We start from the raw sequence: 57,671 nt of genomic DNA, 5'->3' as shown, positions 1-57,671 counted from the left end.
AATAATTGCGTGAGTAAGCAAAATTATTAATGTCGATATCATCGTGCGTGTCGAGGGTTAGCACTCGTTGATGAATACCTTTTGCCTTGGCAATCAAAGCTTGTTCGGCAGAGACTTTTTGGGTAGATGGTGTCGCGTAGCTGATAGCTGTGCCGGAAGCGCTGACGAAGAGTGCTGCGATGATCACAGCCATCGGTAGTTTGGTGCGGGTGCGTAGTCTCATGTTATTCCTTTTCGTATGAATAATTGCCGGTTGATTGTTGCTATTTTTTTTGCTACTCGTCGTGATTCTTAGTCAGATTGTCAGACCATGATGTTTAATCAAGGTTCCCGTCGATACCTGATTACGCCGTGGTTTCGGTGCTAACTTGGTCCCAATTATTCTCGTCATCATAGCGACACATCCAATTCACGGCTTGGTGCCATTCCCGCACCATGACTGCATCGATGTTCCCGGGGCTAGGTTTGTGATTGAGTGCCGCGTGCCTTACTGCCCAATGTAAGCGATATAGTAGATCTGACCAGTCCATAATGACGTCTTTGCGGCGCACTTTTAGAGCAGCTAAGTGAATTGCCATGTTGCTGTCACTTTGATTTGGCTGATCCAGAGCGGGAAAGTGCTGCAAGATTTTGTCATGGTCAATCGGTTTATTGCCAAGATCGATCTTGTCTAACAGGCTCGCGCACCAAGCAAGGAAGTGAAATGCATGTTGTCGGTCTTGGAAGCTTTGCACTTGTTCCTCCGTCACCACATCTTGTTGCAGGAAGTTTGCCTCGTTTTTTGACAGTACTGGCAATAAGTTTTGAGTCTTGAGATAGAGATACATGACCTGGCGATTGTCATTGATGGCTGCCTGGCTCACAGCCCAAAGGGCGAGTAGCCGATGTTTTAGCTGTTCAGCATCACGGATTTGAATTTCTTCATCGGCTTCGATCACGTGTAGTTGTACATTAATGCGTATGCCGCGTTTGTGTAGTTGAAGCTCGGAAGCTTCTTTGCGCAGTTCTGGTGTCATGCTATGGCGTTCTGATCAAATGAATGCTTGATTATGACACTGTCGTTCGCATGCTCCAAGACGTATGCGCATGCTAAACTTGTTGTTTCCCCATTCTTATTTTAAAAAATCATATGAACGTCGTCATTCTCGCTGCCGGCATGGGCAAACGCATGCAATCAAATTTACCGAAAGTTTTGCATGCGATTGCAGGCAAGCCTATGTTGCAGCATGTGATCAGTACCGCTCGTCAATTACATAGCCATCATGCGGCGAAGATCTGTGTTATTTATGGACATGGCGGGGAACAGGTTCCTAGTGCAGTTGCTGCGGCAGACATTTGTTTCGCCAAACAAGAGCCGCAGCTCGGTACAGGGCACGCGGTAGCACAAGCTATCCCGCATTTAGATGATGCCGTACCGACTTTGATTTTATATGGTGATGTACCGTTGACGCGTGCCAGTAGTTTGCAGCGGCTGGTGGAAGCTGCTGGAGAAAATAAACTGGCTATTTTGACGGCGCACATGGACAACCCCACAGGCTTAGGACGCATCATTCGTGAAGACGGAAAAATCCGCCGGATCGTAGAACAAAAAGATGCGAATGAGGCAGAACGCGCAGTGACAGAAATCAATACCGGCATCATGATCGCACCGACAATCGCCTTAAAAACATGGTTAGGAAAACTGTCGAATCATAACGCGCAAGCGGAATACTATTTGACCGACATTGTCGCCAGTGCAGTAGCGGACGGTGTAGAAGTCACTTCCGCACAACCCGACGCAATCTGGGAAACCATGGGCGTCAATAGCAAAGTACAGTTGGCCGAGCTAGAGCGGCTGCATCAAACAAATATCGCGATGACCTTGCTGGAGCAGGGCGTGACATTGCTCGATCCCGCACGTCTGGATGTGCGTGGTAGTTTGCAATGTGGGCGCGATGTCAGTATTGATGTGGGTTGTGTGTTTGAGGGTGATGTTGAACTCGCTGATGGCGTCAAGATCGCAGCACATTGTTTCATTAAAAATGCCAAGATTGGTCAGGAGGCTGAGATCAAGCCTTTTTGCCATATAGAAAATGCTGTGGTTGGCGCGAAAGGGCAGATCGGTCCTTACGCGCGTTTGCGTCCGGGCGCCGAATTGGCGGAAGACGTTCATATTGGTAATTTTGTCGAAGTCAAAAACAGCCAAATTGCAGCGCATAGCAAAGCGAATCATTTAGCGTATATCGGTGACGCGACGGTGGGTAGTCGTGTCAATATTGGTGCGGGTACGATTACCTGTAACTACGATGGGGTGAATAAATTCCGTACCATCATTGAGGACGACGCCTTCATCGGCAGTGACAGTCAGTTGATCGCGCCAGTGCGGGTCGGTAAAGGGGCAACGCTAGGTGCGGGAACGACATTGTCAAAAGATGCGCCTGAAGGGAAATTAACGGTCTCGCGTGCCAAGCAAATGACGATCGAAGGTTGGCAGCGGCCACAAAAATTGAAGAAATAAATTGGGAAAACAGTGGAGTGGATGTTTGGCAGTCAAACGAAAACGTCTGCTCCAAAAACAAAACAGGGGGAAGAATTTCCCCCTAGACAGACGCCCTTCATGTGCCCCGAAATAATGGGGGCGATTTTCATCAGCATGCATGAATAAGGCGTCTTTTTTTACTACCGACTTACTACTCATTAGCGATCCAACCTGGGTTTCAACTCAGCTAATGATGTCATCTACTGCTATACGACTTAGTGCCTAAACTACCGACACATGTTACAAATGTTTTTGTTGCCTTTTTCGTTGCCTTAATGGCTTACGACGACTTGTGACGATGACTTACTAATTACGTCTAATATTTGATGCTTTACAAGCGTCAAAATTAGTTTGTCGTGTTATCGAGCAAGTAGGTGGAGAATGCAGCAACTACAGCGATCATTGTTACTACCAGTTGGATTTCTACGAATGCGTTCAACATAATATTTCCTTATTTAGTGATTAAGATTGGTGATTAAATTTGTCGTTTCTTTGCGTTTTTTCTTGCATCGTTGCGACAGGCAGAATCATAGCAAGGCGATAAATATAAATATAATTTTGATTAGTAATGTCAATCATTCATAAATTGTATATCTTGTCATCGTCAAGAAATATTTGCATAAAATGACGATGAAATTTGGAATTTTGTCTCTGTTTTAATACGAAAAATTATCTTTTATTCTCTTTTTTTATGAGCGAAATCGACAGTTTGCGATGTTTTCTAGATCTTTTACTATCCAATTGTTATTGGCGAGCTATTTTTTCACGTGGATTGCGGGCGTCATCTTTTTTTAACGTGTAAGTTATTCGTCTCGATGATGTGGTAAGCCGATGTGATGCTATCGGCACCTTGATAGGCCAAGCTTATTTTTTTTTCGACGTAATATTTTTGAGCGAGTTGATGCATACCAATTGCTAAAGTGTTTGGATGCTCTTGTAAATAATTTACATTGATTGCGATCACTTGTATCGCGTTTTTGTCTACGCAATCACGATTTGCGTTTCAAATTTACTGCGCGTAATGGAAAAAAAACTGCGTACATTGCGCACATTTGCCTGCGTTGCAAACAGGCGATGGGCTAAAGCATGATAGGCCGTCATATCGGCCACTTGGATCACCAGTACAAAATCTGGCCCGGGTGAAACTCGATAGCACTGCTGCACTGCGGCCTCGTTGGCGACCAGATTTTCAAAATGGATTTGGTATTCCGTTGCTTGATGATCAAGCGTGATTTCGACAATCGCCGTGAGACCAGCACCGACTTTGTCCGGCGATAAGATGGCGACTTGCTTATTAATCACACCTTCTTTGCGCAGACGACTGACGCGGCGTAAGCATGTGGGTGGCGATGCGTGGACGCGCTGCGCCAGTTCGTGGTTGCTAAGTGAGGCGTCGACTTGCAATACCTGCAAGATGCGCTTATCTAATTCATCTAGTATTGTCATTTGAGTAAATTTATATGATTAAATATTTCACACTGTGACTATTGATGAAATAAATAGGCATTGAAGTGATCTGTTGAATTATTAAATCATTGATTGATAAATTTTGGAAGAAAATTTCATCTGGTCTATATTAGGATGCGAATCATCAGTCAGGTTTGACTCATTCTTTCAGCGGAGGTCTCTATGTGTGGCATCGTCGGCGCAGTAGCACAACGCAATATCACTCCTATCTTGTTAGAAGGCCTTAAGCGCCTCGAATACCGCGGCTACGATTCCTGCGGCGTGGCATTGCATGTGGATGGCAAATTGCAGCGCTCACGCAGCACTTCACGTGTGGCTGAACTGCAAGCGCAGGTTGAGCAAACTGGTTTGGCAGGATTCACAGGCATTGCGCACACACGCTGGGCGACTCACGGTGCGCCTTCCTCTGCGAATGCGCATCCGCACTTTTCTCGCAATGGCGACAACGCCCGCATCGCACTCGTGCATAACGGCATTATCGAAAACCACGAAGAGCTACGCGCAGAACTCACGCAAGCGGGCTATGTATTCGAGAGTCAAACCGACACGGAAGTCATCGCCCACCTAGTCGATCATTTGTACAGCGGCGATTTATTTGAAACCGTACAACAAGCGGTCAAGCGTTTAACTGGCGCGTATGCAATTGCCGTATTTTGTCGTGATGAACCACACCGCGTAGTTGGTGCGCGCCAAGGCTCACCATTAATCGTCGGCGTTGGTAAAGGCGAAAATTTCTTGGCATCCGATGCCATGGCATTGGCAGGCACCACCGATCAAATCATTTATTTGGAAGAGGGCGACGTCGTCGATTTGCAATTACAACGCGTGTGGATCGCCGATGTGAATGGCAAACAAGTAGAGCGTGAAGTGCGCACAGTGCACGCCCATACGGGTGCGGCAGAGCTAGGGCCGTATCGTCACTACATGCAAAAAGAAATCTTCGAACAAGCACGCGCATTAGGCGATACTTTAGAAGGCATCACCAACATCATGCCTGAGTTGTTTGGTGATAAAGCCTACCGCGTGTTTCAAGAGATCGACAATGTCCTCATCCTCGCTTGCGGTACCAGTTATTACGCAGGCATGACAGCAAAGTATTGGATAGAATCCATCGCCAAAATTCCAGTCAACGTAGAAATCGCGAGTGAATATCGCTATCGCGACAGCGTGCCAAATCCAAAGAGTTTGGTCGTCACCATTTCACAAAGTGGCGAAACGGCAGATACTTTGGCAGCACTCAAACACGCACGCGAACTCGGCATGCCGCACAGCCTGACAATCTGCAATGTCTCGACCAGCGCCATGGTACGCGAGTGCGAGCTTGCCTACATCACACGCGCAGGCGTTGAGGTTGGCGTGGCATCGACCAAAGCATTCACCACACAACTCGCAGCCTTGTTTTTATTGGCGCTGACACTAGCACAAAGCAAAGGTCGTTTGAGTGAAACGCAAGAGCAAGATCACATCAAAGCACTACGCCATTTACCAGTTGCGATCACCGCAGTCCTCGCATTGGAACCACAAATCATCGCCTGGGCAGACGAATTCGCACGCAAAGAAAATGCCTTATTCCTAGGCCGCGGTTTGCATTACCCGATCGCACTCGAAGGCGCATTAAAACTCAAAGAGATTTCTTATATCCACGCTGAAGCCTACCCAGCAGGCGAACTCAAACACGGCCCACTAGCCTTAGTGACTAAAGACATGCCAGTAGTCACCGTCGCACCAAATGACACGCTAATTGAAAAACTCAAATCGAATATGCAAGAAGTCCGCGCCCGTGGCGGTGAACTTTACGTCTTCGCCGACGCCGACTCACGCATTACCCCAAGCGAAGGCGTACACGTGATTCGCCTGCCAGAACACTACGGCATGTTGTCACCGATTTTGCATACTGTGCCTTTGCAATTGCTCGCGTATCACACTGCGTTAGCGCGTGGGACAGATGTAGACAAGCCTCGTAACCTCGCAAAGAGCGTCACAGTCGAATAGGCGCGGTTCGTTCAAAAACAAGTATTCTTTGCAATTAATGTCGTGAACTAGATATTAGAGTCGTAAACTTAAAAAGTAGATTTCAAAACCCAAATTTGAGATATTCAAATTTGGGCTTTTTTGCATAAATTTGAGTCTTCCAATTCGTTGATTTTCTCGAAAATTCTTGTAAAGTGATTGAGGTCAATTCACTAAATTCACCGCGATGTGGTTCTAACTGATGACTGACTTATTGTAAGATAAGAGACAGGTCATGCCGCTATTTAAGTCCGACATATCAACTTTGTGACTATTCTGGATTTTCCCTAATTCAGTCGGTAAGTGGTAGGCCAACGACTTGCAATAGCAAAACTACTTTCGTCCACAGAGAAACGGACCGTGTCTGGTTAGTAGATTGCATTGTCATCCGAGGGAATGCTCAACGCGGTGATTTAATCCAAATCAGATTTGTGCGTTTCCTCTACCTCTTCTTTCAGCGCTCGGTTAAAAAACGGGAAATTCCAGCAGACAATGCCATTCTTGATCAGCTGGGCTATGTCGCGCTTTGGGAAGATTTGGAAGCAGAAATTTAATGGAAGAAAAAGAATATTTAAAAAAGAAAACTTCTCTTTTTTATGCAAAATTCGATATTAAGCCCTTGAAGCATGGATCTGGATCATGAAGAAAACAGCTTACTGTAGCGGGCTGAATAGTCATCCTACTTCAAGGCCTAAAACACCAATGCCAAGGTTCATATTGGAATCCAAAAGGATTCTCTCTCGGATAGGACATAGAGAAACCAAATTGTGCCGCATGCTTTGTGAGCCAATCAAAGGTCGGTGTAAGCTCAAAGCGAATTTCTAAATGTGGATCGTCAATCGAGGCAATGTCAATCGCGCGTCCTGTGTGGTGCTCACTATAGCCGGGTGGTGCGCAGACTTCGAGTATGGCGTTGATCTCACATCCCTCAGTGATCTTGTCACGAATGATGCTTGCCTGTCTTTCGACACTGCGAAAGGCAGAAATCATCACTAGGTCTATGCCGTCTATCGATGCTTGGTGTTTCATGGCATGCCAAGCCTGGGCGGTCGCTGGTGTCAACAAAAATGTTCGACCATCTTGCTGCGTTTCTGCCACGATCAAGTCGCTTTCCTCAGCATGCAGCGGTAAGCCACGTCGCTGTATGAGTTCCTCAGCGATTCCTAGTTCTTCTAAAATTATCAAGCTCATATTGTCACGCTTATGGAAGTTTTTTCTTGCTCGTGATGACTTCTAACAAGGCGGCAGATTCTGCATCTGGTATGCCGTCAAATGTGTGTTGTCGGTAGCGGCATTGAAAAGCGATTAAGACGTTTTTGCTCTCTTGATCCCAAATGCCAGTTTTGGGTGTCGCATAGCCAATCTCAGCTAATTTTGTTTGAAACCAAACAGCATCGGGCAAGGCTTGTTGAAAGATCAGTAATTGAGCTGCTACCGCGTCCGCGTTTGGCCACTCGATCAAACCCGCGTCTGCAAGTTGTTTCCAAGGGAAGAGCGGTCCCGGATCTGGCTTGCGTTGGGGCGCTATTTCTCCATGTCCCAAGATGTTTTCTGGTTTGATGCCATGCCGTGCCACGATGTCCTTGATGAGGGTAATCACCGTATCAATTTGTTGTTGCGGAAAGGCTTGGTATTGCCGTCCCGTCGGCGTCTCTACATATCCCAAATTAACGATCTCTATGCCTATCGAACTGGCATTGAGTTGCGCGTGTGTTTTCCAACTACTGACACCCGCGTGGAGTGCCATGCGCGATTCATCGACTAATCGGTAGACCGTGTTGGGTTGGTCGTCGCCCACCAAATAGTGACTACTGACAGCTTGTTCTGTTAGCACGTGCAAGGAACGCGCTTGATCTAAAGCGGTGTAGTGCAATATTAAAAACCGGGCGCGACTCGCCTGGCTTTTCGCCGTGATCGAGGTATTGAGCTGATCCATCGTAAAAGGTCGCGTTGTTGAACACGCGCTGAGTAGACCTAAGCTAAGGAATAAGACTAGTAGAGATTTCATGTCGATGGTCGATTCTATGAGTATTTATGTGCGATTGATTTGTTCGGTGCGAACAGCGATGCGTTCAGGACCTTGTGGGATGCGCGATGCTGCGATGCGGGCCGCACTGTGATGACCGAGATTTTCGCAGAGTCGGAGGTCGCTGGTATCGTGCAGGTGCTTTTTCATCGTTTCGGCAATAATCGGATGTAGTTCTTGTACACGCCCTGACAAGGCGATGGGCTTTTGGCCAAACCGGTGACACAAGGCACGTGCCAAACGCGCCAATTCGATACCCGCATTTTCTAAAATGGTGTAAGCAGTTCTATCCATGTCGGCGGTTGTGCCAAGTGCTAAAGCCAATTTACCCACTTCGCCGCGCGATCGTTGATAAATAAATTCGCGCGTATGCTTCCACTCCTCGCCACCAATTAGGGCAAACATTGCTGTCGCCATGGGAGATGAGCGCCATGCGCCAGGGTGAAAATCCTCTTCTCGCCAAATGCGCTTGAGTGCTTCGCGGGCGATCCAATACCCGCTGCCAGCATCGTCCAACACATAGCCATGACCGCCTGCACGATGAAAATTGCCTGCCTGATCGATGAAGGCCGCAATCGATCCCGTCCCAGCATAAACAAGGTAACCTTCGCCCGGTTGAAAGGTATCGAGGTAAGCAATTTCAATATCGTTACTGATGTGGATAGCGTTCTCAGGTAGCGCAAAGAGTGAACTCAACATCTGCTTTGCTGCGGTCGCATCACCACTATAGCCAGTCAGTCCTGCTTGTAGTGAGAAAATCTCGTGGCGCAGATCTGTCGCACGTTGTAATTGTTGGGCAATTGAAGAAAACAAAGCTTGTAGTGCCACCTGCCCAGCCAGATTGCCTAGTTGCAAAGCGGTCGCGCCATCGACTGCACCTTCCGACAAAATAGTGCCAGCTTCATCCGCTAAGGCCCAACGGGTTTGCGTGCCGCCCATGTCTATCCCCAAACCAGTCGCGCTGATCGCTTGTGGGCGATGCTGTCCTGGCATGGTGCTTGTGGTCGATTCCATAAATACGATAGCTTCCTAGAAAACAATGTCGAAGTTGAATACTTAGCGTTTGATCGTTTGAGGCGAGTCAAATCGAAACGAACGTATTGCACACAAAATTTCACCCAATTTTATCAACTATCAATTTGGCAATCGCGATATCTTCAAGACCAATGCCGACCGATTTGTAAATCACGATGTCATGGTCATTGCGAACCTCGTTGGCTGCTAGTACGTGACCTAGTTCCACGACTTTATCGTCTTCGATAATACCGGCGGCGGCTCGCACAAACTCGCCCGCTTCGGCCTTTGCCGCAGGCAACCATTCCACCACAATGCGGGCGGCGCGAGACAATAAAGTATCGTCGATTTCTCTCGCGATGGGTTTACTGGAGCCGACCGCTGCTATAAAGCAGCCTGCTTTGACTAAGTTCCCATCGAACAAACTCTCATTAGATCGGGTGCAAGTAACAATGGCGTCTGCAGTCGATGCTGCGGTCATGGCATCAACCACCGCGGTTGGTATTTTGTACTTGGCGGTAATGTCGGTTGCGAACTGCTGGGCGTTGCTACGCGCACAAACCAAAACTTGGGTGAAGGGATGCACCAATAGCAAGGCTTCGATATGGGCCTGTGCTTGCACACCGCTACCAAAAATTGCCAGAACACGGGCATCTTTTCTCACTAACTTTTCAGCTGCAAGCGCAGTGGCTGCTGCTGTGCGCAATCTGGTGAGTTGATTCGCTTGCATCGTCGCCAATAAAGAGCCAGTTGTTGCTGAAAATAGGACGATCACAAAATTGAATTGGCCATTGACGGTCGAGTACACCTTGGTACCGACTACATCCGTTCCAGGCAAGGCGGCCCCCATCGCACTGATGGTGCTTGCGCGGCCTTCAAACTCTGCGGTGGCGCGTCCTCTAGCTAAGACGGCACCAGCGCCATTGCCAAATTGAATGAACGCCTGACGTAGCGCATCAATTGCCTCGCGCATAGTCAAGACTTGAGCGACCTGTTGGTCGGTAATCATGTGCATAATAAAGTATCCAAAACGAGCTAAAGACATTGACTGACTACATTGCCGATGTTTCTGCATCTAGGGAAATGAGTAAGACACTTGTAAAGTTAGAAGCAAACCTCAGGTGAGATGCGTTTAGTCTAAGTGTGAAGAGCTTTGCGTAACAATGAAAAGAAGCGTTAGTGCCATAACCTTAATGTATGGATAGCCGAGGAAAAGTGACTCGCGGAACCTGCTTTTTTCTGGGAAAATGCTTGCTACATATCAACAATATCTACCAGAGGTTTAGGTGCGTCGATCAGCAATAGATTGAGCGCGATGCGAGCAGCGCTTGTGAGGATTGCGTGCCAAATTTCAGAGAGAGCTTTATGACATCAACACAACCAGCGGCAGGCGGCGAGTTAAGCCCATCCTTGCATTTTCAAAGTCACAATTTCACTTCACCACAAGCTGGGGTGCGGATGTTGATCACCGGCGCAGTGCATGGTAATGAGATTTGTGGCACCGAAGCGATACGGAGAGTGATGGCGCAAATCGAATCTGGGGAAATTTTACTTCAGCGTGGCAGCGTGACGTTTGTGCCAGTGGCGAATCCGCTTGCCTATCAGCGTCAGCAGCGTGAGGGCGATCGCAACTTAAACCGGCGCTTACGTCCGACATCGACGCCGCAAGAATTTGAAGATCATGTCGCCAATTGGCTATGCCCTTTGATGCAGCAACATGAAGTCCTGTTGGATTTGCATTCGTTTCGCGGTGAAGGGCAGGCCTTTGTTATGGTCGGCCCTGAAAATAATCAAGGTGAAATTGAAGCCTTTAGTTTCTCCGCGCAAGAAGAAAAATTAGCACAAGCTTTGGGCGTACAGCGTTTTGTTGATGGTTGGTTGACGACGTATGCGAAAGGCGTAGCGCGGCGGCGTGATCAAATCACTGTTGAAGATGGCGATCCGAGTTGCGCCATTGATGCCGCATTTGGTATGGGGACCACCGAGTATATGCGCAGCGTTGGCGGCTACGCACTCACCTTAGAATGTGGCCAACATCAAGACCCAAAGTCGAAGGAGATTGCTTATCAGGCCATCATCAACGCGATGGCTTGCTTGCAATTGATCGCTGCGCCGATGAATGAAGTACCGACAGGTGAAGCACCTGGTGACATGGAGACTTTACGGATCTATGAAGTCGTCGATAAACAGCATGACGATGATCGCTTTGTCCGCGCTTGGGCGAGTTTTGATACGCTCAAACAAGGTGACGTTATCGGGGTACGTGACGACGGGACTGAAATACGAGCCGAGATGGATGCCAGAATTATTTTCCCCGACGCCAATGCTAAAAAAAATGAAGAATGGTTTTACTTGGCAAAATCCAGTCAACGCTTGCAGAGGGGGTAGTCGGTAGCTGGTGCCTGAGTCATACCTTGATGTTATGGCGACTATGATTATTTTCATTTGTCGGGCATATCCACCGCCTTTATCCTGCTTTTGAATTTTTCAATCTAGCGCCAATCAAGCCAAGCTGAGCAACGCCACCAATAAGGAAAACCTAGATGTTGTGTGAAGACATAAAAGATCACGCTGAATTTAAACGCCTTGATGACATCGCTGGCATTGTCATCGATCTGCGTTACGTAGGAGATAACAATTTTGTTGGACGCGATCTTTATGGCAGTTTAGATTGTCGTTGGCTGCATAGGGAAGCGGCACAAGGACTAGTCGATGCGGTCGCGATCTTGCGCGCCAAACAACCGACTTATCGATTGGTGGTACTCGATGCTTTGCGTCCGCATCGGGTGCAAGAAATGTTATGGAAGCATTTAGAGGGAACCACTTTGCGCTCTTATGTCGCCGATCCTGCGCGCGGTTCTATACACTCTTTTGGTATGGCCTTGGACGTGACGATACTCGATGAACATGGGCAAGAGCTCGATATGGGAACAGGATTTGATGCATTGGTAGAGAAATCGCACCCCAAGCAGGAACTAGAATTTTTGGCCAATGGCACGCTCACACCTAGTCAATTCGAAAATCGTCAGTTATTGCGCGAGGCCATGTTTGGTGCTGGGTTTCGTGGCATTAATAGTGAATGGTGGCATTTTAATTTTGGCGATCCCGATGTGGTTCGGCAAACTTACTTAAGAATCGATTAATCGTATGTCTACGCTACTCAGCCTGAACGATACCCACAAAAAAAGTGCAGCCATGCTGCTGTTTTCTTTCTTTGCCCTGACTTGCCACGAGCAGACACAAGCGATGTCGCCGCCTCAAAGGAGTACGCCCATGACGCAAAACACCGATCAAGTTCTACAGCAAACTGTCAATCACCCAAGCCAAGCTCTGGCTAGTCTTTCCGTGATCGCGATCAAGCAGGGCAAGGTGGTGTACGAAAACCAATTTGGTCGTCGTTATATTCATCCTGAGGATGCTGCGCAAGACATGCTGGCTAATGATCAGACCTTGTACCGCATGGCCTCGGTGTCAAAGATGGTGGCGGCTGTTGGTGCGATGATTTTGGTTGAACAAGGCAAACTCGATCTGGATGCGGACATTAGTCGCTATCTCGGTTTTCAGATCCGCAATCCTCATTTTCCTACTGCGCCGATTACTACCCGTATGTTGTTGAGCCATACCTCGTCATTGCGCGATGATGCTGGTTACAATTTTCCAATCAAGGTCAATTTGAAGAGTTTCTTGGTGCCGGGCGGAGCGCATTACGGCGACGGGTCACAATGGGATAAGGCCAGTCAAGAATCGTCGCATGCCCCCGGACATTTTTTTCGCTACGTTAATTTGAATTGGGGCATCCTCGGCTCGGTGATGGAAGCAGTGAGTGGTCAACGTTTTGATCATTTCATGCGCGATCAGTTGTTGCGTCCTTTGGGTATGGCCGGTGGCTACAATCCTGAGGAATTGAGTGTGGAAGAACTCGCCAATGTCGCCGTCCTTTATCGCAAGAAAAAAGAACATGACACTGTGTGGAATCCAAGTGGGCCGTGGATCGTTCAAGTCGATGACTATCGCGGCAAAGCACCGCTCAAGCGAGCTGGGATAGACAGCTATGTGTTAGGCGCAAATGCGAGCCTCTTTAGTCCGCAAGGTGGACTTCGCACCACTGTGCGGGGCTTGGCGCGCTTAATGCAAATGTTGATGAATCAAGGTGAGCTTGATGGCGTGCGTATATTGCAGCCTGCCAGCGTCGCACAACTATTGCAGGTGCAATGGCGCTACGATGCGGCACGCAAGAACGGCGATAATGATCGTGGTATGTTTCTATCTTGGAGTTTGGGCTTTCAACATTTTACCGACGTTAGCGCGGCACATTATGGTGATCGCTTAGTCAGGCAGACGCCGTCGTTCACTGGTTTTGGACATTTGGGTGAAGCCTATGGTTTGAATTCCGGTTTTATGTTTGACCCTGTCACACGAAACGGCATGATCTTTGCGTTAGGCGGTTTGTCAGCCGATTCCGAAGCTTTGTTTGGTGAATATTCTAGTCTGAGCCCATGGGAAGAACGCATACTCAGTGCCTTGTACGCTGAGATTATCAAAGACTGAGTGACTAGGGTCTTGCGCGGTCGTAAGAACGTAATCTCAGCACCTTGTGCGCTGAGACTATCAGAGACTAAATGACTATGACCTAGCGCCGTTAGTTTTGGCTATGCAGTCGGCGGCGACGTCGCGCAGATTTTGCACAAAGGCCAAAGCCGAGCGCGATAGAGGAATTGACTTCATCGTCAATAAATACAAATCGACTGGCACCACAGGGATGATGGGGCGACATTGCACGCGTTGATGATCAGCAGTGGCAGCGGTAAACGGATCGATCACAGCCGAGCCCGCACCGTGTTCGACCATCGTGCGTGCCAATAAATACGTTTGCACCACGGTATAGGTATTAAATTGCAAGCCCTGTTCAGAGCAAGCGTCCATAACCCGACCCGCCAAGTGATCATCCAAATCAAGCGCGATTAATTCTTTTGGCAGTTCTTTAATCGGTAGTGGTGTGTTATCCAGTGTGGCTGCCCATGTTCCTTTGGGCGCAATCGCCGTCATTCGACCTTGCGTTAAGGATTCTGCGGCAATACTAGGGTGATTCGGATCGTACAAGGAAATCGCAAAATCCACATCACCAAGCAATAAAGCACTGACGATTTCACTCGTGTGTTGCGAGGCTAAAGAACAATGCACTTTGGGGAATTTGCTTCGCCATGCTGATAAGGCGGCTGGAATAATTGTCATCGACAAAGTGGGTGTTGATGCCAATCTGACCGCTTCGTCGGGATTGTTTTTTAGATTCGATGCTAGGCGGCGCACTGCTTGTAAATCACGGTTTAATTTATCGACTTCGACAAATAATTTGCGTGCTTCTGGTGTCGGATGTAATTTGCCTTTGATGCGTTCAAATAATTTTAAACCAAGTCGCAATTCGCAGTGCTGCAAGACTTTAGTTGCTGCCGGTTGAGAAATACTCAAAATCTGCGCAGCACCACTGATCGTACCTGCTTGCATGATGGCGTGAAACACTTCGATATGACGTAAACGCATAGTGAATAAGATGGAAGATGATGCAGTGAAAAAGGAAAAATCATTTTACCGCATGGAAATGTATTGTCACTCTTTCTGTTGTATTGCACGGCGCACGTCGTCGTCATTTGCCAATAATCGCGCCTGCGCTGCAAGCACGCTGGACTGATTCAGAATCGCCACGATGGCGGTTTTGACATGGTACTGGCACTGGGACAAAGTGTCTTTTGCCATTGCCTCATCACAGCCAGTGGCAAACATGGTCAAGTTAATCGTGCGGCGTACTAACTTGGCATTGGTTGGTTTGACATCCACCATCAAGTTGCCATATACCTTATGCAACTGCACCATCAAAGCGCTAGAAAAGCTATTTAAGGTGATCTTTTGCGCGGTGCCCGCTTTGAGTCGCGTGCTGCCAGAAATGATCTCGTTTCCCGTCTCTAATGTGATACCGATATCAGCTTCTAGGGTAATGGGGGCATCGGCATTATTGGCGATGCCTATCGTCAGCGCACCTGCCTCGCGTCCGGCCTGCAGAGCACCCAATACATACGGAGTGGCACCAGAGGCGGCTAGTAGGATGATCACATCTTGGATTTGAATGTTGAGTGCGCGTAAGTCGTCTGCCCCTTGTTGCGCATCATCCTCCGCGCCTTCGACGGCGGTAAACATGGCCGTATGACCGCCCGCCAGTAAACCAATCGCCCGTTCATTTGGCCATGAAAAAGTGGGCGTCAGTTCAACCCCGTCAAGTACGCCCAAACGACCAGAAGTACCTGCACCGACATAGATCAAACGACCACCATCACGAATGCGTGGCAAGGCTTGGGTGACGGCGTTCGCGATTTGTGGTGAGGCTAAACGTACCGCACGCACCGCATCAAATTGATCATCGATTAGCGCGTCAATTAGCTGCTCGGTAGGATACAAATCAAGCTCGCGGTGTTGCGTACTTGGGATTTCGGTTTGCAGTTTCAAAGGGGCTCTCCTGTGTAAAACGCGCGCACTTGTGTATTTACTTAAATATTCACTAAGCAACTCATGCACTGACCATACCTTATCCCTCGCGGATTTGAATAACAAATGAATGCTTGTGCTCACACTATAACTTTTGGGTATGGATGCGCCATCATTGGTATCGTTGATGGATGGCGAACGACGCAGTCTACTGGCGGATTTTCGTCTATGATGCTTGTGTCACCTACACGGCGCTGGTGATAGCTTTAGCTTTCTTCGATTGTCCGCCTCAATTTTCATTCTCATTGATGAACTTTTTGTCCTCTCAACAATTCAATGGCAAGCAGACATTCGTCTGGGTTATTGGATGTCTTTCGTTCAAAGATATGATTGATCACTTATGCGTCTTGGTGCCTACATCGCCTCGATTTTTAGGTCGTATGTTTCTGTTGAAATGTGCGGTTCTGCTTTGCCTGCTAGGAAGTATCGATTCATTGTTTGCGATCCAGCGTGAGGTGCGTGGAACATGGTTGACAACGACAGCCAATACGGCAATTTCCAACCCTGAAAACACAGAACAAAGTATGCGCCGAATCAAAGAGATCGGGCTAAACACGGTCTATGTGGAAAGCTGGAAAAACGGTTATACGCAGTTCCCGTCAAAGGTATTGCAGCGTACTTTAGGAGTCACTCAACGTCCTCCATACCTTTTGCAAGATCCTAGCGATGTACAACAAAGCCAAAGCACGACCAGTCGTAATCTACTCCAAGAAACACTGATAGCCGCACATCGCCAAGGGCTAATCTACGTCGCTTGGTTTGAATATGGTTTTATGGCAGCGCATAAGTCCACCATGAATCACCTCCGGATACAAAAGCCAGCGTGGTTGAGTCGAGACCGCGATGGCAATGAGGTCGCGAGTAACGGTTTTGTTTGGCTAAATCCTTTACATCCAGAAGCCCAACAATTCTTACTTGAGCTCGTACTTGAAGCGGTTGATGTCTATGATCTTGATGGGATTCAACTGGATGACCGTATTGTCTGGCCTGATATTCGTATGGGCTACGATGCTTATACGATGGCGCTCTATGCGCAAGAGCATGCGGGGCAATCGCCACCAAACAATTATCTTGATCCTGAATGGATGCAGTGGCGGGCGGATAAAGTGACACAATTTGCTCAGCGATTTGTGCAAGCAGTGCGCGCAAAAAGACCGGGCTTGATTATTTCCCTTAGTCCCGCTGTGTATCCCTGGTCATGGCAGCATCATCTATTGGCTTGGCCGCAGTGGAGTGTATGGTCAACTTCCACGTTAAAGCCTAAGGCTGATTGGGATGAATTCATTCCACAAGCGTATCGTTTTAGTTATCCTGATTTTGCAAAAACATGGCAGCAACAAATAGACGCAATGCGAGTTTATGGCGATAGTCAAGCAGCGAAACTCGTTGCTGGAATTCGTATCGTTGGGGATGGCAGAGACTCAAGCTGGGAGCAGCTACGACAATCCATAGAATTGACTCGAACAAATAAAAATGCGGGACATGTGCTGTGGTATAGCCGTGGCGTACTCGATCTCTACCCAGAACAATTGCGCGCGTTTTATCAAGACAGCGGTGCCGCGATTTCACCGCATTTTCCGGCAGGATGGCGACAGGTATCGATTCCACTACTCAAACAAAACGCAACGGAAAATGCAGCGAAAATTGAGCGCTGGCAGTCGCCTAAAATGGAAGTCGGGCGCTATCAAGTGATCGTCCATGACCAGCACGGTTGGCGCTACCTTGATCAAGTTGTGACGATTTCAGCGGCTAACAAGGGCATGGTCGATGTGCTAGTTCCTGCTGGATGTTCGCGTGTCGAGTTAATCGTGGATCGACGTCAGGAAATGCAAGAATTGCAGCGCTAAATATCCGGGTCAATGATCAGGATATTTAGCTCGTAACTCTTGCGAATCAGAATCTCAAGTGCCAACAATATGACAAGCCACCAAGCGTCCCTCGACTTGGCGCAAGGCAGGGGCTTCGGTGTGGCATCGGCTTTGGGCAAATGGACAGCGAGGTGAAAACGCGCATCCTGCTGGTGGGTGTAAGGGGCTAGGAAGTTCGCCAGTAATGCGTATACGTTCTTTGCGGTCTTGTGCGCGTATCGCTGGGGTGGCGCTGATCAATACGCGCGTATAAGGATGCAAAGGGTTTTCAAATAGCGCTTGCTTGCTGCCATATTCGACCGCGCTGCCTAAATACATCACCAAGACCTCATCTGCCACATGCTCCACCACACTGAGATTGTGGGAGATGAATACATAACTGGTGTTAAACGAGGCTTGCAGATCCATGAAGAGATTGAGAATTTGCGCTTGAATTGAGACGTCTAATGCCGAGACCGGTTCGTCGGCCACCACCACTGCCGGATTGAGCATCATGGCGCGCGCGATCGCTACCCGTTGTCGCTGTCCACCAGAAAACATATGCGGATAACGCGAAGCAAATTCTGGACGCAAACCAACTTGTTGTAGCATCGCATCGACACGCTCACGTCGCTCGCTGGCGGTGAGTGCGGTATTGATGCGCAAAGGCTCTTGCAAAGTCGCATCGATAGACTTACGCGGATTAAGTGAAGCGTAAGGGTTTTGAAACACCATTTGTAGTTGGCGCCGTAAGGCTGGATTATTGGCACCGCCGTTGGTGGCGACATCGACACCATCAATCAGCAAGCGACCCGAGCTGGGTTTTTCTATCATGGTCAATTGGCGCGCTAAGGTCGATTTGCCACAGCCTGATTCACCTACCACGGCCAAGGTACTCGCCTTTTTCAAAGTGAAAGAGACGCCGTTGAGTGCTTTTACGGTGCCCTTGTCGCGAAACAATCCTTGACTCACGCTGTAGTGCCGCGTCAATTGTTGTGCTTCTAAAACAGGCGGGACATTGGTAATTAATTGGTCTTGCATAGAAAGATACTCAGCTTCCATAAAATCAAACCTGCTTCATTAACGACTGTGTCATGTTGTCTACTGGTGAATTTGCTTCATCCAGCACAGGCTGAACATGATGGCATCGTAAGCCCGAAATTAATGCAGGCCGTTGGCTCACACATAGTTGGTCAGCTAGTACGCAACGAGGTGATAATAGGCACCCGGACGGTCGATCATCTCGTCCCGGCACCACACCAGCCAAGGCGTTCAGTCTTTGCGCGCCCTTATTGTGTTCTGGGATCGCCGCCAACAACGAGCGGGTGTATGGATGTTTGGCTTGCTCTAAACCTTGTGCCACTTGCGCGCGTTCCATCACTTGGCCTGCATACATGACATGGATTTCATCGGTCATTTCAGAGACCACGGCTAAATCGTGCGTGATGAGAATTAAGCCCATCTGATGCTGCTGATGTAAACGCAATAAAAGATCCATAATTTGTGCCTGCACCGTTACGTCAAGGGCGGTGGTCGGTTCGTCAGCGATGAGTAATTTTGGTTCGCAACTGAGTGCCATCGCTATCATGACACGTTGATTCATTCCGCCCGACAATTGATGCGGGTAGCAATCGAAGCGACGCACAGGGGCTGGTATTTCGACTAAGCTCAATAGCTCCAAGGCCCGTTCACGCAAGGCTTTTCCGCGTAAACCCAAATGGACTTTCATCCCCTCCATTAATTGATCGCCAATGGTGTACGAGGGATTTAAACTACTCAGTGCATCTTGAAAAATCATGGCGATATCTTTGCCAATAATTTTGCGGCGGGCGCTGGCTGATAAACCTAGCAAATCTTGGCCGTTGAAGCTTAAGACATCCGCACTGACGCGCCCTGGTGCATCGATCAGTCCCATAATGGCCATCATGCTGACGGATTTTCCTGAACCAGATTCGCCGACGATGCCTATGCGTTGCCCTTGCGCTACGTTCAAATCAATGCCATCGACGGCGATGCTTGATTGCTTTTTTTCGCCGAATTCGACTCTGAGATTTTTGACAGTTAGTAAGCTCATGGTTTTATCCTAGACGTTTCAATTTAGGATCAAGTGCATCACGCAAACCGTCGCCCATCAGATTGATACTCAATACAGAAATCAAGATACTCAAGCCTGGCATGGTCACCACCCAAGGCGCACGATCAATGTAATCGCGTGCGGCTGCCAGCATAGTTCCCCATTCTGGTGTTGGGGCTTGTACGCCCAAACCCAGAAAACCGAGTGCAGCGGTTTCGAGTATGGCGGCTGAAAAACTCAGGCTGGCATTCACGATTAAGGGCGGCATGCAATTCGGCAAAACCGTGTTTAACATTAAACGTAGCGTACCCGCACCGGCGACCCGACTGGCAATCACATAGTCCTTATTCACTTCTGCTAAGGCAGCGGCGCGCGTTAAACGGGTGTAAGAGGGCAGGGCACCAATCGAGATCGCGATCATCGTATTAACTAAACCTGGGCCCAATACGGTGATGATGCAAATCGCTAACAGTAAGCCAGGTAAGGCCAATAAAATATCCATTAGGCGGACGATCACCGGGCTAGCAAAGCGCGTAAAGAAAGCCGCTAGCAAACCAAGGAAAACGCCAGGTATCAGCGAAAAAATCACTGATAGACTTCCTATCATGAGCGACACTCTAGCGCCGTACATTAGGCGCGAAAGTATATCGCGCCCCAATTCATCGGTACCTAGCAAAAATTGCCAACTGCCCCGCGCGTCCCATACCGGTGGAACCAACATGTGATCACGAAATTGCTCAATCGGATCATAAGGTGCTAGCCAAGGCGCAAAGAGTGCGGCGAATGCAATCAGCAGAAACACAATGGTCGCCGCCAAGGCACCGCGATTTTGGCTATATTGTTGAATAAATAGTCGCCACGCAGGCTGTGGCGATTTGAGCATCGCGACTTTGTCTTCGGCAGCGCTGAGATTCATTGTGTTTGCTGAGTTGGCTAAATTATTGAGGTGGTTTTTATTCATGATGATTGTATTTTCATTCTGAGCGCAGTCGTGGGTTGACAACGAGGTAGAGTAAATCGACCATCATGTTGACGAAGATGAAAATACTGGCTGATACTAAAATAGCCGTTTGTACGACGGGATAATCGCGCCTCGCAATTGAATCGATTAACCATTTTCCAATTCCGGGCCAAGAAAAAATTGTCTCAGTGAGCACTGCGCCTGCCAATAAACTACCCGTTTGCATGCCGACCACGGTCAATACTGGAATGAGCGCGTTGCGCATTGCATGAATAATGACGATACGACTTGGCGATAATCCTTTAGCGCGCGCGGTACGCACATAGTCTTCGCGTAACACCTCCAACATCGATGAGCGCGTCATGCGGGCGATCACGGCCATGGGTATGGTACCCAGCACCACGGTGGGTAACAGTAGGTGGCGCAGGGCAGAGCCAAAAGCACCATCTTCATCGGATAATAGGCTATCAATTAGCATAAAACCGGACCGCGGCAAAATGTCATATTCAATCGCTATCCGTCCAGAAACCGGTGTCCAACCCAAATCGACAGAAAAAAACATCATCAAGATTAAGCCCCACCAAAACACCGGCATCGAATAACCGACCGTCGCCAAACCCATCACGCCTTGATCAATTAAAGAGCCACGTTTGAGTGCCGCGATCACACCCAATACAAGACCGAAAACGCAGGCCAAAAGTAGCGCGGATAAAGCTAACTCCATCGTGGCGGGAAACAGCGCAGCGAATTCCTTTGCCACTGGTTCGCGAGAGACTAGCGAGACGCCAAAATCGCCTTGTACCAGTTTTTGAAGATACACCCAGTATTGCTCAGCCAAAGGCAAATCGAGCCCCATGCGATGCATCATCTCGGCATGTTGGGCTGGGTCCATTTGACGCTCACCCATCATGACCTCGATAGGGTCACCTGGAACTAAACGAATCAGGAAAAACGCGACCAAGGTAATGCCGATAAAAGTCGGGATGACACTGAGAATTTTTTTTGTGATGAACAGCAGCATGAGCGTATCGATCTGGTTTTATTGAATTGGTTTGAGTTTTTGTTTGTGTAAAGTAACGAGTCCTATGGACGTACATACACATTTTCGAACGACACGCTGCCATTGGGCGCCATGATAAATCCCTCCAGTTTTTGTGACATGGGGATATAGACGGTGGAATGTGCCATCGTCATCCACGGGCGCTCATACTTGAAAATCACTTGGGCTTTTTCGTAATATTCGGCACGTCGTTTTGGGTCTGTGGTTGAGCGTCCGCCTTCCACCATGGCGTCGAATTCCTTATTGCAAAACTTCACGCCATTTTTGTTTAATGCACAGGTCAAATTGGTCGCTAAAAAATCATCGGGATCGCCGCTATCACCTGACCATCCGCTCATATATACATCATGTTCTCCCTTGGCAGCGCGCTTCAGATATTCGCCCCATTCGTAAGTTTTGATATGAGCCTTGACCCCAATTTTCGCCCAATCTTGTTGGATCATTTGCGCCATCAATTGCCCGTTGGGATTGGTCGGGCGACTCACTGGAAGAGCCCATAAGTCCAGTTCTATATTGTCTTTAAAGCCCGCGCTGGCGAGCAATTGGCGCGCTCTTGCTGGATTGTATTCATTCCGTAATTGCTTGTTGTAACCAGGTATTGAAGGCGGGAAAGCGCTGATCGCTTGCATCGCATCGCCACGTGGAAACAGCACTCGAAACAGGGCATCCCGATCCACCGCGATATCTAAGGCTTCTCGTACCAAGCGATTATTAGTAGGTGCTTTTCTTAAATTAAAGGAGAGGTAAGAGATATTTAAAGCTTGAATTTTGGCGACCTTGACGCGTGGGTTGCCGTCTAAAACCGTGATGTCGACATCACGAATTGGTGCCGTGATATTGCATTCGCCCAAGCGCAATTTTTGTACACGCACATTGGGTTCGCGGCTGATGGAGTAAATCAGTTTTTGGGTGATTTGTGGACCGCGCCAGTAATCTGGATTGGCTTCCATGCGGATCACATCGTCTTTTTTATAGCTACGAAAACGATAGGGGCCGGTGCCTATCGGATAGTTGTTGATATCTGCAGCACGCTTTTTGAGTAGTAATTGTTGCGCATATTCAGCACTATGGATGGCTGAAAACGCCATCGCGAAATAAGATAAAAAAGCCGCATTGGCGGTCTTTAACTCAAAATCCACGGTGCGCTGATCGATCTTCTTTATTGAACTGATTTGTGCCGCCAAGCCTAAACTTTGCGGATAGATAAAAGAAGCGGGAAAGGCCTTATTAAACACATGCTGCGGGTTGGTCATGCGTTCAAATGTAAACATCACATCATCTGCATTGAGTGTTCTGGTTGGGGTGAAATACGGTGTTTGATGAAAACGCACATTATCGCGCAGAACAAAACGCAGACTCTTCGCATCACTAGAAAATGTCCACGACTGCGCAAGTTGCGGCACTAGTTCAGTGGTGCCACGCTTGAACGTCAAAAGACCTTGAAACATTTGATTGGTCACATTACTGGTGCTGGCGCTGTCCCATAAGCCTGGATCAAATCCTTCGGGCGACGCATCGGCGCAATAGATGATAGGTTTATTGGTCGAGATAGATCCAGCGATAGAAGTATTGCCAGATGCGTTACCAGATGCATTACCAGTCGCATTGGCAGTAAGGCCCATCAAAAAAAATAGAGAAAAAAAAGCCAGCTGTTTGTTCATGACATTCCTGTGGACGAGCGGTTCCTGTTCGCCGATGACGACTTTGTTCTTAGATCATACCAAATTGAACGGGCAATTTGCGGAATGTTCAGGCTTAAGGAGAGTGACCCTGAAACCCGCTTCAGTATCATGCTGGATCCAATCCGGCATGATACTGAGGTCAAGTGCAGATGCGGACTAGAACTTGTAATTCGCGCTGACTGATAAGCGACGCCCAAGTGGGCTAGCGACGCGTGGATCCCAACCTGCACCACCTGCGAAGTCCACATTGTGAGCAGTAAAGGACGGTGTCCGATCAAACAGGTCAATCAAGATAACATTGATAGACAAGTCTTTGAAGCCCGAATAGCTGGTTGATAAATTGTAGGTCGTGTACGGTTTAACGTCGGCAACAAAGCCTGCTGGCACAACGCCACTAGGGCGTTCATCTTTGTAACCAGCTGTGTAGCGTTGTGAGAATGTGGTACTCCAATTGCCTTCTGAGTACGTGACAAAGGCATTGTGCTTCCAACGCACATAGAGATTTCGTGGATACCATTCGCCCACCAGTTCTGTGTACGTGTCGCGCTTAAAGATACGGGATTTGAAGCTCTTCATGTAAGTGCCTTCTATGCCAGCATCCCATTTCGCTGTTCCCAGATTGCCGTTCATCTTCAATGCAAGGTCGATGCCGCGTAATTTATCGCCATCGGCATTCACGTAGCCAGCTTGAATATAATCGATCTCGCCATTGGCATCACGGATCAAACTATTCGGGAAAGTTTCTGGGTTCTTGATGACTGCAGTACCATCAAGCTCGGTGATGATGCCATCGCGCTTGATATCCCATAAGTCGATTGTTACTGCCATCCAGTTAAGCGGTTGAATCACGGTACCGATCGACCATTGCTTAGACTTCTCTGGATTCAAATTGATATTTCCACCGGCTTTTTGATCTGGGCGAATACCACAATACTGCAAATTGCCTGGATTTTTTGGACACAAAACAGGGTCATCTACGTTGCCAGGCAAAGGTGAAATCGAAACGCCAGAATACAATTGGAAGAAGCTCGGAGCGCGGAAACCAGAGTTCACAGAGCCACGGAACATCAGGGTTTTTTCTATCGGCTCATATCGGAAAGAAATCTTTGGATTGACCGTGTTACCAAAGTCACTGTATTTATCACCTCGAATCGCCAGTTGTGCGTCAAAGCCTTTAAATACTGGTACCGCCATTTCTGCATAGATCGCCGTAATGTCGCGTGACACCTTTGCAAACGTCGCATCAAATGGCGCGTCACGCACTGGCACAGTTGCGCTCTCATCGGATTTGAATTGATACGATTCACGACGCAAATCAAAACCGGCGGCGGCACTTACCATACCAGCCGGGAGTGAAAACAACTCACCAGAAATTTTTCCGTCAATTTGTGTCAAGGAAGCCCTACCGCCGAAAAGCGATGTTCCGGCAGCTTTTGCTCCTTGAATCAAGGCTAATGCCTCGGCAGTCTGCGTCTCTCCTGCCTTCAACCATGGATTAATTTTGCCTGAGGCTAAAGCCGCATCAAACTCTGCGCGCTTCATATAGCCTTCGCCTAAGACAGAATTGGCGTAGCTCTTGGCAGTAGATACGCCTAAGCTGTAGTCCCACCCGCCAATCACCCCATCAATGCCCGCTAAAATGCGCGACTGCTCAGACACGGTTTGGATGGTGCGACCACCGCACTCCAAACAGCGCCAGCGATAGGCGATGGGCTTGGTCTTATCAAAGGTGGGAATGTAACTCGAGAGATCTTGATAATACGGACCGCCAACTGGATAGGCATTTTTTGCCGCAATGCTGGTGGTGATTTGACTCTGCTCAAATTGCTTGGTGGCGGTTGAACGCGAACCAACCACCTCGAAATACGCTTTGGTATCGTTATCGATCTTTAAAGTGCCGCGTGTCACGAGATTAAGATTGTCCACAGGCTGAATCAACACTGCCTGTCCGGTGTAATCGTAGGCACAGGAGGTTCCGAACTGTGGATTGCCCCATAAAGTGCTCTGATATTGCGTCATGCCAAAGCCAGACTCGCACTTGCCTTGGAAGCTCAATAAGTTGGCGCGGTTGTAGGTTTGTGCGCCTGTTGTCGGTAATTTGTAACTGGAACCAATCGCCGTCCCAGCGCCACCTGTTTGCGTAGCAAACGGTGTCCCAGTCGTGTCCGGTGATAAGCCACGTTCAGGTTGAAAACCATTTACGAATGAACGTTGATGTGAATTTAAGATGGCTTGTTTATCGTAGCTCAGCGTAGCCATTAGATTGTAGCCTTCGCTGTCCATGTCGCCCATGCCACCAACGATAGAAATGCCCTTGGTATTGCCGCCACCACCTTGGGTGACGTTGGTGCGCGCACTGAGATTTACGCCATTAAAATTCTTCTTCAAAATAAAGTTAATGACGCCACCGATCGCATCGGTACCGTAAATCGCGGAGGAACCATCGGTCAAAACTTCAACACGCTCAACCGCCGCTAATGGAATCGAGTTGAGGTTAACTGCATTGCCTTTAGCGCCATGCAAAGAAACGCGACGACCATTCAGAAGTACTAGGGTGCTACCAGCACCCAGACCGCGCAAATTGGCGCTCGAGTTACCATTGTTATTGCGATCATTGGAGCCAAGCTGAATACCTGCTTGTGAGGATAAGTTATCCGCCGTGGTGCCATTGGCCGACAAGGTCGCGATTAATTGTTCGACGCTAGTGGTTCCTGAACGGCTTATTTGCTCCGCGGTGATGACTTGAATCGGCAGTGCGCCTTCTTTTTGTACCGCTTTGATACTTGAGCCGGTGATCTCGACTTTTTGTAATTTCTCAACGGGCAAACTCTGTGCATAAGTGATGCCAGCAGCAAGATTTGAGACACCGATTAAAGCGATACAATGGGCTATGGTTGTTAGTTTCACTACATTCTCCTATTTGATTCGATTAATGAATTATTCGCTTTTTTCAGAAACATGTCTGTCCTGGACTACTCTCACAAAGTAGGAGAGCTTGGTACCGCTTCAGCTAAACCGAAATTCTCCATTAGGATTGGAATTGATGATGACTGCACTTTTCGAAACTGTTTTGGCCTGCATTGGGAACTCACGGCATGCCATGGGCTTCGAAGAAAGTCAAATCCTACTGAAAATGCGACGTCAAAGCTTAAATACCACTTCTGTTGCACCGAATGGAAAATTTCGGTTCAAAATCGGCAACGATAATCGCAGACTCAGGTCAAGAGTAGAGGTTTCTTTGATAGCGTGACAAATGAAAAAACCCATGCGCTCAATAACTAAAAGATATAGTCTCGCCAAAAGCTATTCGTTTGGCGTGAAGTGCCATGCAAGATCATGATGTTAGCTTGTAAAAGGTGGGTGTTTGCGCAATTTCAGCCATATTATTTATCAAATTTGGATGGCGGATGTTTGACAATGGTTGTCAAAAAGCGACAAATAGCGACAAATAGCCAAGCCTATCAGATTGGCCCTCGTTTTTTACTTAATGAAGTGAGCGCGCTGACTCTCTTGACCCACGCGATCCACCAAGCTAACGACGACCTCGGTGAGCTTGCCTCGTTGAAGGTCGTCGCTCAGATCAATGCTTTTTGCACTAGGATGTTGTAACGAGAAAATCCATTCGTATTTCATATCATGTTCATAGCGCCGCCAAATGGCTATTGAGCGTATTGCTTGGTGATCGTCAAACGCGACCTCGATATGTTGTGGATCTGCCGTGCGTATTAATCGCGGAGTTGTGACGGTGCCAGCAAATAACCATGGCGTTGCCGGGACAAGCGCGGGCGTGAGATAGCGTTCTTGGCGCAGTCGCTGGGCGATGTCTTTGCGATTTTGCATCAATGCCACCATACTAAAGTGAATATGTCCGGCACTCGCCTGCGCGCGGGTGATGCTGATTTGATTCAGTATCTCTTCACTTGTCCAAGACTTGTCGCTGTGATCGATTCGGCTGGTGTAAAGACCTGGCCACACATGACGTGCCATGGTATTTTGAAGAGTCCAATAATCTTGTAAGACCTGAAACGCCTGAGCGGGTTGGTCGATAGGCCAATACAATTGCGGTGCGAGGTAGTCAAGCCAGCCACGTGCTAGCCACAGCTCGACATCGGCATACAATTTATCGTATTGACTAAAGCCCGTGATTCCCGGCGGTAAGCGATCTGGTCGCCCGATGCCAAATGGACTAATGCCGAATTTTACCCACGATTTTTCTTGACGTAACTTATGTGCGATGTTTTCAACAAGATGATTGACATGCTGGCGGCGCCAGTCAGCACGCGCGAGTGCGCCACCCTCGTTTTGATATCGCACCCAATTCTCTTCGTCGGGGAAATCGACTTCTTGGCCCGCCGCGTCTTTGATCGGGTAAGGATAAAAATAGTCATCAATGTGAACCCCGTCGATATCATATCGGCGTACTACATCCATGATCACGTTGAGGGTTTGCGTTGCGGCGTCGGCATCAGAGGGATCCATCCATAGTAAGTCGCCATATTTTTTGACGGCGGATGGTTTTCTGTTACTGACATGCTGTGGGCTAAGGTTTGCTTTTGAAAGCGCGGTTTTGGCGCGATAGGGATTAAACCAAGCGTGTAATTCCAGACCACGTTGATGCGCTTGTGTTATCCAAAACTGCAAAGGATCGTACCAAACTTGTGGCGCTCGCCCCTGTTCGCCGCTCAGGTATTCGCTCCAAGGCTCTAGCGCGGAAGGATAAATGGCATCGGCGCTAGGCCGCACTTGCAAGATGATGGCATTGAGTTCAATTGCTTTGGCTTGATCGAGAATCGCGATGATCTCGTCTTGCTGCTGCTGACTACTTAGACCAGGTCGACTTGGCCAATCAATATTGGATACCGTTGCGACCCATGCCGCGCGGAATTCTCGCGGTGCTGCTGGTGCAGCTGCAAGTGATGTTGGTGCCGTCCGTGCCAAATCTTGAGGCAAGGATGCCGTCTTCGGGTTTGCGGTTTCTGGGATCTTATTAACGGGAGCTTGCACCGCTGTGGTACAGGCACTGAGCAAGAATAGCATTAACAATAGTAGTAAGAAACTGACGATGATGCTGCCAACTTGCTTGCCTGAGATGCTGTTGATACGCGTAAGAATCGACGTCTTTGAAAGGTGACAATTGATCATTTTTACAAGTAAAAGAAAAGGGTGGATTCACCGACATTACACTTTAATAAACCACGATTTTTTCCACATCAAATAGGCAATCGTCAGCATCAGTAAATTAAACAGTATGGCGAACAACAATGACGCATTGTATGCAGAAATGGGAAGTGTCGTCAGCGGTGTGAATAAGGTTTTTTGTAAAGACATGACACTGCCATCACTTTGCCCAATCTGTATAAATCCCATCAGCTTGGCCAAGAGACTGGCTAAAGCAAACAGAAATAGCGCATTGAGTCCATACATTGTGAATGGCAAATTGAGTGTGCGCATCCTTTGTTTTAAGTGGAGTGACGTGCTGGCATCGAGTAGATAATAGAACACAGTGAAAGTGAGCACAGCCCAACCTGTCATCAAGACGCAAAAAGAGCTGGTCCACAAGCTCTTATTAATCGGCATTAAATAGTGATCCATCACTTGGCCTAGCAATATGCAAACAATACCGAATATGATGAGCGCGAAAACCTGCTGACGTGGCGGTATCGCGCTACCTAAAAAACGCCCGGTCAATACACCAAACAGCACACTCGCAGTCGCAGGCAATGTGCTAAACAGACCTTCCGGATCCCAGGTTCTTGATTTCTTCCAGAGATGTCCTTCCATGAGGCTACGATCCAACCAAGCACCGAAGTCGCGCCCTGGTTCCAATACACCGCGCCCCCAAACGCCCTCGGCATCAGGAGCTGGCACTAGTAACATCACGCCAGTATAGAAGATAAGAATGGCGAAGATCCACGCGCATTGTTGACGCCACGTGAAGTAAATAAGGATAGCGCCAGCCAACATGATGGTAAGCGCGATGCGTTGCAAAACACCAGGAATGCGTAGACTCAAGAGGTCAAAACTCGGGATGAAGTTGAGGACTAGACCGATCAAAAAAATAGTCGCCGCACGGCGCAATAATTTCGAATAGTGTAGGCGTCGATGTTCGGGTAAATCGGTTTTATTGGCGATTGATAGTTGCAGCGAAACGCCGACGATAAAAAGAAAAAATGGAAAGATACAATCGGTCAGAGTCCAACCAGACCAGGCGGCATGCGCCAATGGCGGATAGATGTGCGCCCAGTCACCAGGATTATTTACCAAAAACATGGCGGCAATCGTCATCCCGCGAAAGGCATCTAAGGACAGTAGTCTAGGCTTGGCAGCGTGCATTGTCGATTCTCACCAAAATTTGAAAAAAGAGGGCGCTTGCGCGCCCTCTTTCTAGATTCACCAGTCTTGGGGAGAAGGTGAATAGTTAAACGTCTCAAATGTGGGGGGTTGAGGCGCCTATTCTTGACGTAGTACAGTTCAATTGGCATTAGCTGAATAGTCACGGAAGAATGAAGTCTATGTTTTCATCTTTTACGATTTGATGCGATTGATTTTTTGATCATGACGTATAGGTAAAAGTTATGCACTCAACTATTAAGATCGGCATTTTTCATAAAAAATGCTATACCCAAGCGTTATAGGCAGATGCAAAAAAACCATAGGCGATTGGTAATTCATGCCCGTAGACTATGACTTTGTAACAGGACTTACGCAAAATAGACGCTGGCGTTGCCGTCGACTCGCCGCACAATTTCTTAGGCGACGCGCCTAGCTAGCGCAATTTTGCGTAAGTCCTATGTAGGCTCAGCATGGTTTGCCTGAGCACTTGAGGAAATGAGGGAACATAGGATGATTACTGTTAGATCGATGCACCGTCAACTTTGTCTTGGATTCATCGGGTGTTGTTTGCCCTTTGTATCTGCACAAGTACAAGCGCAGCAGAGTTTGCCGCAAAGTGTGACCCTAGCCTTGCAGCAGGCAGGTGTACCCACTTCTGCATTGGCGGTGATAGTACAGCCTGTCGATCGTAGCGCACCCAAATTGGCGATACATGAGGACGTCCCTATGAGTCCAGCATCGACCATGAAATTGGTCACCAGCGGAGTTGCCTTGGAAGTGCTGGGGCCAACCTATAAATGGAAGACGCAATTGCTCAGCGACGAGTCATGGAAAATGCCATCGAATAGGAGTACGAAAAAAAATACTTTGCGTGGCCCCTTGTACTTGCGTGGCGGTGGCGCACCTGACTTGAGCTGGGAACGCCTCGGTATGATGTTGAGAACACTTTACGATCAAGGTATTCATCGTATTGAGGGGGATCTGATACTCGATCGTAGTTTTTTTGAACCGAGTCGTTTTGATCTGAACTTGCCCCCATTTGATGAGACACCGGATGCGTACTACAACGTGATTCCTGATGCCTTGCTAGTGAATAGTAATTTGACGAGTTTTGAACTCGACAGTACGCAGAAAAAAATGCAAACGCGCTTGTCTTCGCCGATGGCGCGAGTACGACTCAATAACCGCATGACTGTTGGAGACTTTCCTTGCGCGCAGTGGGAACAACGTTGGATCCCGCCTACCATCAAAACCGATCGCCGACATCGCACCACAATCACGCTAAGCGGCGAATTTCCGCGCGATTGCAAGATCACAAATAGTCTCAATATCCTTGATCGCAACTTGTATATCGAGAGTTTGGTGCGCCAACTCTGGACCGAAATGGGCGGGCAATGGAAAGGGCGCGCTATCGATGGCACTGTGCCTCCGACTGCCACCGCCCTGGTGGAAAAATCCTCGGATACTTTGGCGGACAATCTTAGAATCATCAATAAACGCTCCGACAATGCCATGACCCGTTTATTGTACTTAAGTCTGGGCGCCGAGTTGAGCGCTGGATTGAGTACGAAGATGACTGGTGTGACTAGCTTCAATGCGGCAGAGGAGCGGGTACGTCTATGGATGCGTCAGCAAGGGATTGATGACCAAGGTTTTGTGATCGAGAATGGCTCTGGGTTGTCTCGCAGTGAACGTATCTCTGCCAAACAAATGAGTTCATTTTTGCTGCATCTAAGCCAGAGCAATTGGTTTGCTGAATTTAGCGCTAGTTTGCCGATCGTGGCGGTGGATGGCACTATGCGTAAGCGTTTAGTCGGGACAGTGGCAGCAGCGCGCGCCCGTATTAAAACCGGTACTTTACGCGATACCGTAGCGGTGGCTGGTTATGTGCGCGATCAACAAAACCGTCATTGGGTCGTGGTCGGTATGATTAACCACGAATACGCAGCAAAAGCGCGACCTGCGCTCGATGCTTTGATTGCGTGGGTGGCATCGGGTGTCGAAAGTGAAGCAGTGGAAGGACTAACGCAAGCACAAGCCGCAGCGGAACCTATGAGTCGCCAATCCTCGGTCAGCGCACCTCTACAATAATCGTAGCGGAATTCGCGAGGAAAAAAATGTTCTAGCGGAAGGCAAAGCCCGTCATATCAATGGCGGGTGTTTCGCCACAAATAACGCTGCGCAATAAGCTTGCACTACCGCAGGCCAATGTCCAGCCGAGTGCGCCGTGACCGACATTCAAATACACATTGGCAATAGGCGATTTACCCAAGATAGGAACGCCGGTCGGCGTTGCGGGACGCAAGCCCGCCCATGGCGATAGTTGCTCTGCAGCGTTTAAGTCTCCACTCTCAGGAAATAAAGTCTGAGTCGCTTTGACCAACTCGGCAATCGCTTCTGGCGGTATGCGTAAATCGTGACCAACCAATTCGACCCGGCCCGCCACACGAAGACGATCACCAAGCCGTGCATACACGATCTTTTGGGACAGATCCGTGATGGAAATATGTGGCGCCGATGCGCTATTTGCATCGCGAATCGGTACCGTAATGCTATATCCCTTCAATGGGTACACCGGAAGCCGAAAGCCGAGCATCTTAGCAAAGCGCGCGCTCTCTATCCCCATGGCGACGACAAAATGATCAGCGGTATGACGGGTTGTTGGAGAACCAGTTGCAGTCTCCGTTTGACGTAAGTTGATGTGACTTACCTTGCCGCCCACGAGGTGCGCCGACTCGATACGTGCATTGGGTAGAAACTGAAAACGCGGTGACTGCGCCATGGTAGCCAATAAGTGTTGGCAAAAACTTGCACAATCTCCGACTTCTTCTGCTGGGGTGTAAACACCAGCGAGCCAGCGGGTTTGCGCGTGTGCTAATGCGGGCTCCAATTCTATACATTGATTGATACCTAAGATTGACTGCTGACAACCATATTGCGCTTGAAACGCAATCTGGCCAGCCGCCGCGTCGATTGACGCTTGGTCGCTCAGCATCACCAATTTGCCAGAGGTTTGATGTTGAAAGTCAAATCCATGTTGTGCGCGAATCTGTTCGATTTGCACCTGGCTTAATTGCGCCAATGTGAGAAGTTGACGGCTACTGATATTGGCTCTTTGATGATTACATGCCATTAAGAATTGCCACAACCAGTGCCACAAAGCAGGATCAAGTTGTGGTTTAAGGCGCAGTGGCGAATGCTGACTGAATAAATATTCAGGCCACTTTCTCCAAATTGACGCATCGGCCAATGGGGCAACATAGGAATAGCTGAGCTGCGCGCCATTGCCTAAGCTAGTCATTTGCGCGACTTGGCTCTGTTCTTCAATCAGACTAACTTCATGCCCGGCCATTAACAACTGATAAGCCGTAGTGACGCCGATAACACCGGCTCCGAGAACGCAACTATGCATACGATTTGTGTGGTAGGTGGAAGGAGGATTCAAAAAATGATCAGGTAAGTTCGCGTTGATTGGCGTTACTCATCCACACTTGCGCTCATTGTCGCCAGCATCCAATGTGCTTTGAGCGACTCCAATGGCGCTTCGCTGACCACCACTTTCGCGCCAACAGCGATAGCATCGTAAAGTCTGACAATGTCGACAGAGCGCATACGGATACAACCAAAACTAGCCGCTGTCCCCAATAGACTTTCTTGTGGCGTGCCATGGATATAGATAAAGCGCGGATAGGCATTGCGATTGCGTTCCTCTAGTCCACGTAACCACAAAACTCGGGTGACGATGGGGTCTCGTCCAGGGGCTTCTATCGGTACCACTTCGCCAGTAGCTACACGGTCTTTTAGGACACTACCGAGCGCCAAATTGTCACCAAATTTTTCAGCGATCTCCATCGTGCCGGCCGGCGTCATATAGCTGTCAGGCACATCACCGATGCCTTTTTTTGCGGTGGAAATGAGAAAAAATTCGCGTTCTTGACCGTTCTCGATGAACAGCATTTTTTGTTCGGGCACAGACACGAGTAGCACTTGCTGTTGTGCTTTCGCATTGGTAGCGGATTTGGTCATTGAGGTGCATGCGGACAAGCTAGCTAGCAGCAATGCAAAGCTGATCAAAGCCATCAGCAAGCGAGAAAAAGTCCATCTCATAACTCCACCATATCAAGTACGTGAAATGCTAGGATAGACCGTCAGAACGTTTCTTACTAATGAGACTTTACTGGGTTCGCATTACCGCAAGTTATGGCTGAGGGCTAGTTCGAGATCTAGTGTGGATAACGCGTGCTAAATCCGTGTATAAAGTACGCAGTCATTATGAAGGGCTTAGGCGCCACTGACTTTTTTTCCAAAATCCGATTCTATCTTTAAAAAAGCGGTCAATATCAAGCCGGGCACTGTGCAAAGACAAGCCCAAATAAAGAAACTTCCATAGCCAAGATATTGGGATAAGTCACCACTAAAAGCGCCCGGTATCATCATGCCTGCAGCCATGAAACCTGTGCAAAGCGCATAGTGTGAGGTTTTTTTCGGACCGTCGGCAATCATCATCATGATCATTAAAAATGCGGTAAAGCCGAAGCCATACCCAAATTGCTCAATCGCCAGAGCAGTAGCAATGATCGTTAAACTTTCCGGTTGTACCAGCGCTAAGAAAACAAACGCCAGATTGGGTAAATGCATAGTCAGCACCATAGGCCATAACATTCGCTTTAGGCCATACCGCGAAATCAACCAACCGCCGAGCAATCCGCCTATCGTCAAAAAAGCGATTCCAACGATGCTATAGACGATGCCAAACTCTTGATTGCTGAGACCTAAGCCGCCTTTGGCGCGTGGGTCGAGCATAAATAAACTCACGACCTTTAAGGCCTGTGCTTCGCCGAGGCGAAATAAGAGGATGAAAAGAATCGCAAAAAGAATCTGCTTCTTTTGAAAGAACTCGCGAAAAGTCGCGGCAAATTCAGCAAGAACCTGTTGACTAGTCAGCTTGCACTCTGACGCAGCAAGAGTACTTTGATCACTCGTCGGGCGCGGCAATATCGCTGCATGGTAGAGGGTTAGTGCAATAAAGATAGCAGCTATGACCATCAATACAATCGACCATGACTGCGTGATATCTTGATTGTGTTGCGTCAGTCGTCCGACAAAAATAACCGGCACACCACCACCGACAATGTTTGCTACACGAAAAAATAAACTACGGACACCGACGAAAGCCGCCTGCTCTGAGCTGTTGAGTGCCAGCATGTAAAAACCGTCTGCTGCAATATCATGACTGGCGGAGGCAAATGCAATGAACCAAAACACCAGTAGGCTAATCGCGAAAAAATAGGGCGTATGCAGACTTAAGGAGAGTGCCGCTAATCCTGCACCAATTGCCATTTGCAAGGCGATAATCCAAGCACGCTTAGTCTTGAAAATGTCGATCAGTGGTGACCATAATGGTTTTATCACCCATGGCAAGTAAAGCAAGCTAGTGTAAAAAGTAATGTCGCTATTCGAAACACCCAAGTTTTTGTACAAGACGCTAGAAAGCTGTTGTGCAATGATAAACGGGATAGCGCCAAGGAATGCCAAGCTTGGTATCCACCATAGTCCGTTCTTTTGTGTCAAATTTGCTGTCATGAGAGTCCGTTCGAACTATGAGAGTGAAGCTTAACGAATTGAGTTAAATTGAGTTAGCTTCGCAAGTGTCATAGGTGGCATTGAACTACGCCAATCACTTGTTGTGCTAACAGTATGCGTTAGGCTTATACACTAGCATAGACAGCGGTGCATGATGTCTATGTGCAAATATTGTGCTAATTTGATCAAATATCTGCTAATTTTGATTTACTGAGATGACCACTTTCCTTATATCGGTCTGACGCCCAGCGCGAATGCGGGTGAGTCTTTCGATAGCCAGATAAGGCGTAAATGCTAATTGAAATCTATTCCGCAACTAACGGAGAATGGACGAAAGATGTATTGACCTTGTTTTTTCCACCAATACGATAGAGCAAAGAGTGGACTTCCCCTAATTTCGTAGACAACACTTAACTTCCAAATTGGCGTTGCTCAAACGCTAGGGGACTCATTTGATTGAGATAGCTATGCCGCCGTTTGCGATTGTAGAACACTTCGATGTAATCAAAAATATCTGATCGCGCTTCTTCCCTTGTTGCATAGATTTTCCGTTTGACGCGTTCCTTCTTTAGGTTACTAAAGAAGGATTCAGCAACCGCATTGTCATAACAATTCCCACGTCGACTCATGCTTGGAACAAGTTGATGCTCTTTACACCAGCGAGCAAAATCATCGCTGCCAAATTGACTACCTTGATCTGAATGAATAATGATCGGTTTCTTTGGACGTCGTCTCCAAACAGCCATCAATAACGCATCGAGAACAATTTCTGTTGCCATCGTTGATTTCATCGACCAGCCAACAACTGCACGCGAGTAGAGATCAATCACAACTGCAAGATAAAGCCAACCCTCGTAGGTTCGGATGTAAGTGATATCGGTGACCCATGCTGTATCAGCTTGTTCAACATTAAATTGTTGTTCCAATCGATTCGGTGCTGCGATCACTGGCTTGCCAGCCTTGAATCTTGGCTTCCGATATCCCCGTGCTGACTTGATCTGCGCCATGCGCATGATCTTTGCAACTCGATTCGCACTACAAGCAATGCCCGCTTCTTTTAAGTCCTTGTGAATGCGCGGACTACCATAAATACCGCCACTTTCAACGTGTGCCTGTTTTATCTCCTCCAAAATCCGGGCATCTTCAATCGCACGATTCGATAGAGGCGTTTTCTTCCAAGCGTAATATCCACTGCGATTCACTTTTAAGACCCGGCACATACTAGTTAAACGATATCGGTTTTGATGTGCATCGATGAATGCGTACTTTACTCTGACGCCCTGGCAAAGTACGCGGTGGCCTTTTTTAGGATGTCTCGCTCCTCGGTCGTTCTTTTTAACTCGGCTTTTAGACGTGACATTTCTGCCTTCAAAGCAACAACATCATCGGTTGACGCTATCGATTGCTTTCCGTTACTTTGCCTCAACCATAGATAGAGACTCTTATCTGAGACACCTAACCTTTGCGCTACATCGACCACCTTATGGCCACGTTCCGTTATCTGTTTGATCGCTTCAGCTTTAAATTCATCGGTAAATCGACTTTTTCTCATGATGCACTTCCTTCTCAGTTTTTGACATTATTAAATGTCTACTGAATTAGGGGAAGTCCACATTTAAGCGATGTTTGCGTTATAAAAAATATCGACTTCAAAACATTGTGTTCGAGTTTGCTGATTTTTCAGGGATTGGCTGACCAACATCCCAATGCTCGACAATCTTTCCGCCCTGCACACGGAAGATGTCTACATAGGCTTGGCCACGCTCATTGAGGTCGGCTGGATTGTCTAAACAGTGGCTATGAATCACCACGAGATCTTTTTCTGCGATGGCACGTTTGATGACGCATTTCAAGGTGCCATTCTCGACGAACTTGGCGAAACCATTGATAAAGTTGTCGCGCCCATCTTTTCCTTCAGGGTTATGCTGTATATAAGTGGTTGGTGATATGAATTTTAATGCAGCCTTTGTCGGCATTCGCTGGGTAAAAGCCATATCGTAAAAATCGACAACGATCTTTTTGTTTGTGGCCGTGTCCGATGGGGCAGCATATGCCGATGACGCGATAGAGATTGTTAGCAAAGTTAAAAAGAAAAATTTCATAGTAGTCGAAAAAGGTAAATGTAGCGCCGAAAGCGCGTTTAAGATGGCTGGTCTTGATTGGCAAGTGCCTGTTTCCACTTGGTGTGACGACGGCACAAGAATCTTGCATCGAGCATCGCGGACCAGCCGACAGTAACAGTATCAACATAATCTGTTTAGCAATAGCGGTACACCAAGAGGCGTGGCGAATACTATCATTGTCAACCACGCAAGGTAAACTTGGGGGGATCTATGCGACGAAACCGAAAGTCGGGGTCATCGCAGTGATGGATATAGCCAAAGGCGAGGTTCTTATACTGCGATGTTTGTTTGATCTGAAATCGAAGATGAAATGAACGGCAATGCTTACTACCTGATACTGAGGATTGTCTCAATAGCCCAATTGTGAAGAGGATTTTCCGCTACCCTCCGGTGCCATGCCGCCACTACACCGAAGGATTGTGGGTTTGCATCAAATTTGAGTGTTCTAAAATTTCCAAGGCGAGCCATCGCAGAAGGAATAAAGGCGATTACGTCATTTACAGACAGGAAGCTCTGTAAGAATGTGTAGCACGGCAATGTGGCAATGACGTTCCTCGTCACACCTTGCTGATTTAGAAAATGATCGACCGTATCGCTAAAATAAAAAGCACTATTGTTCATAGCGACATGAGGAAATTTTGACAGGTCACTGAGATTTTGTACTGCATCGGGTATTCTTGATTTTGCGTTGACGATGCACGAGTAGTAGTCCTCCTTGATCAATGTCTGGTTAAGCCTGTCATCAATAAAATCTTTGAAGCCAATTAAAATGTCGGCCTCCCCCGATGCCAGCATTTCTTCGTGGGTTCTTTGATCAAAGTCCAGGATTTTGAATTTTATATTTGGTGCAGATCTTACGGCGGCTTGCACAATGAGTGGTACATAAGAAAGCTGTGCGTATTCATTCGCTATGATGGTGAATGTCTTTTTGATGGATGCCAGGTCAAATGGAAGAGTTTCATAGACATTGTCGAACTCGTGTATGACACGCTCAAACCTTGAGCAAAGTTCGTAGGCAAAGTCGGTAGGTTTTAGGCCGTTGCTTTGACGCAAAAATAGCTCGTTTTTGAATTCTTCTCTTAATTTCTTCAAATACCCACTGACGGCTTGCTGTGTCAAACCGGTCTCGGACGCGACCTTGGAGACGTTTTTTTCTTTGACGAGTTTGACGAAAACTCTCATGTGCCTGATTTCTATCTTGTCCATCATAAATATTTGTATCTCTTACAGGTAATCTCTGTTTGTCATTGTATCACCCGCCTCCTAGAATCTCCTCTCTTTCAATTATTCGAGATAAATTTATGAAAACTGTCGTCGTAATCGGAGCACTTGGCATGATGGGACAAGCAGCACTTAGTGGGTTAACGAGGCACAAGGTAGTCACAGCGAGTCGATCGGGTAAGGGCTGTGACTTTCAAGTAGATATTACAAATAAGGATTCATTGCGCAAATTGTTTGAATCTGTTGGCGAGTTTGATGCGGTTGTTAATACCGTGGGCCATTGCGAATATGCACCGTTTCAAGAAATGACCTCTGACCAATGGGCAACAACGATTCAAAGTAAGATGCTTGGCCAAATCAATGTCGTTCATGTTGGCCTTGAATATATCAAGGATGGCGGCTCTTTTACCTTGATTTCTGGAATACTAAACATGAAACCGGTGCCGCAGGCCATCGCTGACGCTACTACAAGTGGGGCGATTGACACCTTCGTAAAATGCGTTGCACATGAATTGCCTCGTGGAATTCGCATTAATGTAGTCAATCCCACTGTATTGGAGGAGGCGATGGATGTGTATGGAGACATGTTGCGCGGATTTCAGCCGGTTCCGGGGGCTCTGGTCGGAAAGGCATTTGAACGATCTGTCGATGGTTTTGTTACTGGCCAAGTTCTATTTGTTGATGCATAAAGCTTTGTCTTAACGCGATTTTCGATGAGACACCGACCGGATAACTATTTAATTGGCGCAGGTATGAGCGATCGTAAGATCGATGCTTGCAGCCAATTACATTTTTTCTCAATTGGTTCAGACGTAGTGATCGCGACTTGGTCAGATAATTTTCTAGTTTAAAGCGATGAAGCCTTCAGTAGCTCACGCTATTTTATGTTCAATAGATCCCGCAATACCCAGAATATTTCGCATTTTTTTAGCATGCGTTGCATAGAATGATTCATTAATGGACGAGGAATGAAGATCCCTTACTATCACATTGATTCCTTTACAAAAAAAACCTTTGGTGGCAACCCAGCTGGTGTCTGTATCCTCGACAGTTGGCTTGAAGATGCTACTTTGCTCAATATCGCCAGAGAAAACGGATTGGCGGAAACTGCTTTCATCATCGGGGCTCATGGTAAGTACCAAATCAGATGGTTCACGCCTGATATCGAAATGGATCTTTGCGGACATGCAACGCTCGCAGCGGCACATGTGGTCGCTAACTACCTGGAGAGTATTAGCCATATCCAATTTGTATCCTCAACCGATACACTCGATATCAAAATTGAAGACGGATTAATATCAATGTTGCTCCCAAGGCGAATTCCGGAAATCGCGATACCTCCGCAGATATTGCTAGATTCCGTCAACGTAAAGCCAGTTGCAGTTTTAAAATCTCGTGACTATCTATTCGTTTACGATAACGAAGAGGATGTGAAAAACATCTGGATCAAAACAGAGCTGTTTAATCAAATTAACCTCGATCCTGGTGGACTGTGTGTGACTTCTCCCGGGTCTACGGTCGACTTTGTTTCAAGGTATTTCACGCCACAATCGACAATCCTTGAAGACCCTGTTACAGGCTCCGCACATTGCACGCTCATTCCCTATTGGGCAAACAGATTGGGCAAGACGGTACTGACAGCCAGACAAGTTTCCCAAAGAATAGGCGATCTGTATTGTGAGGATCAGCAAAATACCGTGGTTGTTGCTGGCTATGCGCTTACGTACAAGATTGGGGAAATACTGATCGACGTTTGAAAATACCTAAGGCCAAGTTCGAAGGCGACAACGGGGCAGAATTTGGTCACACTCAAATTCAAAATTAACGTTTGTTCTGGCGCAAATCCGGATAACAGTCGTGCCGATGATGGTTGTTGCAGTTCTGTATAGCAGACAACAAATTTTAGACTCCACTTCACATCTCTTTTTGTATTCTTTGAGAGTTGTAATGGCCAAAAACATTCATCTAATGTAGATCTATTTTGTCACTGTACTTTCTGGAACGATAAAAATTGTGCTTCGAAACCGTTTTTATTTTAGATCTATTTAGTGAAACCACATTTAGGGATGAACTCGAGTTAATTTTTGAAAAAATGTTAAGTTGGATTGTTTAGCACGTACGATTATGTTGGCTTCTGATTTTAAGTGAATTTCCTACGTTGGGCTTCACTATGCTCTGCCGCAACCTACAATTTTTTTAGGTGTCATTTGAATAGATGAATATGCATAGAAAACTGAAATCTCTATAGTTATTTGAGTCGTCATATATACATTTTTCACTCCAGATTTTTAATCACTGACTCCCAATGTCAATGTCGCCTCTGATCACTTGAAATGACCACGAAATTGCGTCAAGCCCACAAGGTAGTGCTCTATTGTCGCAAAAACAGATGACGCTTTAAGTTGAATAACAATGAAAAACAGCCTCTTTACTGCACTATCCCCGTCCGATAAATATCAATATTTTGCGGTGGTGACTGGTGATAGTAAACGCCACTCTTACTCACATCGAAGTGATAGCTGTCGGTGGTCACGATGATTTTTGGTGATTGATTTGCTTTCTTTTGTAGGAGTTGCAAGCGATGATCAGAACGGCGTTGCCAGTACCAAGCATCGCCATGTTTTTGTATATTGAAAACTCGTCCTGCTAGCCAATCTATTTTTTTCTCATCGAGTTCCAGCACTTTTTCTGGCGTGCTTCCCGCATAGAGATCGCCTGCTTGGTCGATCCAAAGCGAGTCGTCTTTTCGTTCAGAAAATTTAGCATACTGCCATTGGTCTTTTTCTAGCGAAGTTGTTTCAGTGTCGAGGTGGTAGTAGTTGATCTGCCACTTGCCGTTGACGTTGACACTAAATGCGATGGTTTGATTGTCTTTGTATGAAACTGCGCGCATTTCTCTTTGGGGCAATTTTGCTTTCGACCATGAGCCTGATGTGGCATCGATGAGATGAATTTCATTGAGGCTAAGTGCCAGTAATTGCTTGCCGTCGGGACGCCATTGCAGATCAATATAATGTCTGCCGTCATTGAATTGACTTAGCCTTTTTGCGGTGTTGTTTGCCATATTTGAAGCAATATTGGATGCGGCATTGGGAGTGATCTGTCGCAGCCATATTTCCTCGCCACCACTCGCTAAGCTAATGAACGCGAGGGTTTGATTTTTCTCAGAAAAAGTCGCCAGCCTATCATCGACTGAGTTCGTTACCAGTTCTACTGAGTCTTGTGTGTCAAAGCGAAATTGAAGGATGTTTTGATTCGATTCGCCAGCGGGAAAGAGATAATCTTTGCCGTTGCTATGTCGTGTCGGTGCTCTTAAATTTAAATTTCCAGAATAAATCGGGTAGACATTCTTTCCGCCTAAATCGTAGCTGAGTAATTGATTCGCCGGATGTTCACCCATCAGAATCACGCGATCTCCTTGCTGGCTCCAAATGCCGCAGCAAATATAGGCGTCAAGTTTGAATAGTAGCTTGAGTTGATCAGTATCTAAATTCAGTTCATAAAAGCCTTCCCATTGTTGTTTGTCGGGAGAGGAGATCAATAGCTTATTTTGTGTTGGATGTAGGTCAAACTGGCTATTGCCGCCAATGACTAATTCAGGTTGTGAAAGCCGGCGTTTTTTCCCGGTTTTTCGATCGAGTTCAAACAAAGAATATGGCGCATTGTGCCCTTCAGATTCGGCGTAAATTAGTCTATTCACATCGTGGGTGAATTCTATTTTTCCGTAACTGCCAACCGGGCAATTATGAATCAGCTGCGGCTCAGAAAATGATTGCGCTTGAACCGTTCGAATGAAATATTGGCAGGATTCGGGAGTGGTGACCAAATAGACGATCTGCGTGCCGTCATCGCTCCAATCGGCCGGGCCAACCGAGGTCGTTTTCTCATCACCATGGTCGAATACGAACACGCTTTCATCAGACAGCTTCTTCACCTTGAGGATCATTTTGCGATCACGCACTTCTACATAACTTAATAGTTTTCCGTCAGTAGACAAGTTAGGAAACACATCGGCACCCGCGTCACGCGTGAGTGCAACTGATTTGCCAGTGGTGGTGAGCACTGGCGTTTGTTTGAATGACATGAATTGGACGAGACCAATGAGGCACGCAATCACAAATATGGCAGCGGCTGCCCAAACAAATTTGTGGGATGGTTTTTGTGATATTTTTTTTGTAGTGGATTCCCATGAATGCGTATTTGTATTGATGTTCGTGCTATCTATTTGATCCGTTTCGGACTGACCAAGTTCTGTGATGTCTGCAAAGGGCTTGATGGATTCTATGGCGCGAACTTGTGCGATGAACTTATAGCCCTTCTTTGGAAAAGTGGCGATGAAACGCGGGCTTTTGGCATCGTCGTCAAAATGTTTTCTGAGTTTGGTGACGACTTTATTCACGGCGCTATCTGTCACAACGCGACCAAGCCAAACCGAATTGATGAGTTCATCCCGGCTCACGATGCTATCTGGATGTTGGCAGAAATAGCTTAACAACTCGACCGCCATAGGTTCAAGCTGCTGTACTTGCTCATTGCTGCTCAGGGTTTGTTGTTGATCGCAAAAAAGGAATTGTTCGATTTGCCAGCGCATGAATTTTTGGGGTGAAGAAATGTCATCAGTTAGAAAAGTATCACGTTCAGCGTGTTTTGTGAGGCAGCATCATAGGAGGAATTGGCGAAAAACCGCCTAAGTCATCAAAAGTCATCAAAAGTAATGTCTACGTCACGACATTTTTGTGGTGTTTTTTTATGCTCATTCACTTCATTCAACAGGGAGTGTACTTATGAGAAATATAAAGTCGACCAGCATCATGACATTCATCGTGCTAATTTTGCAAATGCTGATCGCCGCCAATACTTGGTCTAATGAAACCTATCTAAAGCCTGTTAGTCTAGCTGGCGCCAAAATGGAGCAAAGAGCGGATGCCTATCATTTATTGCAATCCGATCTGTTTCACCAAGAGTTGAAGGATTTAGTCAAGCGCGCGAACCTCAGCGTTGATGATGCCAGCAGGGATGACGACAAAATCGCTGTTGCTTCTTTCTTAGATGATTTTAAACAAACGCATCGCCTCATCGCCAAACAAAAAAATCCCTTGGGCTACTTTCATTATTCAAGCGATGCATGGCTGAGCCAAACCACGCCCGACAAAAATCAGAATGCTACAGAAGCACTGCACGCGCTCATGACGACAAAGCTTAGTGCTTTTTCTAACGAGGATTTATACAAGGTGAGCTATTGCCTAGGCTGGTCACTTGAGATGGGGCAAGACTATATGTTGGGTTTGTTTAAACAACTTCAGTCCAACCCAACGCTCGATAAGAATAACATCGTCAAACTCGTGACCAACTACCAGCTCTACAAAGTGTACGAGCGCATTTTAGCGACTGGAAATCAAGTCTTGTCTGCCGAAAATGAAAAGCGTTATGTGATCGAACCGAATGTGCTCATCAAGACAAAATCGGGCGTGAGCTTATCGGCGGTGGTGGTGAGGCCAAAGCAAAACGCAGGCAAACGTCCGACTGCTTTTCAGTTTTCGATTTATGCCGATGAAGCGTGGCACATCAAAACGGCAATCCATGCAGCCGCACACGGTTATGTGGGCGTGATCGCCAATACGCGTGGAAAACGACTTAGCCCAGACGAGATCATTCCCTGGGAAAAAGACGGCGAAGACGCCACGCAAGTGATCGATTGGATCATCCAACAAACGTGGAGTGATGGCCGTGTTGGCATGTATGGCGGTAGCTACTTGGGATTCACGCAGTGGGCTGCTGCTAAATACATGCACCCCGCATTAAAAACCATCGTACCTTATGCTGCAGCTAATCCATTGACGGGTTTGCCTATCGAGAACAACATTTTTATCACGCCCAATTATCAATGGGCATTTCATGTGACAAATAATAAGACGATGGATCACTCTGTGTATGCCGATAGGAAGTATTGGGACGATGTATTTGAAACTTTATATAAAAGTGGTCGCGCTTTCCGAGACATCGACAAAGTCGAAGGCAAACCGAATCCGTGGTTTCAAAAGTGGCTCAAGCATCCAGACTATGACAGCTATTACCAACAAATGCTGCCCTACAAAAATGACTACAAGAAAATCACTATCCCTGTGCTGTCGATTACTGGCTACTTCGATGGTGGGCAAATTTCAGCCATCGATTTCTTAAAGCAGCACTACAAATACAATCCACAAGCGAATCACACTTTGCTGATCGGCCCGTATAGTCACGGCACCGCGCAAGGTATACCGTATTCTCATCATAGTAATTACCAACTTGATCCAGTCGCCTTAGAAAAAGACACGGAAGAAATTACGTTTCAATGGTTCGACTATGTGTTCCACAACAAAGCTCGTCCTTCGCTGCTCAAAGACAAAGTCAATTATCAACTGATGGGCAGTAACACGTGGCAGCACCATCCATCTTTGCAGAAATTAAATCAAGAAGGTCAGCGCTTTTATCTGAATACAACCAAAGATAAGGATGGCCATTATTTCCTGTCGAGAAGCAAACCGCGGGCGCTTGATTTTGTTTCGCAAACAGTGGATTTAGCCGATCGAGATACCATCAATAATGAATCTGGCATGTGGCCGCTGATTCATAAGCAGCTTCCAAAAAGTAATGGACTCGTATTTATCACCGAACCATTGACGGAAGCGATGCAACTAGCGGGAAGCATCACCGGTCACTTTTCAATCGCCATCAATAAACGTGATGTCGATATTGGCTACAATTTTTATGCGATATCGCCTGAAGGTGAAGTAGTCTTTCTCAGCTACTACATAGGTCGCGCCAGTTACGCCCATGATATGTCGGTGCGCAAATTGCTGACCCCCGGCAAGAAAACACAATTGCCGATTGTGAACGCGCGAATGACGGCAAAATTACTCCCACCGGGTAGCCGACTTGTCATGGTGCTGGACGTGAACAAGAACCCTAACGCGCAAGTGAATATGGGAACAGGAAAAGACGTGAGCGACGAAACGAGTGCGGATGGTAAAGAGCCTTTGCAAATCAAATGGTTCTCGGATAGTCAGCTTGTGATTCCGCTAAAGCCTTGGCGCGTGAAATAGTGAAGGTGTTCACGGTAGTCCTAACAAAAAAGAGTAGGGCGTGGTGCGTGTTCTACTAAGTTCTACAAGGTAGACAGTTATTCTCGTGTAGGCGCACTGCATTCTGGAATACTATTCCTGATATTTCAGTTTGCTTAGACTAACTCCTTCCCCTTCAAGGGGAAGGTTGGGATGGGGATGGGTTTCTGTCATTTGCTTGCTAGGTTTCATCAACAAAACCCATCCCCACCCTAGCTCTCCTCTTGAAGAGGGAGGGAACTCATCGCTCAAATTGCTCTCGCGATGAACTTCGAAAGTTCAAGTCAAATTGAACCATACTCTTTTGAAAGCAATTAGTAACTGGCATCTTCACGACACACCTGTTTTTGTACAAGACGGAGGTGCGCGTGCGCAGAAACGATAAGCTCTGAGTTTGCTACCTTAACTGAGTGGCATTCCCAAGTAGTAAGGGTTTAGAGAGGTTTGGAACTTTGTTGATGGAAAGTTGGTGATGTGTTAATTTCGGTTTTTTAACTTTACAACAAGCTAGACCTTTATGAACTGGAAACGGTTAACACTATTTGCTCTGTACAGTTTTGTGCTCTTTGGTGCAGCTTTTATTATTGGCTCTCGTGTTGGCGCCTACCAAGCCATGATCGGCGATGCTCAAAATAAAGCCCTTCTTGACGTTTATGCGCTTAAATGCCTTAAAAAGGGGTGCATCGAACCACTTATTACTGAGAAAGAAATTAGCCTAAATGGGCAAATTGCTTTACATGGGCGCTGGGTTGAAAGCAACTTCAAATGGTTATTTCCCGAGTTTGCAACTCAAGACTCAACAAACATTCATGAAGCTGTAAAGTATCGCTTAGAAAACCCTTACACCATGCCTGATCTCGGCCCAGAAATGGTGGAAGAGCAAAATGAATTTCAAAAATATTTGAACGGGGTCTTGAAACAGTATGCAAAAAAATGAATTCAGATCACGGCCTAATCCCTTGTTCAACGCGCACAGTCAACAAGGCCGAGCGCTTCGCTCATTTTAGTGCTTGTCGCCTGCCGGTTAACTCAAACGATAGCGCGCATGAATCAAATCGACCTCTATACGACATTTCGAGCATTAGGTTGTGAGATACTTGTCTTCGAAGACCATCCTCAATTTTTTGGTAATTGGCGTGCCCATTTCAAGTTTAAACGGGAGCGCTACGAAATCGTAAGTGACAACCGAGAGGGCTGGTTAACTTTGTGGCGCTACGATGCCGAAAATAAAGGTGAAAGAGTTTTCGAGGTTATTTCTTCTCAGCTTAATGAGAAAAGTGAGCTTGCACTTCTTAAACAATGGCTTACAGAATTGGGGGGCAAGTGATCGCTTTCGCTAACACGACGCTCGGCATTTTTTCAACCATCTGCTTTTCGGTTACGGCGCGTTGCGCGCAGTTCCGTTTAGCTCGGCGTTATTAGCACATAAGATCCGAGTCATGGAAAACGATAGTGAATTAAGACAAGCAGAATTTATATTGAATGCACTAGTTTGGTGCTCTGACGAAAATCAGTATGATTCTCTACTGTCGATGGCTAAGAAAATTCTAGAACCGTATTTGAGAGTTGCCCATCCTAGAGCTTTATGGCTTAAGTCAGGAATGCCTAATATTGGCGAGGATTCCACTTTAAGCGAGCAATAATTTGATTCTAAACACCTGGAGCTGTTACGTTTAGCCGCTGAAGGTGGCTGCCCTGAGGCTCAGTATAGTCATGGCTGCAAACTTTATGATGAAGGCAAAATATCTGAAGCCATCGATTTTTATTTTCAATCTGCTCAAGAAGACTATGCTCCAGCGCAATGGTGTTACGGTCTAGATGTATTGCATGGCAATGGCATTGAGAAAAACGAAATAGTAGGCCTTCGCTATATCCGCATGGCTGCCGAACAACGCTACCAATACGCTGTGGAGTTTATGATCGATTCATATACGAATGGAAAATACGGGTTTAAGGGTGAAGAAGAATTGCAAAGGTGGCAGCGTATCTTGCCTCATTGCGAGCATCGCTACTAACAATTCTATCAACTACGCGCCTGCGGTGCCGGTCGCAAAAAAAGCTGCGCGCATTTTACCTATCACGTTAGATTTTTTATGAAGATCACACACAACCAAACTTATCAAGCACCATTAACCGATATTGGCGCGGAACTGGTAAGAATGATCAAAGATCGTGACTACCATTTGATTGCAGAACGTTTTGCTTATGCCTTAGCTTATGATAGGCCAATTGCAGAAGCGATCGCTTCCGATATTGATTTCTGTCTGGGGGGTGAAGGGCGTTCCTCGGTTATCGGTTTAGCTCATGAACCACGGATACAGGTGAGTTATTTTGGGCAGCCTAATAGCTCTGGTCTTTTCGGATTGGTAGAGTGTTTTTTACCGCTCGATAACGATACAGGTGAGTTATTGGCGACACTCATTATTACGAACGAGGACCAAGCGTATTACGCTTGTCTCGAAGATATTGCCTATGTTGCCTAATTAGGAAAAGCGATTGGACTTATCTTAACTTGATTCCCTGTTTTATTAAATTGTGCGCGGCCTACTTTCACTACTGCATTACGCACTCTGCATTCGGCTTAAGATGAATCCTCCCGAACATGACATAGAAGATAGAACCCCAATCTGGGATTGTATGCAGGATTTATATATGGATACGGATGTCACATTATCCTATGACTTCATCGCTCAAAGATGCGCTGAATCTAAATACAATATCGACGAGTTGGAGAACATATTGTTTAATGAGGTACTGCCTGCTCTTAGATTTAATATGTTCATTCTGCCTGCGCCAGAGTGGGCTGGCTTTCAATTGGATTGGCTGGTAAAGCGGGTGCTTGCTCACCATCGCTTTGGTAAGCGAAAGCCGTGGATTTTACGTCGTTATACGCAAGATCACTGGACGCACATTCGACAAAAGATTCAAGAGATTCGTCAGAACGCTAAATAACAAGTTTCTTGAATTATGAATTCTTTGGTCTAACATGTTGCGCTTGTCGTCTTTTTGAGAGTAAACAATCTAAAGGCGCGATGAATGCACTGCGATCTCAAACGAAGCAATCCAAATCAATTTTATAGGAAACAAGATGCAGGTAGAAAATGTGCGCCCAGAAGATTACGCAGAGATGCTGGATGTTTGGGAAAACTCCGTTCGCGCGACGCATGATTTCATTACTGAAGACGATATCGCGTTTTTTAAACCGATGATCATTGAACAGGCTTTTCCGGCGTTCACATTAAGATGCGTGAAAAATGAAGCTAGTTCGATTGTGGGTTTCGTCGGTGTACACGATGCTAAGATTGAGATGCTGTTCATCTTAAATGAAGCGCGAGGACAAGGTGTGGGTAAGATTCTGTTGCAGTATGCTATGGAACAACTTGGCGCAACCGAGGTCGATGTCAATGAGCAGAATCCAAAGGCGGTCGGTTTTTATCAGCACATGGGCTTTAAGATCATTGCTCGCTCACCGCTCGATAGTATGGGAAAACCATTTCCGATTTTGCATATGAAGCTTTAAGGATAAAACATGTTTTCTTGGCGTTGGTTCTTCGCGGCCGTGATCGTATTTGGCGGTTGGCATCAGTATCAGCAGCGTGCGCAAAAACCGATTCCGCGTTCGAATGGTGTATTGGTGCAAAGTGAGCCGGTGCAAACCATGCTTGATCGCGGGGATAATTGGCAAAAAGGCGACTACACGATAAAAGCCTTGGCCGATTTTGAAATTGAAGCGCGTGTCTTGGCGAAGGAGCTGTATCGGATTGGTCGCGAGGCCGATTTATCGCCTGTCGATTTGGCCTTGGGGTGGGGATCAATGTCAGATTCTGAAGTCTTGTCTTCGTTGACGATTTCGCAGAGTAATCGTTTCTACTATTATCGATGGGAAGACCAACCACCACGCCCACCAGCGGAGATAGCGAGTCATAGCGCGAACATGCATATGATTCCGGCAAACGCACAGATTGAAAATACATTGAAAGAGCTACGTGCCGGCCAAGTTATTAAATTGCGCGGAAAATTAGTCGCTGTCAGCGCGCCAGATGGTTGGCGTTGGCAATCCTCACTAACGCGTGAGGACACTGGCGCTGGTGCATGTGAGTTAATTCGAGTGGAAAGTGTTGATGTGCTCTGATTTGTTTGATTGGCCAATATTGCACTGATTGTTTCTTAGCGAATCAATGGCTGTTCGCAACACCACTCAGCAAGCTTGCCCGATGTTTGAGGATGGCTTGCGTCACAATCTGGTGCAGCTCACTGGCGGTGTTTGCATCTATCCCATCAATTAAGTTGGCGCGCATCGCTGGTGTCCAAAATTTTTTCAAATGATTGGCAATGCCGTCCAAGGCTTCTTCACGGTCCGGAAAGCTCTCAAAAAATGTGCCGATCTGGTTCGCCATTTTGATTAACTTGTTGATAGTGTCGAGATTATTCATGGTCTTGAATGTGTATGCGTTGTGGGTGGCTATAGATACTCAAATCCTTACCACGGGTGAATCCTAATAAACTGACGCCCGCTTGTTGTGCGATGTCGATAGCAAGACTGGTGACGCCCGATACGGCGGCGAGCACAGGGATACCAGCAGATGCGGTCTTTTGCACCATTTCGTAACTAGCGCGGCTGGTGATGCAAATGAAACCTTGCGATGGGGCGATTCCTTTTCGTAGACAAGCACCAATGACTTTGTCGAGTGCATTATGTCTGCCGACATCTTCGCGAATGACTTGAACAGTGCCGTCAGCGCTGCACCACGCAGCAGCATGACTACTGCCAGTTGCTTGCAACAAAATTTGTTGTTCGCGCATCGCAGCGATGGCGCTTGAGATGGCTGTTGCGTGCAGAGTTAGGTTGGATAGAACAGGCGCAGGTTGACGTATCGCTTGCGCTAAACTTTCTACGCCGCATAAGCCGCAACCTGTGCGTCCTGCCAATTGGCGTTTTCTGTCTTTTAAACCGGCAAAGCAGACCGCCGCAATGGTGATATCGAGCGTGATTCCCTGTGCGCTCTCAGTCGCTTCAACATCATAGATCTGAGCAACGTGTTCGATGATGCCTTCAGAAAAAGCAAATCCGTAGGCGAAGTCCTCGAGTGCGGTCGGGCTTGCCATCATGACGGCGAAGGCAATCCCGTTGAACACCAACGCCACCGCGATTTCTTGCGCGACTTGGTCTTCGCCATGTTGGCATTGACCATCACGCAGGCGTGTCACGCTTTGAGACTGAGAGCCTTTTTCATCGGCGCTCATCTCCTCGCCTTGCATGGAATTGGTCACGGTGTTCAAGTGCTTGGTCTCACATTGTTACTGCTCCAAGCAGCTTGCGCCAGCGCCAATTGTTCGGCATCAAATTGCTGTTGCGCGTGCTGCCATTCTGATTGATGCGCCGTCGCCATCACTGGCAACACTTGCACCGCAGTGACTTTGTATTCAGGACAATTCGTCGCCCAATCTGAGTTGTCAGTGGTGATGACATTCGCTCCCGATTCTGGGAAATGGAAAGTCGTGTACACCACACCCGGCTGCATTGTTTGCGTAACAAACGCGCGCAAGACCGTATCGCCAGCGCGGCTTTCGATTTTGACGAACGCATCATGTTGGATGCCACGTTCTTCTGCATCGTGTGGGTGAATGTGCAGACGGTCTTCATGGTGCCATTGACTGTTCTCTGTGCGACGCGTTTGTGCGCCCACATTGTATTGCGAAAGGATACGCCCCGTCGTTAAGAGCAATGGAAATTTGCGCGTGACTTTTTCATCGGTGGCGACATACTGCGTAATGATGAAGCGGCCTTTGCCGCGCACAAATTTGTCAACGTGCATAATCGCGGTGCCCGTTTCTTCGGTGTTCTCATTACATGGCCATTGCACGCTGCCGTGTTGATCAATTTTTTCATAACTAACTCCGCGGAAGCTCGGTGTCAGTGCGGCGATCTCGGCCATGATTTCGCTAGGATGTTGATATTGCATAGGATAGCCGAGTGCATTCGCGAGCTTCATCGTCACTTCCCAATCCGCGTAACCAGCTTTCGGTGGCATCACTTTGCGAACGCGTGAGATGCGTCGTTCAGCATTGGTGAAAGTACCGTCTTTTTCGAGGAAAGACGAGCCCGGTAAAAACACGTGCGCGTATTTGGCGGTTTCATTTAAGAAAATGTCTTGCACGACCAAGCATTCCATTGCCATTAACGCTGATGTCACGTGCTGGGTATTCGGATCAGATTGAACGATATCTTCACCTTCGCAATACATGCCTTTGAATTCACCAGCATGTGCAGCGTCGAGCATGTTCGGAATCCGTAAGCCCGGCTCAGGGTTTAATGTCACGCCCCATGCCGCTTCAAATTGCGAACGTACTGTGCTATCAGAAATATGACGATAGCCTGGTAATTCGTGCGGGAAAGAACCCATGTCGCAAGCGCCTTGCACATTGTTTTGACCGCGCAGTGGATTCACGCCAACGCCTTCACGCCCGACATTGCCCGTTGCCATCGCGAGGTTGGCGATACCCATGACCATGGTCGAGCCTTGCGCATGTTCGGTTACGCCCAAACCGTAGTAAATCGCTGCATTGCCGCCGGTTGCATACAAACGCGCGGCTGCGCGAACGGTTTCTGCGGGGACGCCCGTAATGGCTGTAATCGCTTCTGGCGAATTGTCGGGACGTGCGACAAATGCACTCCATTCGCGCCATGACTTATCGTCGCAGCGCTCTTGCACATACGCGTCGGCAACCAAGCCTTCGGTGACGATCACGTGCGCCAGTGCGCTGATGATCGCGACATTGGTGCCGGGTTTGAGTTGTAAATGATAATCCGCTTTGACATGCGGCCCATCGACCAGATCAATTTGACGTGGGTCGATCACGATCAACTTGGCTCCTTGGCGTAGGCGTTTTTTCATGCGTGATGCAAACACCGGATGCGCATCACTCGGATTCGCGCCGATCACCATGATCACATCAGCGTGTTCGACTGATTTGAAAGTTTGCGTGCCTGCCGAGGTACCAAAGGTTTGACCGAGGCCATAACCTGTTGGTGAATGGCAAACGCGCGCGCAAGTATCGACATTGTTATTGCCGAACGCGGCACGTATCAGCTTTTGTACCAAGTAGGTTTCTTCATTGGTGCAACGTGATGAGGTGATACCGCCGATGGCGTCTTTGCCATACTTAGCTTGAATGCGGCGGAATTCCGAAGCGGCATAGTTGATGGCTTCGTCCCAACTGACTTCACGCCACGCTTCGTGAATACTCTTGCGTATCATGGGTTTGGTCACGCGATCTTTGTGTGTCGCATAGCCCCAAGCAAAGCGACCTTTGATGCAGGAATGTCCCTCGTTGGCTTTGCCGTCTTTCCACGGCACCATACGTACCACTTGGTTGCCTTTCATCTCCGCTTTAAAGCCGCAGCCCACACCGCAATACGCGCAAGTGGTGATCTTGCTGTGCTCAGCTTGACCTAACATGATCACAGTTTTTTCTTGCAAAGTCGCGGTAGGGCAGGCTTCAACGCACGCACCGCAACTCACACATTCCGATTCCATAAATGGTTGATCTTGGCCCGGTGAAACGCGTGCCTCAAAACCACGACCGCTGATCGTTAAGGCAAAGGTGCCTTGTGTTTCTTCACATGCGCGGACGCAGCGATTACAGACGATGCATTTGGACGGGTCATAAGTGAAGTACGGGTTCGACTCATCTTTTTTACTATCGAGATGATGTTTGCCACCATTTGTGACACCGTTGCCAGCACCGACGCCGTAGCGTACTTCGCGCAAGCCTGTCACGCCAGCCATATCTTGCAATTCGCAATTGCCATTCGCAGAACAAGTTAAGCAATCGAGTGGGTGATCAGAGATGTATAACTCCATCACGCCTTTGCGTAATTCTTGCAATTGTGGGCTTTGGGTTTTGACCTTCATGCCAGCTTCAGCAGGCGTGGTGCACGATGCCGGAAAACCCTTGCGACCTTCAATTTCCACCAAACATAAGCGACAGGAGCCGAAAGGTTCTAGGCTATCGGTGGCACAGAGTTTTGGAACTTGAATACCAGCATCGACGGCGGCGCGCATCAGCGAGGTGCCCGCTGGTACAGTAATCATTTCACCGTCGATTTCTAGGCTGACGGTCTGGTCTGATTCTCGACGTGGCGTGCCGAAATCTTTGTCTTTTAAATGAGAAAGCATGTTGTTCTCCTAGGCCTTGGTTTGATCCGACGCCGGATTTGCCGCAGCTAGACCAAAGTCTTGCGGATAATAGTTGAGTGCAGAGATCACCGGATTCGGCGTCATACCACCGAGCGCGCACAGCGAGCCGTATTGCATGGTGTTGCACAAATCGCGTAAGAGTTTTTCTTGCGTAGGTTTGAGCGCAGAATTCGCATCAGCTTGCACCAAGCGTTCAATCACTTCGACACCACGCGTGGAGCCAATGCGACATGGTGTGCATTTGCCACAAGATTCCAGCGCACAAAATTCCATCGCATAGCGTGCTAGTTTCGACATATCCGCCGAATCATCATGCACGACGATGCCGCCATGCCCCAAGGTTGCACCGACCGCGGCATAGGCTTCGTAGTCAAAAGGCAGGTCCCAATACTGTTCTGGCACATAACTACCTAAGGGGCCGCCCACTTGCACCGCTTTGATAGGACGGCCGCTGGCACTGCCACCGCCAAAGTCAAACAAGAGTTCACGCAAAGTGACGCCGAAGGCTTTTTCTATCAAGCCACCAAAGCGGATGTTGCCAGTCAATTGGATAGGTAGTGTTCCAGTCGAACGACCGAGTCCAAAGTTTTTGTAAAACGCCGCACCGCGTTCGAGTATCAATGGCACCGATGCAAAACTAATCACATTGTTGATCACCGTCGGCGCGCCGAATAAACCTTGTAAAGCTGGAATAGGGGGCTTGGCGCGCACCACGCCGCGCTTGCCTTCTATGCTTTCTAACATCGCGGTTTCTTCACCGCATACATACGAACCAGCGGCTTTGCGTACTTCCAGATGAAACGCGTAGTTCGAGCCAGCGATGTTGTCACCCAAGTAGCCTGCGGCTGTCGCTTGTTCAATCGCGCTTTGCATCACAGTCAAGGCTCGTGGATATTCGGAACGAATATAAATGTAACCGCGTGTCGCCCCCGTCGCAATGGCGGCAATCGTCATGCCCTCGATCAGCATGTAGGGATCGCCTTCCATCGTCATGCGATCCGAGTATGTGCCGGAGTCACCTTCATCGGCATTGCAGACGATGTATTTTTGTGGCGCTGTCGCTGCGGCCACGGTCTTCCATTTGATTCCGGTTGGGAAAGCTGCACCACCGCGTCCGCGCAGACCCGAATCTAAGACCTCTTGCACAATCTGCGTCGACGTTAAATGTAGACAGCGGCGTAAGCCAGCATAACCTTGATGCGCTTCATAATCGCTTAAAGACAAGGGATCGGTCACGCCCATGCGACTAAAGCACAAGCGGTCTTGTTTTTTGAGGTAAGGAATTTCCTCGGTCAAGCCTAGCGATAAAGCATGGGTGCCGCCTTGCAAGAAATTCGCTGCAAATAGCGAAGCCACATCTTCTATTTGCACTGGACCATAGGCAACACGACCTGCATCGGTTTGTACTTCAACCAGCGGCTCTAACCAAAATAAGCCGCGTGAGCCATTGCGAACTAAGTCGATTGAAACACCGCGCTGTTGGGCTTGGGCGAGGATCGCTTCCGCGACTTCGTCTGCACCTAAGGCGATGGCTGCGGTGTCTGCAGGCACATAAATACGCACACCCATTATGTGTTCTCCTTCGCAGATTGTGCTGATTCTGCTAATGCCGCACTGCGAGTTTGCGCATCGTGATGGCGTTCAAGCAGTTGATCAAATCGTGAGACATTCACTCGGGCATAGGGGCGTTCATTCACACTCATTGCAGGTGCTGTCGAACAGAGTCCTAAGCAATACACGGGTTCCAATGTGATAGCGCCGTCGCTACTAGCACGTTGGCAAGCGTGCTGCCATAAAGCTTCTGCCCCCATAGACTGACAAGCTTCCGCACGGCAAATTTGCACGATGGTCTTAGCTGGTTGCTCTTGACGAAAGTGGTGATAAAACGTGATCACGCCATGGACTTCCGCCCGCGACAAATTCATGGCCTTGGCGATGATTGGCGTTGCGTCGGCTGGAATAAAACCGAGGCGATCTTGAATCGCATGAAGAATCGGCAGCAAGCTGCCTTGATTAAATTGCTTAGACTGGTGTTCGAGAATCGCGCTATGCACCGTCTCTCGTTGATGGTCGCTTAACATGGGCTATCCGCATCGTGGTTGGGGAATTGAGGGAATGTCATTGCATCCTCCTTCGTATTCCGTCATTGTGATAGAAAAAGCCACAATTTTCCAATTGAATTTGGATATAGGCGTTTCGCCTTTGATCCGCAGCGAAAAGTAGAGGTGTCAATGTCCTCTCTGCCACAAGCCATAGGTGTCTACATAAGTTCAAGTTCGATTAAAAACGCCTTCTCCCGCGTGCGGGAGAAGGCAGGGATGAGGGGAGTTCAGATTGACGAAATGCATTTAAATGCTGCGTTCGGTATTGAAAGCGTATGCAGGCGATATGATTTCTCGCCTCTCAACCTCCCTCACCCCAACCCTCTCCCGCTCGCGGGAGAGGGGGTATTATCAGAAATCCCACTTGTGAAGCTCCCTTAACCCCCAAGCTTTTCATCAGGGCGCAAAGTCAGCACACGCACACCATCCTTGGTCACTGCAACAGTATGTTCAAATTGCGCAGACAATTTGCCATCGACCGTCACCACCGACCAGCCATCATCCTCGGTATCGACCGCTGCCTTACCTTGGTTAATCATGGGTTCAATGGTAAACACCATGCCTTCACGTAGTGTCAATCCGGTGCGCGGCTTACCCCAATGCAGCACTTCGGGCGCTTCGTGCATTTCACGACCAATACCGTGACCACAATACTCGCGCACCACCGTGTAACCATGTTTGCGCGCATGGCTTTCAATCGCAAAGCCGATATCGCCTAAACGCGCACCAGGCCGCACAGTCTTGATGCCTTTCCATAAAGCTTCATACGTCACTTGCACCAAACGCTTTGCCGCAGGCGCAACTTCACCGACCAAATACGTCTTACTAGAATCCGCAATAAAACCATGCTTTTCCAGCGTGATATCAAAATTCACGATATCGCCATTCTGTAAAATCTCAGTAGGCGAGGGCACACCATGGCAGACAACTTGATTGCGCGAAGAATTCAATGCATACGCATAGCCATATTGCCCCTTGCTCGCCGGACGCGCCTGTAAATCATGCGTGATGTAATGATCAACCAAATCATTCACTTGCATGGTCGACATCCCAATCAAATGACATTGATCTAGGTGGGTGAACACTTGCGCTAACAATTTGCCCGCTTCAGCCATCAAGGCAATTTCGTCGGGTTGTTTAATGATGGCACTACTCATGCGCTCGCCACCCGTAAAGCCTGCGTCTCCACCCCCGCAGCCCGCATTTCTTCCGCTATGATTTGCTGAAAACTCAAGGTCGGATGCATTTCACACAGCATGCCAATCTTGATCCAATACGCCGCTTGCGCGTTAATCGACCGGCAAGAAACCGTGCTCGCTTTACGCATCTGGTCGTGCAGTTCCTCGTCAATATTGACTATGCCCATGAAATATCCTTGATATGAAGTGAATATGAATCGTATGTGAAGTATATATTCTTGGGCTGATTTTGTGCAAGCGACTAATTGCCGATTCAGTTAATTTGGTAGAAAAATGGGTGAGAGGTTTCTTGAAAAAGTGTATTTTGGGGCGACCCACCGAATAAAAATGAAATAGAGGATCACGCCTCTTTTGTCGATTCTGTTATACCGTGATTTAGATTGGTGTACATGATTTGAACTAAGCTGGACAAGGGTTTCGCGGGATATGGAACTTTATTGATAGATTTTTAAGAATGTGTTAACGTTGGTTTTTTCACTTTAAAACAAGTTGAACTAAACCGCTACGCGGTGGGCTGTTCCTCAACGAATTATCACTAGTAAAAAGTGTATGGTTTTCTACTCTGAAGCTGGGAATGTCCCCGGTTTTGGTAAAGGAAATCATCATGAGTTCA

General features: G+C 47.6%; 50 protein-coding genes (1 of these 50 running past the window's edge). 19 read left to right on the top strand and 31 right to left on the bottom strand.

The features are described from left to right. A protein-coding gene (locus H8K52_RS16845; RefSeq protein ID WP_222613815.1) for a dipeptidase crosses the window boundary here: on the bottom strand, positions 1-223 show its 5' end (the start). Its footprint begins 1,109 nt before the window's first position; only the first 223 of its 1,332 coding nucleotides appear in the window; its start codon is at positions 221-223; its stop codon lies off the left edge, out of view. 121 nt (positions 224-344) lie between these two features. Beyond that, positions 345-1,016, bottom strand: a complete 672-nt coding sequence (locus tag H8K52_RS16840; RefSeq protein ID WP_186924068.1) for a DUF4272 domain-containing protein — start codon at positions 1,014-1,016, stop codon at positions 345-347. Positions 1,017-1,129: 113 nt separating this feature from the next. Between H8K52_RS16840 and glmU the strand changes: the two genes are divergently transcribed. Next, on the top strand, positions 1,130-2,497 hold the full coding sequence (gene glmU, locus H8K52_RS16835; protein WP_186924067.1) for a bifunctional UDP-N-acetylglucosamine diphosphorylase/glucosamine-1-phosphate N-acetyltransferase GlmU: 1,368 nt from the start codon (positions 1,130-1,132) through the stop codon (positions 2,495-2,497). Between the two features lie 1,002 nt (positions 2,498-3,499). On the opposite strand, the gene H8K52_RS16830 is transcribed toward glmU, so the two are convergent. Further along, positions 3,500-3,964 carry an Lrp/AsnC family transcriptional regulator gene (locus tag H8K52_RS16830; protein WP_186924066.1) on the bottom strand — a complete coding sequence of 155 codons (465 nt, stop codon included), beginning with the start codon at positions 3,962-3,964 and terminating at the stop codon, positions 3,500-3,502. 183 nt (positions 3,965-4,147) lie between these two features. Between H8K52_RS16830 and glmS the strand changes: the two genes are divergently transcribed. Both glmS and H8K52_RS21640 read left to right on the top strand, forming a co-directional pair. Further along, positions 4,148-5,977, top strand: coding sequence for a glutamine--fructose-6-phosphate transaminase (isomerizing) (gene glmS, locus H8K52_RS16825; protein ID WP_186924065.1), 1,830 nt, complete (start codon positions 4,148-4,150; stop codon positions 5,975-5,977). 449 nt (positions 5,978-6,426) lie between these two features. After that, on the top strand, positions 6,427-6,549 hold the full coding sequence (locus H8K52_RS21640; protein WP_281387973.1) for a hypothetical protein: 123 nt from the start codon (positions 6,427-6,429) through the stop codon (positions 6,547-6,549). Positions 6,550-6,679: 130 nt separating this feature from the next. On the opposite strand, the gene H8K52_RS16820 is transcribed toward H8K52_RS21640, so the two are convergent. From H8K52_RS16820 to H8K52_RS16805, 4 genes are all read right to left on the bottom strand, one after another. Continuing rightward, the gene (locus H8K52_RS16820; RefSeq protein WP_186924064.1) at positions 6,680-7,186 is read right to left on the bottom strand and encodes a M15 family metallopeptidase; all 507 of its coding nucleotides are present in this window, start codon (positions 7,184-7,186) and stop codon (positions 6,680-6,682) included. Positions 7,187-7,196: 10 nt separating this feature from the next. After that, positions 7,197-8,003 (bottom strand): N-acetylmuramoyl-L-alanine amidase, encoded by an 807-nt coding sequence (locus H8K52_RS16815; protein WP_186924063.1) that lies wholly within the window; start codon positions 8,001-8,003, stop codon positions 7,197-7,199. A gap of 24 nt (positions 8,004-8,027) precedes the next feature. Continuing rightward, positions 8,028-9,035, bottom strand: a complete 1,008-nt coding sequence (locus H8K52_RS16810; RefSeq protein ID WP_246464632.1) for an N-acetylglucosamine kinase — start codon at positions 9,033-9,035, stop codon at positions 8,028-8,030. 100 nt (positions 9,036-9,135) lie between these two features. After that, positions 9,136-10,050, bottom strand: a complete 915-nt coding sequence (locus H8K52_RS16805) for an ornithine cyclodeaminase family protein (RefSeq protein ID WP_186924062.1) — start codon at positions 10,048-10,050, stop codon at positions 9,136-9,138. 350 nt (positions 10,051-10,400) lie between these two features. On the opposite strand from H8K52_RS16805, the gene H8K52_RS16800 reads away from it, so the two are divergent. From H8K52_RS16800 to H8K52_RS16790, 3 genes are all read left to right on the top strand, one after another. Beyond that, positions 10,401-11,423: a succinylglutamate desuccinylase/aspartoacylase family protein gene (locus tag H8K52_RS16800; protein ID WP_186924061.1), complete on the top strand. Its 1,023-nt coding sequence runs from the start codon at positions 10,401-10,403 to the stop codon at positions 11,421-11,423. A gap of 155 nt (positions 11,424-11,578) precedes the next feature. After that, positions 11,579-12,178 carry a M15 family metallopeptidase gene (locus H8K52_RS16795; RefSeq protein WP_186924060.1) on the top strand — a complete coding sequence of 200 codons (600 nt, stop codon included), beginning with the start codon at positions 11,579-11,581 and terminating at the stop codon, positions 12,176-12,178. 4 nt (positions 12,179-12,182) lie between these two features. Further along, the gene (locus H8K52_RS16790; RefSeq protein WP_186924059.1) at positions 12,183-13,583 is read left to right on the top strand and encodes a serine hydrolase domain-containing protein; all 1,401 of its coding nucleotides are present in this window, start codon (positions 12,183-12,185) and stop codon (positions 13,581-13,583) included. 75 nt (positions 13,584-13,658) lie between these two features. On the opposite strand, the gene H8K52_RS16785 is transcribed toward H8K52_RS16790, so the two are convergent. Together H8K52_RS16785 and H8K52_RS16780 are read right to left on the bottom strand one after the other, a co-directional pair. Continuing rightward, positions 13,659-14,573, bottom strand: coding sequence for a LysR family transcriptional regulator (locus tag H8K52_RS16785; RefSeq protein ID WP_186924058.1), 915 nt, complete (start codon positions 14,571-14,573; stop codon positions 13,659-13,661). Between the two features lie 66 nt (positions 14,574-14,639). Continuing rightward, the gene (locus H8K52_RS16780) at positions 14,640-15,530 is read right to left on the bottom strand and encodes an N-acetylmuramic acid 6-phosphate etherase (protein WP_186924057.1); all 891 of its coding nucleotides are present in this window, start codon (positions 15,528-15,530) and stop codon (positions 14,640-14,642) included. Between the two features lie 419 nt (positions 15,531-15,949). Between H8K52_RS16780 and H8K52_RS16775 the strand changes: the two genes are divergently transcribed. After that, positions 15,950-17,416 (top strand): glycoside hydrolase family 10-like protein, encoded by a 1,467-nt coding sequence (locus H8K52_RS16775; protein ID WP_186924056.1) that lies wholly within the window; start codon positions 15,950-15,952, stop codon positions 17,414-17,416. Positions 17,417-17,470: 54 nt separating this feature from the next. Here the strand turns inward: H8K52_RS16775 and H8K52_RS16770 are convergent, their stop codons facing one another. The 8 genes from H8K52_RS16770 to H8K52_RS16735 all read right to left on the bottom strand — a co-directional run bounded on the left by H8K52_RS16770 (position 17,471) and on the right by H8K52_RS16735 (position 29,526). Then, on the bottom strand, positions 17,471-18,457 hold the full coding sequence (locus H8K52_RS16770) for a peptide ABC transporter ATP-binding protein (protein WP_186924055.1): 987 nt from the start codon (positions 18,455-18,457) through the stop codon (positions 17,471-17,473). A gap of 25 nt (positions 18,458-18,482) precedes the next feature. Next, the gene (locus H8K52_RS16765) at positions 18,483-19,490 is read right to left on the bottom strand and encodes an ABC transporter ATP-binding protein (RefSeq protein ID WP_186924054.1); all 1,008 of its coding nucleotides are present in this window, start codon (positions 19,488-19,490) and stop codon (positions 18,483-18,485) included. A 4-nt stretch (positions 19,491-19,494) separates the two neighbouring features. Then, a complete protein-coding gene (locus H8K52_RS16760; protein WP_186924082.1) occupies positions 19,495-20,406 on the bottom strand; it encodes an ABC transporter permease subunit in 912 nt (303 codons plus the stop codon). 58 nt (positions 20,407-20,464) lie between these two features. Further along, positions 20,465-21,472 (bottom strand): ABC transporter permease, encoded by a 1,008-nt coding sequence (locus tag H8K52_RS16755; protein ID WP_186924053.1) that lies wholly within the window; start codon positions 21,470-21,472, stop codon positions 20,465-20,467. A gap of 62 nt (positions 21,473-21,534) precedes the next feature. Then, positions 21,535-23,172, bottom strand: coding sequence for an ABC transporter substrate-binding protein (locus tag H8K52_RS16750; RefSeq protein ID WP_222613814.1), 1,638 nt, complete (start codon positions 23,170-23,172; stop codon positions 21,535-21,537). Between the two features lie 177 nt (positions 23,173-23,349). Then, on the bottom strand, positions 23,350-26,100 hold the full coding sequence (locus H8K52_RS16745) for a TonB-dependent receptor domain-containing protein (RefSeq protein WP_186924052.1): 2,751 nt from the start codon (positions 26,098-26,100) through the stop codon (positions 23,350-23,352). Between the two features lie 573 nt (positions 26,101-26,673). Beyond that, the gene (locus H8K52_RS16740) at positions 26,674-28,335 is read right to left on the bottom strand and encodes a glycoside hydrolase family 10-like protein (RefSeq protein WP_246464630.1); all 1,662 of its coding nucleotides are present in this window, start codon (positions 28,333-28,335) and stop codon (positions 26,674-26,676) included. A 36-nt stretch (positions 28,336-28,371) separates the two neighbouring features. After that, complete coding sequence (locus H8K52_RS16735; RefSeq protein ID WP_186924051.1) at positions 28,372-29,526, bottom strand: acyltransferase family protein; 1,155 nt, start codon at positions 29,524-29,526, stop codon at positions 28,372-28,374. 510 nt (positions 29,527-30,036) lie between these two features. On the opposite strand from H8K52_RS16735, the gene dacB reads away from it, so the two are divergent. Then, positions 30,037-31,617 (top strand): D-alanyl-D-alanine carboxypeptidase/D-alanyl-D-alanine endopeptidase, encoded by a 1,581-nt coding sequence (gene dacB, locus H8K52_RS16730; RefSeq protein ID WP_186924050.1) that lies wholly within the window; start codon positions 30,037-30,039, stop codon positions 31,615-31,617. 31 nt (positions 31,618-31,648) lie between these two features. Here dacB and H8K52_RS16725 read toward each other — a convergent pair whose 3' ends face one another. The 6 genes from H8K52_RS16725 to H8K52_RS16700 form a co-directional block, all read right to left on the bottom strand. Beyond that, entirely contained in the window at positions 31,649-32,938 is a 1,290-nt protein-coding gene (locus tag H8K52_RS16725) for a D-amino acid dehydrogenase (protein ID WP_186924049.1), read from the bottom strand. A gap of 65 nt (positions 32,939-33,003) precedes the next feature. Continuing rightward, positions 33,004-33,633: a L,D-transpeptidase gene (locus tag H8K52_RS16720; RefSeq protein WP_186924048.1), complete on the bottom strand. Its 630-nt coding sequence runs from the start codon at positions 33,631-33,633 to the stop codon at positions 33,004-33,006. Positions 33,634-33,807: 174 nt separating this feature from the next. Continuing rightward, positions 33,808-35,109: an MFS transporter gene (locus H8K52_RS16715; RefSeq protein WP_186924047.1), complete on the bottom strand. Its 1,302-nt coding sequence runs from the start codon at positions 35,107-35,109 to the stop codon at positions 33,808-33,810. A gap of 410 nt (positions 35,110-35,519) precedes the next feature. Beyond that, positions 35,520-36,661, bottom strand: a protein-coding gene (locus tag H8K52_RS16710) for an IS3 family transposase (RefSeq protein ID WP_246464629.1) whose coding sequence is annotated in 2 segments (ribosomal slippage) — positions 35,520-36,403 and positions 36,403-36,661 — 1,143 coding nt in all. Because the reading frame shifts where the segments join, the coding sequence is not laid out codon by codon here. A gap of 97 nt (positions 36,662-36,758) precedes the next feature. Then, positions 36,759-37,211 carry a nuclear transport factor 2 family protein gene (locus H8K52_RS16705; RefSeq protein ID WP_186924045.1) on the bottom strand — a complete coding sequence of 151 codons (453 nt, stop codon included), beginning with the start codon at positions 37,209-37,211 and terminating at the stop codon, positions 36,759-36,761. A gap of 348 nt (positions 37,212-37,559) precedes the next feature. Then, complete coding sequence (locus tag H8K52_RS16700) at positions 37,560-38,441, bottom strand: LysR family transcriptional regulator (protein ID WP_126127662.1); 882 nt, start codon at positions 38,439-38,441, stop codon at positions 37,560-37,562. Between the two features lie 92 nt (positions 38,442-38,533). Here H8K52_RS16700 and H8K52_RS16695 point away from each other — a divergent pair, with 92 nt between their 5' ends. Together H8K52_RS16695 and H8K52_RS16690 are read left to right on the top strand one after the other, a co-directional pair. After that, on the top strand, positions 38,534-39,142 hold the full coding sequence (locus tag H8K52_RS16695) for a short chain dehydrogenase (protein WP_126127661.1): 609 nt from the start codon (positions 38,534-38,536) through the stop codon (positions 39,140-39,142). Positions 39,143-39,421: 279 nt separating this feature from the next. Further along, positions 39,422-40,210, top strand: coding sequence for a PhzF family phenazine biosynthesis protein (locus tag H8K52_RS16690; RefSeq protein ID WP_186924044.1), 789 nt, complete (start codon positions 39,422-39,424; stop codon positions 40,208-40,210). Between the two features lie 671 nt (positions 40,211-40,881). Here H8K52_RS16690 and H8K52_RS16685 read toward each other — a convergent pair. Next, positions 40,882-43,044, bottom strand: coding sequence for a winged helix-turn-helix domain-containing protein (locus tag H8K52_RS16685; protein ID WP_186924043.1), 2,163 nt, complete (start codon positions 43,042-43,044; stop codon positions 40,882-40,884). A 193-nt stretch (positions 43,045-43,237) separates the two neighbouring features. On the opposite strand from H8K52_RS16685, the gene H8K52_RS16680 reads away from it, so the two are divergent. The 9 genes from H8K52_RS16680 to H8K52_RS16640 all read left to right on the top strand — a co-directional run bounded on the left by H8K52_RS16680 (position 43,238) and on the right by H8K52_RS16640 (position 49,688). Beyond that, a complete protein-coding gene (locus H8K52_RS16680) occupies positions 43,238-45,538 on the top strand; it encodes a CocE/NonD family hydrolase (RefSeq protein WP_186924042.1) in 2,301 nt (766 codons plus the stop codon). 535 nt (positions 45,539-46,073) lie between these two features. Then, the gene (locus tag H8K52_RS16675; protein WP_186924041.1) at positions 46,074-46,493 is read left to right on the top strand and encodes a hypothetical protein; all 420 of its coding nucleotides are present in this window, start codon (positions 46,074-46,076) and stop codon (positions 46,491-46,493) included. Positions 46,494-46,601: 108 nt separating this feature from the next. Next, positions 46,602-46,883, top strand: coding sequence for a hypothetical protein (locus H8K52_RS16670; protein WP_186924040.1), 282 nt, complete (start codon positions 46,602-46,604; stop codon positions 46,881-46,883). Positions 46,884-46,995: 112 nt separating this feature from the next. Continuing rightward, positions 46,996-47,199, top strand: a complete 204-nt coding sequence (locus tag H8K52_RS16665; RefSeq protein ID WP_186924039.1) for a hypothetical protein — start codon at positions 46,996-46,998, stop codon at positions 47,197-47,199. A 15-nt stretch (positions 47,200-47,214) separates the two neighbouring features. Then, entirely contained in the window at positions 47,215-47,571 is a 357-nt protein-coding gene (locus H8K52_RS21985; RefSeq protein ID WP_186924079.1) for a tetratricopeptide repeat protein, read from the top strand. A 78-nt stretch (positions 47,572-47,649) separates the two neighbouring features. After that, on the top strand, positions 47,650-48,039 hold the full coding sequence (locus H8K52_RS16655; protein WP_186924038.1) for a hypothetical protein: 390 nt from the start codon (positions 47,650-47,652) through the stop codon (positions 48,037-48,039). A gap of 103 nt (positions 48,040-48,142) precedes the next feature. Continuing rightward, positions 48,143-48,508, top strand: coding sequence for a DUF7079 family protein (locus tag H8K52_RS16650; RefSeq protein ID WP_425507554.1), 366 nt, complete (start codon positions 48,143-48,145; stop codon positions 48,506-48,508). Positions 48,509-48,644: 136 nt separating this feature from the next. After that, positions 48,645-49,076: a GNAT family N-acetyltransferase gene (locus H8K52_RS16645; protein WP_186924036.1), complete on the top strand. Its 432-nt coding sequence runs from the start codon at positions 48,645-48,647 to the stop codon at positions 49,074-49,076. Between the two features lie 9 nt (positions 49,077-49,085). After that, complete coding sequence (locus H8K52_RS16640) at positions 49,086-49,688, top strand: hypothetical protein (RefSeq protein WP_186924035.1); 603 nt, start codon at positions 49,086-49,088, stop codon at positions 49,686-49,688. Positions 49,689-49,731: 43 nt separating this feature from the next. Here H8K52_RS16640 and H8K52_RS16635 read toward each other — a convergent pair whose 3' ends face one another. The 7 genes from H8K52_RS16635 to H8K52_RS16605 all read right to left on the bottom strand — a co-directional run bounded on the left by H8K52_RS16635 (position 49,732) and on the right by H8K52_RS16605 (position 57,225). Then, positions 49,732-49,989, bottom strand: a complete 258-nt coding sequence (locus H8K52_RS16635) for a formate dehydrogenase subunit delta (RefSeq protein WP_186924034.1) — start codon at positions 49,987-49,989, stop codon at positions 49,732-49,734. Next, positions 49,982-50,827 (bottom strand): formate dehydrogenase accessory sulfurtransferase FdhD, encoded by an 846-nt coding sequence (fdhD, locus tag H8K52_RS16630; protein WP_343044232.1) that lies wholly within the window; start codon positions 50,825-50,827, stop codon positions 49,982-49,984. The genes H8K52_RS16635 and fdhD overlap by 8 nt, the downstream gene beginning before the upstream one ends. 5 nt (positions 50,828-50,832) lie before the next feature. After that, positions 50,833-53,736 (bottom strand): formate dehydrogenase subunit alpha, encoded by a 2,904-nt coding sequence (gene fdhF, locus H8K52_RS16625; RefSeq protein ID WP_186924033.1) that lies wholly within the window; start codon positions 53,734-53,736, stop codon positions 50,833-50,835. 9 nt (positions 53,737-53,745) lie between these two features. Next, complete coding sequence (locus tag H8K52_RS16620) at positions 53,746-55,326, bottom strand: formate dehydrogenase beta subunit (RefSeq protein ID WP_186924032.1); 1,581 nt, start codon at positions 55,324-55,326, stop codon at positions 53,746-53,748. Then, a complete protein-coding gene (locus H8K52_RS16615; RefSeq protein WP_186924031.1) occupies positions 55,326-55,838 on the bottom strand; it encodes an NAD(P)H-dependent oxidoreductase subunit E in 513 nt (170 codons plus the stop codon). The genes H8K52_RS16620 and H8K52_RS16615 overlap by 1 nt, the downstream gene beginning before the upstream one ends. Positions 55,839-56,236: 398 nt before the next feature. Next, entirely contained in the window at positions 56,237-57,004 is a 768-nt protein-coding gene (gene map, locus H8K52_RS16610; protein WP_186924077.1) for a type I methionyl aminopeptidase, read from the bottom strand. An 8-nt stretch (positions 57,005-57,012) separates the two neighbouring features. After that, the gene (locus H8K52_RS16605; RefSeq protein WP_186924030.1) at positions 57,013-57,225 is read right to left on the bottom strand and encodes a ParD-like family protein; all 213 of its coding nucleotides are present in this window, start codon (positions 57,223-57,225) and stop codon (positions 57,013-57,015) included. Positions 57,226-57,671: the final 446 nt, after the last annotated feature.

It is taken from the genome of Affinundibacterium seohonense (assembly GCF_014284305.1).
Lineage (GTDB): Bacteria > Pseudomonadota > Gammaproteobacteria > Burkholderiales > Burkholderiaceae_D > Undibacterium > Undibacterium seohonense.
Note: the sequence above shows the minus strand (reverse complement) of the source record. Positions and strands in the feature narration are given on the sequence as shown.

Excerpts from the sequence above, each read along its gene's own strand:
- H8K52_RS16675 (WP_186924041.1), top strand. The coding sequence starts at position 46,074 with ATGAACTGGAAACGGTTAACACTATTTGCTCTGTACAGTTTTGTGCTC.
- H8K52_RS16620 (WP_186924032.1), bottom strand. The coding sequence starts at position 55,326 with ATGGGTGTGCGTATTTATGTGCCTGCAGACACCGCAGCCATCGCCTTA.
- H8K52_RS16770 (WP_186924055.1), bottom strand. The coding sequence starts at position 18,457 with ATGCAAGACCAATTAATTACCAATGTCCCGCCTGTTTTAGAAGCACAA.
- H8K52_RS16725 (WP_186924049.1), bottom strand. The coding sequence starts at position 32,938 with ATGCATAGTTGCGTTCTCGGAGCCGGTGTTATCGGCGTCACTACGGCT.
- H8K52_RS16650 (WP_425507554.1), top strand. The coding sequence starts at position 48,143 with ATGAATCCTCCCGAACATGACATAGAAGATAGAACCCCAATCTGGGAT.
- H8K52_RS16735 (WP_186924051.1), bottom strand. The coding sequence starts at position 29,526 with ATGCACGCTGCCAAGCCTAGACTACTGTCCTTAGATGCCTTTCGCGGG.
- H8K52_RS16785 (WP_186924058.1), bottom strand. The coding sequence starts at position 14,573 with ATGCGTTTACGTCATATCGAAGTGTTTCACGCCATCATGCAAGCAGGT.
- H8K52_RS16740 (WP_246464630.1), bottom strand. The coding sequence starts at position 28,335 with ATGATCAATTGTCACCTTTCAAAGACGTCGATTCTTACGCGTATCAAC.
- H8K52_RS16695 (WP_126127661.1), top strand. The coding sequence starts at position 38,534 with ATGAAAACTGTCGTCGTAATCGGAGCACTTGGCATGATGGGACAAGCA.
- H8K52_RS16690 (WP_186924044.1), top strand. The coding sequence starts at position 39,422 with ATGAAGATCCCTTACTATCACATTGATTCCTTTACAAAAAAAACCTTT.
- H8K52_RS16665 (WP_186924039.1), top strand. The coding sequence starts at position 46,996 with ATGGAAAACGATAGTGAATTAAGACAAGCAGAATTTATATTGAATGCA.
- H8K52_RS16760 (WP_186924082.1), bottom strand. The coding sequence starts at position 20,406 with ATGAATCTCAGCGCTGCCGAAGACAAAGTCGCGATGCTCAAATCGCCA.
- H8K52_RS16820 (WP_186924064.1), bottom strand. The coding sequence starts at position 7,186 with ATGAGCTTGATAATTTTAGAAGAACTAGGAATCGCTGAGGAACTCATA.
- glmU (WP_186924067.1), top strand. The coding sequence starts at position 1,130 with ATGAACGTCGTCATTCTCGCTGCCGGCATGGGCAAACGCATGCAATCA.
- fdhF (WP_186924033.1), bottom strand. The coding sequence starts at position 53,736 with ATGCTTTCTCATTTAAAAGACAAAGATTTCGGCACGCCACGTCGAGAA.
- H8K52_RS16645 (WP_186924036.1), top strand. The coding sequence starts at position 48,645 with ATGCAGGTAGAAAATGTGCGCCCAGAAGATTACGCAGAGATGCTGGAT.
- H8K52_RS16635 (WP_186924034.1), bottom strand. The coding sequence starts at position 49,989 with ATGAATAATCTCGACACTATCAACAAGTTAATCAAAATGGCGAACCAG.
- H8K52_RS16755 (WP_186924053.1), bottom strand. The coding sequence starts at position 21,472 with ATGCTGCTGTTCATCACAAAAAAAATTCTCAGTGTCATCCCGACTTTT.
- H8K52_RS16615 (WP_186924031.1), bottom strand. The coding sequence starts at position 55,838 with ATGTTAAGCGACCATCAACGAGAGACGGTGCATAGCGCGATTCTCGAA.
- H8K52_RS16840 (WP_186924068.1), bottom strand. The coding sequence starts at position 1,016 with ATGACACCAGAACTGCGCAAAGAAGCTTCCGAGCTTCAACTACACAAA.
- H8K52_RS16700 (WP_126127662.1), bottom strand. The coding sequence starts at position 38,441 with ATGATGGACAAGATAGAAATCAGGCACATGAGAGTTTTCGTCAAACTC.
- H8K52_RS16670 (WP_186924040.1), top strand. The coding sequence starts at position 46,602 with ATGAATCAAATCGACCTCTATACGACATTTCGAGCATTAGGTTGTGAG.
- H8K52_RS16605 (WP_186924030.1), bottom strand. The coding sequence starts at position 57,225 with ATGGGCATAGTCAATATTGACGAGGAACTGCACGACCAGATGCGTAAA.
- H8K52_RS16705 (WP_186924045.1), bottom strand. The coding sequence starts at position 37,211 with ATGAAATTTTTCTTTTTAACTTTGCTAACAATCTCTATCGCGTCATCG.
- H8K52_RS16640 (WP_186924035.1), top strand. The coding sequence starts at position 49,086 with ATGTTTTCTTGGCGTTGGTTCTTCGCGGCCGTGATCGTATTTGGCGGT.
- H8K52_RS16685 (WP_186924043.1), bottom strand. The coding sequence starts at position 43,044 with ATGCGCTGGCAAATCGAACAATTCCTTTTTTGCGATCAACAACAAACC.
- dacB (WP_186924050.1), top strand. The coding sequence starts at position 30,037 with ATGATTACTGTTAGATCGATGCACCGTCAACTTTGTCTTGGATTCATC.
- H8K52_RS16800 (WP_186924061.1), top strand. The coding sequence starts at position 10,401 with ATGACATCAACACAACCAGCGGCAGGCGGCGAGTTAAGCCCATCCTTG.
- H8K52_RS16680 (WP_186924042.1), top strand. The coding sequence starts at position 43,238 with ATGAGAAATATAAAGTCGACCAGCATCATGACATTCATCGTGCTAATT.
- H8K52_RS16815 (WP_186924063.1), bottom strand. The coding sequence starts at position 8,003 with ATGAAATCTCTACTAGTCTTATTCCTTAGCTTAGGTCTACTCAGCGCG.
- H8K52_RS16775 (WP_186924056.1), top strand. The coding sequence starts at position 15,950 with ATGTTTCTGTTGAAATGTGCGGTTCTGCTTTGCCTGCTAGGAAGTATC.
- H8K52_RS16830 (WP_186924066.1), bottom strand. The coding sequence starts at position 3,964 with ATGACAATACTAGATGAATTAGATAAGCGCATCTTGCAGGTATTGCAA.
- H8K52_RS16805 (WP_186924062.1), bottom strand. The coding sequence starts at position 10,050 with ATGCACATGATTACCGACCAACAGGTCGCTCAAGTCTTGACTATGCGC.
- H8K52_RS16810 (WP_246464632.1), bottom strand. The coding sequence starts at position 9,035 with ATGGAATCGACCACAAGCACCATGCCAGGACAGCATCGCCCACAAGCG.
- H8K52_RS16750 (WP_222613814.1), bottom strand. The coding sequence starts at position 23,172 with ATGAACAAACAGCTGGCTTTTTTTTCTCTATTTTTTTTGATGGGCCTT.
- H8K52_RS16655 (WP_186924038.1), top strand. The coding sequence starts at position 47,650 with ATGAAGATCACACACAACCAAACTTATCAAGCACCATTAACCGATATT.
- H8K52_RS16795 (WP_186924060.1), top strand. The coding sequence starts at position 11,579 with ATGTTGTGTGAAGACATAAAAGATCACGCTGAATTTAAACGCCTTGAT.
- H8K52_RS16790 (WP_186924059.1), top strand. The coding sequence starts at position 12,183 with ATGTCTACGCTACTCAGCCTGAACGATACCCACAAAAAAAGTGCAGCC.
- glmS (WP_186924065.1), top strand. The coding sequence starts at position 4,148 with ATGTGTGGCATCGTCGGCGCAGTAGCACAACGCAATATCACTCCTATC.
- H8K52_RS16765 (WP_186924054.1), bottom strand. The coding sequence starts at position 19,490 with ATGAGCTTACTAACTGTCAAAAATCTCAGAGTCGAATTCGGCGAAAAA.
- H8K52_RS16715 (WP_186924047.1), bottom strand. The coding sequence starts at position 35,109 with ATGACAGCAAATTTGACACAAAAGAACGGACTATGGTGGATACCAAGC.
- H8K52_RS16720 (WP_186924048.1), bottom strand. The coding sequence starts at position 33,633 with ATGAGATGGACTTTTTCTCGCTTGCTGATGGCTTTGATCAGCTTTGCA.